Origin of the sequence: Clostridium boliviensis (genome assembly GCF_033342255.1) — a bacterium.
Classification (GTDB): domain Bacteria; phylum Bacillota; class Clostridia; order Lachnospirales; family Lachnospiraceae; genus Lacrimispora; species Lacrimispora boliviensis.
Genome location: NZ_JAWONS010000216.1, coordinates 230,686 through 288,078 on the forward strand (window position 1 = coordinate 230,686; position 57,393 = coordinate 288,078).

The 57,393-nt window shown below is 41.3% G+C and carries 63 protein-coding genes and 1 other annotated feature (2 of these 64 cut by a window edge); of the genes, 10 read left to right on the top strand and 53 right to left on the bottom strand.

Annotation, left to right across the window (positions count from 1 at the left end):
- Positions 1-58, top strand: the 3' end of a protein-coding gene (locus RZO55_RS13680; protein WP_318064829.1) for an L-cysteine desulfidase family protein. It extends 1,217 nt beyond the left edge of the window; 58 of the gene's 1,275 nt are visible here — the last part of the coding sequence; its start codon lies beyond the left edge, outside the window; its stop codon occupies positions 56-58.
- Positions 59-60: 2 nt separating this feature from the next.
- Complete coding sequence (locus tag RZO55_RS13685; RefSeq protein WP_318064830.1) at positions 61-1,257, top strand: dicarboxylate/amino acid:cation symporter; 1,197 nt, start codon at positions 61-63, stop codon at positions 1,255-1,257.
- A gap of 57 nt (positions 1,258-1,314) precedes the next feature.
- Here RZO55_RS13685 and RZO55_RS13690 read toward each other — a convergent pair whose 3' ends face one another.
- Positions 1,315-2,928, bottom strand: coding sequence for a mannitol dehydrogenase family protein (locus RZO55_RS13690; RefSeq protein ID WP_318064831.1), 1,614 nt, complete (start codon positions 2,926-2,928; stop codon positions 1,315-1,317).
- 15 nt (positions 2,929-2,943) lie between these two features.
- Positions 2,944-4,017: a mannonate dehydratase gene (uxuA, locus tag RZO55_RS13695; protein WP_318064832.1), complete on the bottom strand. Its 1,074-nt coding sequence runs from the start codon at positions 4,015-4,017 to the stop codon at positions 2,944-2,946.
- Positions 4,018-4,410: 393 nt separating this feature from the next.
- Here uxuA and RZO55_RS13700 point away from each other — a divergent pair, with 393 nt between their 5' ends.
- A complete protein-coding gene (locus RZO55_RS13700; protein WP_318064833.1) occupies positions 4,411-5,088 on the top strand; it encodes a GntR family transcriptional regulator in 678 nt (225 codons plus the stop codon).
- 430 nt (positions 5,089-5,518) lie between these two features.
- Here the strand turns inward: RZO55_RS13700 and prfA are convergent, their stop codons facing one another.
- The 6 genes from prfA to RZO55_RS13730 form a co-directional block, all read right to left on the bottom strand.
- Complete coding sequence (gene prfA, locus RZO55_RS13705; RefSeq protein WP_318064834.1) at positions 5,519-6,592, bottom strand: peptide chain release factor 1; 1,074 nt, start codon at positions 6,590-6,592, stop codon at positions 5,519-5,521.
- A gap of 38 nt (positions 6,593-6,630) precedes the next feature.
- Entirely contained in the window at positions 6,631-7,494 is an 864-nt protein-coding gene (gene prmC / locus RZO55_RS13710; protein ID WP_336624299.1) for a peptide chain release factor N(5)-glutamine methyltransferase, read from the bottom strand.
- The gene (locus tag RZO55_RS13715; RefSeq protein WP_318064835.1) at positions 7,491-8,435 is read right to left on the bottom strand and encodes a DUF1385 domain-containing protein; all 945 of its coding nucleotides are present in this window, start codon (positions 8,433-8,435) and stop codon (positions 7,491-7,493) included. The genes prmC and RZO55_RS13715 overlap by 4 nt, the downstream gene beginning before the upstream one ends.
- 81 nt (positions 8,436-8,516) lie before the next feature.
- A complete protein-coding gene (rpmE, locus tag RZO55_RS13720) occupies positions 8,517-8,723 on the bottom strand; it encodes a 50S ribosomal protein L31 (protein ID WP_097002639.1) in 207 nt (68 codons plus the stop codon).
- A 134-nt stretch (positions 8,724-8,857) separates the two neighbouring features.
- Entirely contained in the window at positions 8,858-10,477 is a 1,620-nt protein-coding gene (rho, locus tag RZO55_RS13725) for a transcription termination factor Rho (protein ID WP_318064836.1), read from the bottom strand.
- Positions 10,478-10,641: 164 nt separating this feature from the next.
- Complete coding sequence (locus tag RZO55_RS13730; RefSeq protein ID WP_318064837.1) at positions 10,642-11,961, bottom strand: replication-associated recombination protein A; 1,320 nt, start codon at positions 11,959-11,961, stop codon at positions 10,642-10,644.
- A gap of 225 nt (positions 11,962-12,186) precedes the next feature.
- Between RZO55_RS13730 and RZO55_RS13735 the strand changes: the two genes are divergently transcribed.
- A complete protein-coding gene (locus RZO55_RS13735; protein ID WP_318064838.1) occupies positions 12,187-13,305 on the top strand; it encodes a glycoside hydrolase family 5 protein in 1,119 nt (372 codons plus the stop codon).
- A 76-nt stretch (positions 13,306-13,381) separates the two neighbouring features.
- Here RZO55_RS13735 and RZO55_RS13740 read toward each other — a convergent pair whose 3' ends face one another.
- Both RZO55_RS13740 and RZO55_RS25810 read right to left on the bottom strand, forming a co-directional pair.
- Positions 13,382-13,741 carry a heavy-metal-associated domain-containing protein gene (locus tag RZO55_RS13740; RefSeq protein WP_318064839.1) on the bottom strand — a complete coding sequence of 120 codons (360 nt, stop codon included), beginning with the start codon at positions 13,739-13,741 and terminating at the stop codon, positions 13,382-13,384.
- 85 nt (positions 13,742-13,826) lie between these two features.
- Positions 13,827-13,958, bottom strand: a complete 132-nt coding sequence (locus RZO55_RS25810; protein ID WP_330400753.1) for a polysaccharide deacetylase family protein — start codon at positions 13,956-13,958, stop codon at positions 13,827-13,829.
- A gap of 294 nt (positions 13,959-14,252) precedes the next feature.
- Between RZO55_RS25810 and RZO55_RS13750 the strand changes: the two genes are divergently transcribed.
- Positions 14,253-16,250, top strand: coding sequence for a methyl-accepting chemotaxis protein (locus tag RZO55_RS13750; protein ID WP_318064840.1), 1,998 nt, complete (start codon positions 14,253-14,255; stop codon positions 16,248-16,250).
- Between the two features lie 142 nt (positions 16,251-16,392).
- Here RZO55_RS13750 and RZO55_RS13755 read toward each other — a convergent pair whose 3' ends face one another.
- Positions 16,393-17,154, bottom strand: a complete 762-nt coding sequence (locus RZO55_RS13755; protein ID WP_318064841.1) for an MBL fold metallo-hydrolase — start codon at positions 17,152-17,154, stop codon at positions 16,393-16,395.
- A gap of 598 nt (positions 17,155-17,752) precedes the next feature.
- On the opposite strand from RZO55_RS13755, the gene RZO55_RS13760 reads away from it, so the two are divergent.
- Together RZO55_RS13760 and RZO55_RS13765 are read left to right on the top strand one after the other, a co-directional pair.
- Positions 17,753-18,085 (top strand): PadR family transcriptional regulator, encoded by a 333-nt coding sequence (locus tag RZO55_RS13760; RefSeq protein WP_318064842.1) that lies wholly within the window; start codon positions 17,753-17,755, stop codon positions 18,083-18,085.
- The gene (locus tag RZO55_RS13765) at positions 18,078-19,535 is read left to right on the top strand and encodes a permease prefix domain 1-containing protein (RefSeq protein WP_318064843.1); all 1,458 of its coding nucleotides are present in this window, start codon (positions 18,078-18,080) and stop codon (positions 19,533-19,535) included. The genes RZO55_RS13760 and RZO55_RS13765 overlap by 8 nt, the downstream gene beginning before the upstream one ends.
- 87 nt (positions 19,536-19,622) lie before the next feature.
- Here RZO55_RS13765 and RZO55_RS13770 read toward each other — a convergent pair whose 3' ends face one another.
- The 21 genes from RZO55_RS13770 to RZO55_RS13870 form a co-directional block, all read right to left on the bottom strand.
- Positions 19,623-20,117 (bottom strand): pyridoxamine 5'-phosphate oxidase family protein, encoded by a 495-nt coding sequence (locus tag RZO55_RS13770; protein WP_318064844.1) that lies wholly within the window; start codon positions 20,115-20,117, stop codon positions 19,623-19,625.
- Between the two features lie 40 nt (positions 20,118-20,157).
- Positions 20,158-21,129 (bottom strand): phosphate acetyltransferase, encoded by a 972-nt coding sequence (gene pta / locus RZO55_RS13775; protein WP_318064845.1) that lies wholly within the window; start codon positions 21,127-21,129, stop codon positions 20,158-20,160.
- Between the two features lie 192 nt (positions 21,130-21,321).
- Positions 21,322-22,698, bottom strand: a complete 1,377-nt coding sequence (locus tag RZO55_RS13780; protein ID WP_318064846.1) for a methyl-accepting chemotaxis protein — start codon at positions 22,696-22,698, stop codon at positions 21,322-21,324.
- A gap of 149 nt (positions 22,699-22,847) precedes the next feature.
- Positions 22,848-23,342, bottom strand: a complete 495-nt coding sequence (locus RZO55_RS13785; protein ID WP_318064847.1) for a YcxB family protein — start codon at positions 23,340-23,342, stop codon at positions 22,848-22,850.
- A 67-nt stretch (positions 23,343-23,409) separates the two neighbouring features.
- Positions 23,410-23,856 carry a VOC family protein gene (locus tag RZO55_RS13790; protein WP_318064848.1) on the bottom strand — a complete coding sequence of 149 codons (447 nt, stop codon included), beginning with the start codon at positions 23,854-23,856 and terminating at the stop codon, positions 23,410-23,412.
- Positions 23,857-23,967: 111 nt separating this feature from the next.
- Positions 23,968-24,519: an NAD-dependent epimerase/dehydratase family protein gene (locus tag RZO55_RS13795; RefSeq protein WP_318064849.1), complete on the bottom strand. Its 552-nt coding sequence runs from the start codon at positions 24,517-24,519 to the stop codon at positions 23,968-23,970.
- Between the two features lie 59 nt (positions 24,520-24,578).
- On the bottom strand, positions 24,579-25,046 hold the full coding sequence (locus RZO55_RS13800; protein ID WP_318064850.1) for a hypothetical protein: 468 nt from the start codon (positions 25,044-25,046) through the stop codon (positions 24,579-24,581).
- A 37-nt stretch (positions 25,047-25,083) separates the two neighbouring features.
- Complete coding sequence (locus RZO55_RS13805; RefSeq protein WP_318064851.1) at positions 25,084-25,515, bottom strand: GNAT family N-acetyltransferase; 432 nt, start codon at positions 25,513-25,515, stop codon at positions 25,084-25,086.
- Positions 25,516-25,525: 10 nt separating this feature from the next.
- The gene (locus tag RZO55_RS13810) at positions 25,526-26,026 is read right to left on the bottom strand and encodes a GNAT family N-acetyltransferase (protein ID WP_318064852.1); all 501 of its coding nucleotides are present in this window, start codon (positions 26,024-26,026) and stop codon (positions 25,526-25,528) included.
- Between the two features lie 40 nt (positions 26,027-26,066).
- The gene (locus RZO55_RS13815) at positions 26,067-26,327 is read right to left on the bottom strand and encodes a dTDP-4-dehydrorhamnose 3,5-epimerase family protein (protein WP_318064853.1); all 261 of its coding nucleotides are present in this window, start codon (positions 26,325-26,327) and stop codon (positions 26,067-26,069) included.
- Positions 26,328-26,359: 32 nt separating this feature from the next.
- Positions 26,360-26,599 carry a DUF3781 domain-containing protein gene (locus RZO55_RS13820; protein WP_318064854.1) on the bottom strand — a complete coding sequence of 80 codons (240 nt, stop codon included), beginning with the start codon at positions 26,597-26,599 and terminating at the stop codon, positions 26,360-26,362.
- 42 nt (positions 26,600-26,641) lie between these two features.
- Positions 26,642-27,394 (bottom strand): class I SAM-dependent methyltransferase, encoded by a 753-nt coding sequence (locus RZO55_RS13825; protein ID WP_318064855.1) that lies wholly within the window; start codon positions 27,392-27,394, stop codon positions 26,642-26,644.
- Between the two features lie 24 nt (positions 27,395-27,418).
- Positions 27,419-27,922 (bottom strand): DsbA family protein, encoded by a 504-nt coding sequence (locus tag RZO55_RS13830; RefSeq protein WP_318064856.1) that lies wholly within the window; start codon positions 27,920-27,922, stop codon positions 27,419-27,421.
- 21 nt (positions 27,923-27,943) lie between these two features.
- The gene (locus tag RZO55_RS13835) at positions 27,944-28,393 is read right to left on the bottom strand and encodes a GNAT family N-acetyltransferase (RefSeq protein WP_318064857.1); all 450 of its coding nucleotides are present in this window, start codon (positions 28,391-28,393) and stop codon (positions 27,944-27,946) included.
- A gap of 72 nt (positions 28,394-28,465) precedes the next feature.
- Complete coding sequence (locus RZO55_RS13840) at positions 28,466-29,053, bottom strand: NAD(P)H-dependent oxidoreductase (RefSeq protein ID WP_318064858.1); 588 nt, start codon at positions 29,051-29,053, stop codon at positions 28,466-28,468.
- A gap of 49 nt (positions 29,054-29,102) precedes the next feature.
- A complete protein-coding gene (locus RZO55_RS13845) occupies positions 29,103-29,390 on the bottom strand; it encodes a histidine phosphatase family protein (RefSeq protein ID WP_318064910.1) in 288 nt (95 codons plus the stop codon).
- A gap of 7 nt (positions 29,391-29,397) precedes the next feature.
- Positions 29,398-30,183 (bottom strand): carbon-nitrogen hydrolase family protein, encoded by a 786-nt coding sequence (locus tag RZO55_RS13850; RefSeq protein WP_318064859.1) that lies wholly within the window; start codon positions 30,181-30,183, stop codon positions 29,398-29,400.
- A gap of 121 nt (positions 30,184-30,304) precedes the next feature.
- Entirely contained in the window at positions 30,305-30,691 is a 387-nt protein-coding gene (locus RZO55_RS13855; RefSeq protein WP_318064860.1) for a hypothetical protein, read from the bottom strand.
- 13 nt (positions 30,692-30,704) lie between these two features.
- On the bottom strand, positions 30,705-31,544 hold the full coding sequence (locus RZO55_RS13860) for a GNAT family N-acetyltransferase (protein WP_318064861.1): 840 nt from the start codon (positions 31,542-31,544) through the stop codon (positions 30,705-30,707).
- Positions 31,545-31,672: 128 nt separating this feature from the next.
- Positions 31,673-34,762, bottom strand: a complete 3,090-nt coding sequence (locus RZO55_RS13865; RefSeq protein WP_318064862.1) for an efflux RND transporter permease subunit — start codon at positions 34,760-34,762, stop codon at positions 31,673-31,675.
- Complete coding sequence (locus RZO55_RS13870; protein WP_318064863.1) at positions 34,759-35,967, bottom strand: efflux RND transporter periplasmic adaptor subunit; 1,209 nt, start codon at positions 35,965-35,967, stop codon at positions 34,759-34,761. Before RZO55_RS13870 ends, RZO55_RS13865 begins: the two co-directional genes overlap by 4 nt.
- Positions 35,968-36,127: 160 nt before the next feature.
- Between RZO55_RS13870 and RZO55_RS13875 the strand changes: the two genes are divergently transcribed.
- Positions 36,128-36,691, top strand: a complete 564-nt coding sequence (locus RZO55_RS13875; protein WP_318064864.1) for a TetR/AcrR family transcriptional regulator — start codon at positions 36,128-36,130, stop codon at positions 36,689-36,691.
- A gap of 41 nt (positions 36,692-36,732) precedes the next feature.
- Here the strand turns inward: RZO55_RS13875 and RZO55_RS13880 are convergent, their stop codons facing one another.
- The 4 genes from RZO55_RS13880 to RZO55_RS13895 all read right to left on the bottom strand — a co-directional run bounded on the left by RZO55_RS13880 (position 36,733) and on the right by RZO55_RS13895 (position 40,877).
- On the bottom strand, positions 36,733-38,211 hold the full coding sequence (locus RZO55_RS13880; RefSeq protein WP_318064865.1) for a recombinase family protein: 1,479 nt from the start codon (positions 38,209-38,211) through the stop codon (positions 36,733-36,735).
- A 218-nt stretch (positions 38,212-38,429) separates the two neighbouring features.
- Positions 38,430-39,470: a hypothetical protein gene (locus RZO55_RS13885; RefSeq protein WP_318064866.1), complete on the bottom strand. Its 1,041-nt coding sequence runs from the start codon at positions 39,468-39,470 to the stop codon at positions 38,430-38,432.
- A gap of 15 nt (positions 39,471-39,485) precedes the next feature.
- The gene (locus tag RZO55_RS13890) at positions 39,486-39,929 is read right to left on the bottom strand and encodes a single-stranded DNA-binding protein (RefSeq protein WP_318064867.1); all 444 of its coding nucleotides are present in this window, start codon (positions 39,927-39,929) and stop codon (positions 39,486-39,488) included.
- Positions 39,930-40,322: 393 nt separating this feature from the next.
- Positions 40,323-40,877 (bottom strand): polysaccharide deacetylase family protein, encoded by a 555-nt coding sequence (locus RZO55_RS13895; RefSeq protein WP_318064868.1) that lies wholly within the window; start codon positions 40,875-40,877, stop codon positions 40,323-40,325.
- A 179-nt stretch (positions 40,878-41,056) separates the two neighbouring features.
- Here RZO55_RS13895 and RZO55_RS13900 point away from each other — a divergent pair, with 179 nt between their 5' ends.
- Positions 41,057-41,662: a cytidylate kinase-like family protein gene (locus tag RZO55_RS13900; RefSeq protein WP_318064869.1), complete on the top strand. Its 606-nt coding sequence runs from the start codon at positions 41,057-41,059 to the stop codon at positions 41,660-41,662.
- A gap of 85 nt (positions 41,663-41,747) precedes the next feature.
- Here RZO55_RS13900 and RZO55_RS13905 read toward each other — a convergent pair whose 3' ends face one another.
- The 17 genes from RZO55_RS13905 to RZO55_RS13985 all read right to left on the bottom strand — a co-directional run bounded on the left by RZO55_RS13905 (position 41,748) and on the right by RZO55_RS13985 (position 56,633).
- On the bottom strand, positions 41,748-41,951 hold the full coding sequence (locus RZO55_RS13905; protein WP_158377501.1) for a cold-shock protein: 204 nt from the start codon (positions 41,949-41,951) through the stop codon (positions 41,748-41,750).
- A 258-nt stretch (positions 41,952-42,209) separates the two neighbouring features.
- Positions 42,210-42,581, bottom strand: coding sequence for a 50S ribosomal protein L7/L12 (rplL, locus tag RZO55_RS13910; RefSeq protein ID WP_277405760.1), 372 nt, complete (start codon positions 42,579-42,581; stop codon positions 42,210-42,212).
- Positions 42,582-42,700: 119 nt separating this feature from the next.
- The gene (gene rplJ / locus RZO55_RS13915; RefSeq protein WP_318064870.1) at positions 42,701-43,195 is read right to left on the bottom strand and encodes a 50S ribosomal protein L10; all 495 of its coding nucleotides are present in this window, start codon (positions 43,193-43,195) and stop codon (positions 42,701-42,703) included.
- Positions 43,196-43,283: 88 nt separating this feature from the next.
- Positions 43,284-43,427, bottom strand: a sequence feature (ribosomal protein L10 leader region).
- 40 nt (positions 43,428-43,467) lie between these two features.
- A complete protein-coding gene (gene rplA / locus RZO55_RS13920) occupies positions 43,468-44,163 on the bottom strand; it encodes a 50S ribosomal protein L1 (RefSeq protein WP_318064871.1) in 696 nt (231 codons plus the stop codon).
- 72 nt (positions 44,164-44,235) lie between these two features.
- Positions 44,236-44,661 carry a 50S ribosomal protein L11 gene (gene rplK, locus RZO55_RS13925; protein WP_097002672.1) on the bottom strand — a complete coding sequence of 142 codons (426 nt, stop codon included), beginning with the start codon at positions 44,659-44,661 and terminating at the stop codon, positions 44,236-44,238.
- 85 nt (positions 44,662-44,746) lie between these two features.
- On the bottom strand, positions 44,747-45,262 hold the full coding sequence (nusG, locus tag RZO55_RS13930; protein ID WP_318064872.1) for a transcription termination/antitermination protein NusG: 516 nt from the start codon (positions 45,260-45,262) through the stop codon (positions 44,747-44,749).
- A gap of 23 nt (positions 45,263-45,285) precedes the next feature.
- Complete coding sequence (gene secE, locus RZO55_RS13935) at positions 45,286-45,489, bottom strand: preprotein translocase subunit SecE (RefSeq protein ID WP_318064873.1); 204 nt, start codon at positions 45,487-45,489, stop codon at positions 45,286-45,288.
- A gap of 19 nt (positions 45,490-45,508) precedes the next feature.
- Positions 45,509-45,658, bottom strand: a complete 150-nt coding sequence (gene rpmG, locus RZO55_RS13940; protein WP_013271142.1) for a 50S ribosomal protein L33 — start codon at positions 45,656-45,658, stop codon at positions 45,509-45,511.
- Positions 45,659-45,890: 232 nt separating this feature from the next.
- Positions 45,891-46,736: a dTDP-4-dehydrorhamnose reductase gene (rfbD, locus tag RZO55_RS13945; protein ID WP_318064874.1), complete on the bottom strand. Its 846-nt coding sequence runs from the start codon at positions 46,734-46,736 to the stop codon at positions 45,891-45,893.
- 25 nt (positions 46,737-46,761) lie between these two features.
- Positions 46,762-47,784 carry a dTDP-glucose 4,6-dehydratase gene (gene rfbB / locus RZO55_RS13950; protein ID WP_318064875.1) on the bottom strand — a complete coding sequence of 341 codons (1,023 nt, stop codon included), beginning with the start codon at positions 47,782-47,784 and terminating at the stop codon, positions 46,762-46,764.
- A 12-nt stretch (positions 47,785-47,796) separates the two neighbouring features.
- Complete coding sequence (rfbA, locus tag RZO55_RS13955) at positions 47,797-48,678, bottom strand: glucose-1-phosphate thymidylyltransferase RfbA (RefSeq protein WP_318064876.1); 882 nt, start codon at positions 48,676-48,678, stop codon at positions 47,797-47,799.
- Positions 48,679-48,763: 85 nt separating this feature from the next.
- Positions 48,764-49,954, bottom strand: a complete 1,191-nt coding sequence (locus tag RZO55_RS13960; protein WP_318064877.1) for a MerR family transcriptional regulator — start codon at positions 49,952-49,954, stop codon at positions 48,764-48,766.
- Positions 49,955-49,983: 29 nt separating this feature from the next.
- Positions 49,984-50,475, bottom strand: coding sequence for a GNAT family N-acetyltransferase (locus RZO55_RS13965; RefSeq protein WP_318064878.1), 492 nt, complete (start codon positions 50,473-50,475; stop codon positions 49,984-49,986).
- A gap of 53 nt (positions 50,476-50,528) precedes the next feature.
- A complete protein-coding gene (locus RZO55_RS13970; RefSeq protein ID WP_318064879.1) occupies positions 50,529-51,239 on the bottom strand; it encodes a ComF family protein in 711 nt (236 codons plus the stop codon).
- A gap of 69 nt (positions 51,240-51,308) precedes the next feature.
- Positions 51,309-53,534: an SF1B family DNA helicase RecD2 gene (gene recD2 / locus RZO55_RS13975; RefSeq protein ID WP_318064880.1), complete on the bottom strand. Its 2,226-nt coding sequence runs from the start codon at positions 53,532-53,534 to the stop codon at positions 51,309-51,311.
- Positions 53,535-53,655: 121 nt separating this feature from the next.
- Complete coding sequence (locus RZO55_RS13980) at positions 53,656-54,657, bottom strand: rod shape-determining protein (protein WP_318064881.1); 1,002 nt, start codon at positions 54,655-54,657, stop codon at positions 53,656-53,658.
- Between the two features lie 419 nt (positions 54,658-55,076).
- On the bottom strand, positions 55,077-56,633 hold the full coding sequence (locus RZO55_RS13985) for an ABC-F family ATP-binding cassette domain-containing protein (RefSeq protein ID WP_318064882.1): 1,557 nt from the start codon (positions 56,631-56,633) through the stop codon (positions 55,077-55,079).
- A 249-nt stretch (positions 56,634-56,882) separates the two neighbouring features.
- On the opposite strand from RZO55_RS13985, the gene RZO55_RS13990 reads away from it, so the two are divergent.
- On the top strand, positions 56,883-57,393 hold the 5' portion of the coding sequence (locus RZO55_RS13990; protein WP_318064883.1) for a putative ABC transporter permease. It continues 374 nt past the right edge of the window; the window shows 511 of its 885 coding nt (coding positions 1-511); it begins with the start codon at positions 56,883-56,885; the stop codon falls past the right edge of the window.

Sequence of the window (57,393 nt, forward strand, 5' to 3'; positions counted from 1 at the left end):
GAAAAAGGGAATGAAAGAAACCAACGAAGAAATCATTAAAATCATGATAGGAGAATAGGTATGAAAAAATTAGTAAGTAGTTTACCTTTTAAATTACTTCTGGGGGTTATTGTGGGGATTTTAATCGGCCAGATCGCCGGTGAACATTTCATGAATTTTGTAGTAACGGTTAAATACATACTCAATCAGGTCATTATATTCTGTGTTCCGCTCATTATTATCGGGTTTATAGCCCCATCCATTACACGTCTGGGAAACAATGCTTCAAAAATGCTGGGAATAGCCGTATCCATCGCCTATCTTTCTTCCATAGGCGCAGCCTTGTTTTCCATGACTGCGGGATATATTATGATCCCCCATTTATCCATTTCCACCAGTACCGACGGATTAAAGGAACTTCCGGGAATCATATTCCAGCTGGATATTCCACAGATCATGCCGGTTATGAGCGCTCTTGTATTTTCACTCTTGCTGGGTCTTGCTGCAACATGGACAAAGGCCGGAGTTATCACACAGGTACTGGAGGAATTCCAGGAGATTGTTCTTTCCATTGTGACCAAGGTCGTCATACCTATCCTCCCTGTCTTTATCGCATTTACGTTCTGCGCCCTGTCCTACGAAGGAACCATCACAAAACAGCTTCCGGTCTTTCTGCAGGTAGTATTGATCGTAATGGCCGGGCACTATATCTGGCTCACACTATTGTATGTAATTGGCGGTGTCTATTCCAGAAAGAACCCCTTTGATGTTGTTCGCAATTACGGACCAGCCTATATTACAGCCGTAGGTACCATGTCATCAGCAGCAACCCTTGCCGTGGCTTTAAAATGCGCCAAAAAATCGCAGCCCACGTTAAGAGACGATATGGTGGATTTCGGTATACCGCTATTTGCAAACATTCACTTATGCGGTTCTGTACTCACTGAGGTTTTCTTTGTTATGACCGTATCCATGATTCTTTACGGCTCCACTCCATCTCTTGGATCAATGCTTTTATTCTGTGCTCTGTTAGGTATATTTGCAATCGGTGCACCTGGTGTTCCCGGAGGAACTGTTATGGCATCTCTTGGACTGATCACCGGAGTATTAGGTTTTGATGAAATGGGAACTGCTCTCATGCTGACAATTTTTGCTCTTCAGGACAGTTTTGGAACCGCATGCAACGTTACCGGAGACGGCGCCCTGACTTTAATTCTTACTGGGTATGCACAAAAGCACGGAATTAAAAATCACAAGATAGAATCAGGAATCTCATAATATGGCAACGAGCGTCCCGCAGGAAACTCATACTTCCTGCCAGGACGCTCGTTTTAATTAGTTATCCAGTTCTCGTTTCAATGTTTCACGAACTGCTCCAACTCCCTGAATCTGGGAGCAGAACATCTCTTCAATCATTTCACCAATACCGGCTTTATAAAGATCAACTCCAAAAATATTATCATTAGACAGAATATCTTTCAGCTGTCCATGATAAGTCTCCGGTTTCCCAAGCTCAATTCCTTTCAGCTTATCGGTCAGCTCCGGAATCATAGGATCAGAAGAAAGCTCGAATGCCTTCCCCTCATCATCCACAGCAAGAAGATAGCGGCACCAGCCGGCAATTGCCAGAGGAATTGCTTTTAACTTTTTCGCATCTCCATATTTTTCCACATAAGCCTTAATGGTTTCACCATAGCGGATTCCTACTTTCTGAGATGTATCTGTAGCAATTCTCTGTGGTGCATCCGGCATAAATGGATTTGGGATTCTCACACGGATTACTTCGTCCACAAATTCCATAGGAGACAGGATTCCCGGATCAGTAACAACCGGCATTCCTTCAACAGGACCAATCTCATGAACCAGACGATTCAGCTGCGGATCCTTCATTTCATCTGCGATCAGAGTATATCCAAGTACACACCCATACACTGCCAATGCTGTATGAAGCGGATTTAAGCAGGTAGTAACTTTCATACGCTCCACTTTGTTAACTGTATCCCGGTCTGTCATATAGACTCCAGCTTTCTCAAGAGCCGGTCTTCCGTTAGGGAACTTGTCTTCAATTACCAGATACTGAGGACCTTCCGCATTGACAAATGGTGCAATGTAGGTTCTTTTGGAGGTAATAACCGGAGCCATATTTTCAACTCCTGCTTTTTCCAGCTCGCTGCAGACAGAATCAGCCGGACGTGGTGTGATCTTATCGATCATGGACCACGGGAAGGAAACGCAGGATTCAACATCCAGATAGTCAACAAACGCTTTCTCCACAAATCCTCTGCTCTCCCATTCTCTTGCTACTGTCACAACAGACTGTTTCAGTTTCTCACCATTGTGGGAGCAGTTATCCATGGAAACCACCGCCAGAGGTGCTTTCCCGGCCTTAAACCGTTCAAAAAGCAGTGCACATACCACAGCCATGGCAGAAACTGCCTTGTCAGGACCATTTTCCAGATCTGCTAAGATAAATGGGAAATAATTTCCGTCTGTCCCTTTCAGTGCATAGCCTTTTTCTGTAATAGTAAAAGAAGCTATCTGCAGCTTGGGATTAACAAAGATTTCTTTCAGACGGTTCCACTCAGATGCCACGGTGGACTGTGCCTTTATTGCTTCGGTCAGAGAACCGATTACTCTTTTAGCAGTGGAACCATCTGCATTCAGAGTCACACCAAGTACCAGATTGTCATAAGGATCATAGATCTTGTCAATCACATCAAAATCAAAAGTCTCCACACAGGTAATTCCTTTCGTACTCTCTCCCTGCGCTATTAACGTATCTGCAATTCCTCCGATAAAAATACGGAAGATATTACCTGCTCCAAAATGCACCCATTCTGGCGCCTCTTTAGAATCTCTGACTACCTTTTCGATGTCATAGGATGGAAGACTGATTCCCGCTGCCTCCCAGGCCTCTTTATTCTTTAAACCTTCTAATGTCAGCTTCATACCGGTACTGCCTCCTTAGTTTTTCCGTGATTCCTTATCAATGGCTTCCCATAATCCCTGAAGATATTCCGCACCCAGTGCTCTGTCATAGAGACCGTATCCTGGCATGGCAACCTCTCCCCAGATCATTCTTCCGTGATCCGGACGGATCACTCCGTCAAATCCGGTTTCATGCAGAGCTTTCATAATTGCGTACATATCCATGGAACCGTCGGAAGAAAGATGAGCTGCTTCTTCAAAATCCCTGTCACTGTTGTATCTTAAATTTCTTACATGGGCAAACGGAATTCTTCCTTTTGCAGCTTTAATGATATCACAGATATCATTGGCCGGATTGGAACCAAGAGAACCTGTACATAAAGTAATACCGTTGTATGGCTTATCCACTGCCTTTAAAAGTCTTACAATCAAATCTTTATTACGAATGATTCTTGGCAGTCCGAATATAGGCCATGCCGGATCATCCGGATGAATTCCCATCTTGATATCATACTTTTCACATACTTCACCGATTGACTCCAGAAAATAAACAAGGTTCTGAAACAGCTTCTCCTCGTCAATATCTTTATAAGCCTCAAATAAAGATTCCAGGCGTGACAGACGCTCCGGTTCCCAACCTGGCATTACAAAGCCGTTGGACATCTTTTCAACGGATTCTTTCATATGTGCGGGATCAATCTTATCCACTACATCCTGGTTATAAGCAAGTACTGTGGATTTGTCTGTACGCTCTCTTGCAAGATCGGAACGTGTCCAGTCAAATACAGGCATGAAATTGTAACAGATCATATGAATTCCTGCTTTTCCCAGGTTCTCAAGAGTTTCAATATAATTCGCAATATGCTGTTCCCGTTTTTCCGTACCAATCTTAATATCGTCAGAAATATTAACAGATTCGATTCCGGCAATGGTAAGACCTGCGTCTTCCACCGTTTTTTTAAGTTCTGCAATTTCTGCCTCAGTCCAGACTTCTCCTGCCTGTTTGCCCATCAGAGTAGTAACAACACCTTTTACTCCTGGTATCTGTTTGATCTGCTCAAGAGATACACTGTCATATCCTGGTCCATACCAGCGTAAAGTCATTTCCATCAATTCGTTCCTCCTGTTTTGTAATGATTCCTAGTTTACCGTAAGCACAATAAGGCTGTCCTTATTATATGCTAGTATTACCCGGTCAGCCAAACATGTATGAATTATTCTTTAATCATGCTTTTCTATCTTGTATGGTAGTATATAACGAGAGAATTTTCAATATGTAATTTTGTATATTTTTTGCTTATTTTTTTGTGCACATTGACATATTTTCAGTTTTGATACATATATTATTGACATTTGAGCATTTTGAAAGCATGATACTTGTATACAAGCTAACTCTGAAAATTTAGTCTGTTTTTAATAAAACAATAGATAAACCTGCTTTCCAGTAGTATACTATCCGTATGCTGTCAGCAGGATTAATATTTTTAATGAGAGAGGTTTTATATGAAATTGTTCGATCGGTCTCCCGGGGAGAATGCCAGAAATTACGCCGTACGTGTTCTTCTTTATAATATCATTAATCTGGAACTTGCTCCAGGCAGCGCTGTAAGTGAAAATGAGCTTTCCTCTACCCTGAATCTTTCAAGAACGCCAGTCAGGGAAGCTCTGATTGAACTGAGCAAATCCGGTCTTGTTGAAATTCTGCCCCAGCGGGGGAGCTATATATCAAAAATTAATTATGAACATGTTGAAGAATCACGCTTTATGAGACTTGTACTTGAGATTGCAGTGTTAAAGCTTGCCTGCGAAAATCCGGATCCCGTGGACTTAAAGATGCTTAAGAATAATATAAATGAACAGAAGTTTTGTCTGGAGCGGGAAGATACGGAGAAGTTCTTCCCCCTTGATAATGAGTTTCACATGCTTTTGTTTCAGTCTGTGAACAAAACCAAAACCTTTGAAGTGATTAAATCTCAGATGGTTCATTTTGACCGGATCCGCACCCTTTCCTTAAAATCAACCAAGCCTACCAGGATTGTGGAGGATCATGAGAATATTTTATATGCCATAGAGCGCAGAGATTCGGAGCTGGCAGAGATTGTGATGACCAGGCATATCAACAGGCACCAGATGGAAAAATCCGAACTTATAGCGTCCTTTCCCGATTATTTTATCCATTAACGCAGAATCCCTCTCAGACAAAGACTATGTCCGAGAGGGATTTTTCAGATTTTTTGTTTTTTTATTGGTATATTTACAAGTTGAAACATATAATTATACTGGCAGGTACAAACTGCTGGCAATCGTGTATAGGGTGGTAGGCCTCGATTCTACATAGAATGGAGGTGTTGCTCATGAAGAATTATGACTTCAAGGACTTAATGTCTTTTGGTATGTTCCTTCTGGCACTACTGACATTCGTCTTTATGACGTGTCATTAACCGCAAAAAGCCTTCCCTGTACTTTGGCCGGTCGGGAAGGTTTTTGCATTTCTTATTAGCCAACCACCCTGTGGCGATTGCCCTTCTTTATTATATTATAGCGTCTGCATAAAATATTACAAGTACAGGCATTTATTTTAAAATAATTCCAGAAATTTGTAGCAATCCCCTTAATTTTCATTCAGCCTTGCAAGTTTCTCTGCCTGGTCTGCAGCAATCAGGGAATCCAGCAGTTCATAAATGTCTCCATTCATGATGGAATCGATCCTATAAAGTGTCAGCTTAATCCGGTGGTCTGTTACACGGCCCTGAGGAAAATTATAGGTTCTGATCTTCTCAGACCGGTCACCCGTACCAATCTGGCTTCTGCGCTCCTCTGCCTCAGAATTCTGTCTCTTTTCCAGCTCAATATCATAAAGTTTGGAACGAAGCAGGCGGAATGCCTTTTCTTTGTTCTGAAGCTGGGACTTCTCCGTCTGGCTGTAAATCACAATTCCTGTAGGCATATGAGTCAGACGAACTGCTGAATCGGTAGTATTAACGCACTGTCCGCCGTTACCGGAAGCACGCATAACATCGATCCTTACATCCTTATCCTCAATCACTACATCCACTTCCTCTGCTTCGGGCATAACTGCCACAGTCGCCGTTGAAGTATGGATTCTTCCGCCGCTCTCTGTCTCAGGCACCCGCTGAACACGGTGAACGCCGCTTTCGTATTTCATCTTGGAATAAGCACCTTTACCGGTGATCATGGCAACTACTTCCTTGAAACCCCCGATACCGTTCTCATTCACACTGATTAACTCTACTCTCCATCTCTGGGCTTCTGCATAATTCACATACATACGATACAACTCAGAAGCAAAGAGCGCGGCCTCATCTCCGCCAGCACCTGCACGGATTTCCAGAATGATGTTCTTATCATCGTTGGGGTCTTTGGGCAGAAGAAGTATTTTCAGTTCCTGTTCCAGCTGCTCAATCTTCTTTTTGGCATCGGATAATTCTTCCTTTGCCATCTCCCGCATCTCCTCATCATTTTCTTCTTCCAGAATTGCCAGACTTTCCTCTACCGTCTGTTTTGCTTTCTTATACTGGGTATAAGCCTCTACCAGATCCGCCAGATCCGCCTGCTCCTTCATCAGCTTACGAAACCGGTTCTGATCCTCTGCAACAGACGGATTGTTAAGCTCCAGCATCAATTCTTCATAATGAATTAATATATCATCTAATCGATCAAACATTGGTATCCTCCAAAATCTCACCAAAAGGGCCTTGCCCATTATTTTTCATAAACACCACTTACTACCCGGTCAAACCACGCTGCATCGCACCATGACCGGATCTTTGTAAAACCAGCTTCAGCAAGCAGTTTGCTGACTGCCTCTTTCTGATCATAACCTATTTCAAAATACACTGTGCCGCCGGGATTTAAATACTTACTGCTCTCTTCTGCCAGTCTTCTGTAAAAATAAAGGCCGTCTTCTTTTCCGTCAAGAGCCAGCATCGGCTCATGGTCCCGTACCTCCGGCTGCAGCTTACGAATGACTTCCGTCGGAATGTAGGGTGGATTAGAAACGATCACATCAAACCTTTCATCTGTCCTAAACGCATTAAATAAATCGCTTAACAGAAATGTAATCTTATCCTTGCCTAAGATTGCCTCTCCATTGTGTTGTGCCACTTTTAATGCTTCTGCAGAAATGTCTGATGCTACCACTGATCGAAAACCGCCAAGCTTTGCAAGGCTTATGGCAATACATCCACTTCCTGTGCACAGATCCAGCACTCTGGGATACTTTCCTTTGTAATCCATTAAGACCTGTTCTGCCAAAGTCTCCGTATCCTGCCTGGGAATCAAAACATGTTCATTGACGAAAAAGTTCAGCCCCATAAATTCCCTGCTTCCAGTTATCTGCTGAAGGGGAATTCTGGCTGAGCGAAGTTCAAGCATTCGGTAAAACTCACGGACAGATTCCTGCGATTCCGCTTTCAACTCTCTGTTCCGTTCTATGAGGAAATGAGTCAGATCTGTATGGAATGCCTCCAGCAGCAGATATCTGGCATCAAGAGCCGCTTCCTCCACTCCGGCCTTCGACAGCCTTTCAGTCCCTTCATCCAATAACTGGTTTAGCGTCAAACTCATGATTTGTTCTCCGGAAAACTCTTTTCAAGAAATTCTCTCCAGTCAAATACAGCTTCTACGGAAGCGATTCCAACTTCAATCATGGAATCATCCGGTTCACTGGTGGTCAATCCCTGCATCCACATACCCGGCCTGCTTAAAATATCTACCAGCTTTGACTCACTGCGGCCTGCAATACGCAAAAACTCGTAGGACACTCCTGCGATCACCGGGATCAAAACAATGCGGCTTAATATCCGCAGGGGAAGAGTCTTTACCTGTATTACCATAAAAAACAGGATACTGATAATCATAACGATCAAAAGAAAACTGGTTCCGCAGCGCTTATGTTCCTTGGAGCTGTTTCTTACGTTCTCCACATTCAGCTCCAGTCCGTGTTCCAGACAGTTAATACATTTATGTTCTGCTCCATGATACATGAAGGTACGTCTGATGTCCTCCATGCGGGAAACAATCTTAATATAAGCAATAAAGATTCCAATACGGATGAAGCCTTCCAATACAGCCATCACAGTCTGTGATTTAATAAAATAGTGAAATATATTAGCCAGAAACATGGGAAGTACCATAAAGATGCAGATAGCCATAATTACGGAAAATACCATTACCATGCTCATCAGAGCTTTTTCCATCTTTTCACCAAATATCCGCTCCAGAAGCTTCTCAAATTTCGAGGGTTCCATATCCTCCTCATCATCTTCAAAAAAGCTGGCTGAAAATGTAAGGGCCCTCATACCCAGTATCATGGAATCAGCAAAGCTGAAAATACCTCTGAAAAACGGAAGAGAAAACAGCTTCACTTTCTCCCCCAGGCTGACATACGTATCTTTTTTCACTTCAATGGTTCCGTCCGGTTTCCGGACTGCTGTGGCATACTCATCCCTGTTTTTCATCATAACGCCTTCAATCACGGCCTGACCGCCGATTCCTGAATACTTCATACGCCAACCACCTTTCTCTAATCTCAAAAAAGGTTGAGCTAAAGTGTTTCCACTAAACTCAACCTTTTCTTTGCTCCAAACTTATTCAGCCTTAACGCCATATTTACGATTGAATTTATCAATACGTCCACGCGCGGAAGCAGCTCTCTGCTGACCGGTGTAGAATGGATGGCATTTAGAACAAATTTCTACATGGATGTCATCCTTTGTAGAACCAGTTACGAATTCATTACCACAGTTGCAAACAACCTTTGCCTGGTAGTAATTTGGATGGATTCCCTCTTTCATTATTTTCACCTCGCATACTCTAATTTCTATTAAATCGCGGTTTTTAAACCGACTTTGTCTAATAAACAGCTTGTATAGTATAACATAGAAAAAATCTTAATGCAAGCATTTATTTACATAAAAGATCGCAGCCATTAGAAAAAGCGCATCTTTTTGGATGTTTCTACAAATTCCCGATTGCTCCTTGTTTTTGAAAACAGGTCCAGAATTTTTTCAACTGCATCTTCTGGTTTTAATGTATTGGTTGCCTTACGCACAACGTCCACAGCCTCTGATTCTTCTCTGGTAAGCAGCAGATCGTCTCTTCTGGTTCCGGACTTTAAAATATCAATCGCAGGGAAGATCCTCTTCTCTGACAGCTTCCGGTCAAGAACCAGCTCCATGTTGCCGGTACCTTTAAATTCTTCATAAATTACGTCATCCATGCGGCTTCCCGTTTCAACCAGTGCAGAAGCAAGCACAGTAAGACTCCCCCCCTCTCTCATGTTTCTCGCAGCGCCGAAGAAACGCTTGGGCATATGAAGGGCTGCGGGGTCAAGACCGCCGGAAAGCGTTCTTCCGCTGGGAGCAACCGTTAGGTTATAAGCTCTTGCAAGGCGGGTGATGCTGTCTAAAAGGATCACAACGTCTCTTCCATGCTCAACAAGGCGTTTTGCTCTCTCAATCACCATCTCCGATACTCTTTTATGGCGTTCAGGAAGCTCGTCAAAGGTGGAATAAAGTACTTCCACATTATCGCCCACAATAGATTCTTTGATATCGGTAACCTCTTCCGGACGCTCATCAATGAGAAGTATCATAAGATGAATCTCCGGATGATTGACTGTTATTGCTTTTGCAATTTGTTTTAACAGGGTGGTTTTTCCTGCCTTGGGAGGAGATACAATCATACCTCTCTGTCCCTTTCCGATCGGTGCCAGTAAGTCCAGCACTCTCATAGCAGTAATATTCTTTCCGCCGTCCGTCTCCATATGAAGGCGCTTATCCGGAAAGATCGGGGTCATATTCTCAAAGTTTGGCCGGCGCTCTGCCATATTGGTGGGATATCCGTTAATTTTCTTCACATATAACAGCGCTGCAAATTTCTCTGCAGCAGTTTTTACTCTGCGGCTTCCATTAATAATGTCTCCGGTCTTCATGTTAAAGCGGCGTATCTGGGAAGGCGCTACATAGACATCATTCTCACCTGGAAGATAATTCTCACACCGGATAAAACCAAATCCATCAGGCATGACCTCCAGGATTCCATGGGCATCAACTCCGCTGTCAAGCTCCTGCAGCTCCGGACTGGGCTGAAAATCCACTTTAGGTTCTTCCGCTGCATATTCCTGCTTTACATTTGATTCATTCCTTCCGGAATTCTCATATCTGCCATTCCCCTCAGAGCTCCCTCCTGTCGGGCGGTACGTTCTTTGCTGTGATTCCTGGCGGTAAGAGCGGACAACCGTCTTCTTGGTGCTGCTTTGCCCCGGTGTATTCTGCTGTGTTCCACCAGACTGCTGGGGCTGCGAAGCGGACATGGCTGGTCTGTTCGTTACTTTCTCAGGCTGTTCATTTTTTTGTTCATTGACTGTTTCCCTGCTTTCTGCCGTTACACTCCCAGTCAAAGCTGCGAAATCAGAAGTTTCTCCTTCCTTTTCACAGAGTATATTTATAATATCAGGCTTTCTCATGGAACTGTAGCCCTTTATCCCCTGGGCTTTTGCAAGCTCCTTTAACTCCGTTAACGGCAATGTCAGTAATTTTTCACGCATATTAATCTCCTTCATGATTCCTTATACCAGTTGTTTCGTAATCTTGGGAATGATCTACGATAGAATATCGCAAACAGACGACCGGAATATTCTTCCGGTCCTAATCATGTTGAATCAGGTCGTACGATATGTTTATTATAACCCTTTATAAATAAAAAGAAAAGTCATTTTTTCAGAAAGCTTAAGTGTTCCCTGATTTTTTTCTCATAACCATTCTCCGTAGGCCGGTAAAATTCTATACTTTCCATGCCATCCGGAAGATATTGCTGCTTTACATAATGATTTTCATAATCATGGGCATAGAGGTATCCCTGACCGTGACCAAGCTTAGCGGAACCTTTATAATGGGAATCCTGCAAGTGAACCGGTATGGGCATGGTTTTTTTATTTCTCACTGCTTCCTGCGCCTCGAATACAGCGACACATGCCGCGTTGCTTTTGGGTGCACACGCCACATAGGTAACTGCCTGAGATAAAATAATCTGTGCCTCCGGAAGCCCGATCCGCTCCGCTGCCTGGGCGGCCGCCACTGCAACAACAAGAGCCTGTGGATCTGCATTGCCCACATCCTCTGACGCACAGATCATGATTCTTCTTGCGATGAATTTAATATCTTCCCCTGCATAGAGCATCCGTGCCAGATAATAAACCGCTGCATCAGGATCTGATCCCCGCATGCTCTTAATAAATGCGGAAATAGTATCGTAATGGTTATCTCCGTTTTTATCGTATCTGACTGCACGTTTCTGAATGCATTCCTGGGCTACTTCCATGTTAATATGGATTTTTCCGTCATGGGGGTCCCGTTCTGTAGTCATGACGCCAAGCTCCACTGCATTTAAAGCTGCCCTTGCATCACCGTTCGCCACATCTGCCAGAAAATCCTCTGCTTCCGGGTCAATGACTGCGTCATAGGCGCCCATTCCCTTTTCTTTATCGTAAACCGCCCGGCTGATCAGTTCCTTAATATCCTCTTTTTCCAGTGTCTTCAGCTCAAATACCCTGGAACGGGAAAGAAGCGCACCATTCACCTCGAAATAAGGGTTTTCCGTGGTTGCACCGATTAATATTAAAGTTCCATCCTCTACGAATGGCAGAAGATAGTCCTGCTGCCCCTTATTAAACCTATGAATCTCATCAACAAAAAGAATGGTCTTCTTAGCGTACATTCCCAAAGAATCTTTGGCTTCTTTCACAATTTCTTCCATATCTTTTTTCCCGGCAACGGTTGCGTTAATCTGCCTGAAATCCGCACTTGTGGTATTGGCAATGACTCTTGCCAGAGTGGTCTTCCCGGTTCCGGGGGGTCCGTAGAATATAACTGATCCCAGCTTATCTGCTTTGATGGCGCGATAAAGAAGCTTATCCTTTCCGATAATATGCTGCTGCCCCACCACTTCTTCCAGAGTGGATGGGCGAAGCCTGGAAGCAAGAGGGGATTCTTTTTCCATGGTATTCTCCCTCATATAATCAAACAAATCCATAATTTACTCCTTTACCCGTTATCGTGTACCCAGTCAGATAAACAAGGGTTATACTGATCCCTCTTTCTTTATTATGGGCAGTCCCCGGTAATTTGTCAAGAACATTTGTTCTTTATGTGTCCCAGTTTTTTGTCAGATTTTATTGCACTAAATTTCATTTTAAACTGATATAAAACATGCTATTCTCTAATTGTAGCAAAAAAACTTTTTTTTATAGGAGGGTATATGAGTACAAAAAACATGAAAACAACAAGTATTATGTCTGAAGAGACAGGTCTTATGAATGAGACCAACGCGCAAAAAGCAAGAGGTCCTTTTTCCATCCGGAATATTTCTTCCACTGAACTGGTGAGAGAAATCCGTATCGGATGGAATTTAGGAAATACCATGGATGCAACCGATGGTTTCGGTCTTTCTTCCGAAACCTCCTGGGGGAATCCAAGAACGACGAAAGCCATGATTGATAAAATCAGGGAAGGTGGATTTAATACCTTAAGAGTTCCAACTACCTGGGAAAAACACCTGGGACCTGCACCTGATTACACCATCGATTCTGCGTGGCTTAACAGGGTTGCAGAGGTTGTAGATTACGGCATCAATAACAGGATGTTTGTTATTTTGAACCTTCATCATGAGGAATGGCATTTTCCTTCCTACGCGAATGAAGCTGCTGCCATCAGGATTCTTACAAAAGTATGGACCCAGATCGCGGAAAGGTTTAAAAATTATGATGAACATCTGATCTTTGAAGGTCTGAATGAACCACGGCAAAAGGGTACTGCGGACGAATGGAACGGCGGCAACAGAGAAGGCCAGGAGGTAGTAAACCGTTTTAATGCTGCTTTTGTAAGGACCATACGAAACTCCCGCGGTAACAACCCGTTAAGACATTTAATGATCCCGCCTTATGCTGCTACGTCATCTACAAATGCCTGGGATAACTTTGTTATACCATGGGATAATAAGATCATTGTCTCCATACACGCTTACACGCCTTATGACTTTGCCCTGAATACTTCCGGAACTTCGGATTGGCGCCTTGATAACAGCGCAGATACCGGCGCCATAACCTATCTGATGGACAGTATCCACCGCTATTTCATTTCCAAAGGTCATCCGGTCATAATTGGTGAATTCGGAGCAATGAATAAGAATAATCTGAGAGAGCGTACCAGCTGGGCTAATTTCTATGTAAAAACTGCCAAAGCTAAAGGAATCCCCTGCATCTGGTGGGATAATGGTATCATAAACGGTGATGGAGAGCTTTTTGGTCTGCTGGACAGAACAAACTGTACCTATTATTACCCCGATCTGGTAAATGCAATGATGAGAGGGATTCAATAAATCAGTCTGAGCTGTTGCTCCACATGTGTCTAATCACCTGTGAAGCAACAGCTCTTCTGCGTCAAAAATATTAAGGTTAAACGAACCGGCCCGGGAGATAACCAGCTTTTTTTACAATGTCTTTTATATCACTTTCTGCCATCTTCTCTTTCATATGAACTGTAACCTGTTTCTTTTCAAAATCCGCCACTGCATAGATTCCGTCAAGGCTGTTAAACGCATTCTCCACCCTTTTTCTGCAGTTTTCACAGGTCATTCCATCTACCTGAAGAGTTGTGACGTGCGGATAATGGGACTTATTTGTGTCTGCTGCTTTCACTTTCTTCACTACCTCACCGCTGCCGCCGCAGCACCCCTGCTTAGTCCGTTTAATGGAACTTTTCAAACCAAAATAACAGATTACGATTAAAATCACACTGATCACAGCTGTTGACATGTCAACTCCTCCTTTTCTGCAAAATGATGTTCTATCAATATTATAAAACGAAAACGCACATATGGAAGAGTTTTTATTGATACTTTTAATCAATTAATAATTCATCCGCTGTTACAAACGTATATCCCTGTTTGGTCAATACATCAATTGCCTCAAGTGCAGCTTCCACAGATGTGGGAAATACATCGTGGAGAAGAATAATATCTCCGGGTTCCACGTTCTTTACTATATTACGGACTATTTTTTTCGTATTCTGAGTTTTCCAGTCCAGGGTATCCTCATTGCATAAAGCTGGAAAAAATGTTATTTTCCCCTTTGCTCTGTAACCGCAACAGTATTATTGTTATTTTTTTATCATTCTGTATCGATTTATTTTGTCGAATTTTGTCGATAATGTTTTTTCATTTATTAAAAGTTTTAATTTACATTTTTGTACAATTATAATAAAGTTTAATTACAATCAGTTTTTTTATTGTTACATTTAACAACGAAAGATGAAAAGGAGAAAAATATGGAAAACAACAAAATCCAAAAAGTGACAACAATTAAAAAAAAGATACGATTTATGATTATGGTAACAGTTTCGGCATCGCTTCTCTTTGTGGGTTTTTTAACATGTTTGCTCAACTTTTCGTCAACAATCCATATCTTGAAAAATAATTTAAAAACAACTGCTACAGTGGGTGCAGGTCAGGTAGAATATCGTCTGAAATCTACTTTGAATATCGTAGAAACATTAGGCACAGTCAAAGAGTTATCAGTGGATACAATCAAAAATCCCGAAAAGTTGGAAATATTAGAACATTATAAAAAATCATATAACTGGAACAGTGTCTATTTATTTGATAAAGATGGTGCTAGTCTTGCAAATTCAGATTTAAACGTTTGTGACAGACAATACTTCATATCTGCTCTGGCTGGTAAATCAAATATCAGCGATCCAATTTACAGCAGAGACACTGGAGAATATGTATGCGCTGTTGCGGCTCCAATCTGGAAGGACGGCATCCAGAATTCAGAAGTCATCGGTGCTGTTATGGCATGTATGGATGTAAGTTCTCTCAACACCTTGGTTTCTTCAATAAATGTCAGTAAGAATGGATATGCCTACATAACTGACAGCAAGGGAACGATGATTGCACACCCTAACTCTGAATTAATTAAAAATCAGACAAATTACATAGAAGAATCTAAAAAAGATCCCCAGTATGCATCTTTGGCCGCGGTTCTCAAAGAAATGATCTCCGGAAAAAATGGTTTTGGATCTTACAAATATCAAGGACAGAATAAATATCTTGCTTATGCTCCTATTCAGGAAACAAACGGATGGAGTATTGCAATCAGCGCACCGGTTAATGATTTTTTAAATGGAACTTTCCAGAGTATCGCAATGACCATCGCAGTAATTATACTGGCTCTTATTATAAGTTTTCTATCTGCTGCTAAATTAGCAAATTCCATAGGGAAACCGATTCAGATATGTACAACCCGGCTTCAGCAGCTGTCAGAGGGGGATTTCCACAGTACTGTAGCAGATATTAAGACTAATGATGAGACAATGCTATTGACGCAGTCAGCAAAAATATTAACAAGTTCTCTTCAATCTATTATTGAAGATGTAAAATATCTTCTTGGAGAAATGGCAAGAGGCAACTTCTCAGCAAAACCTCAGATACCAGAAAGCGCTTATGTGGGTGATATGCGAGAAATTTATACCTCCATCACCTATATGATCAATAATATTACAGGCACTTTACATCAGATTAATATTGCCTCCAGTCAGGTAACCTCAGGGGCAGAACAATTGGCTGCAAGCGCTACAGGACTGGCTCAGGGCGCTACCGAACAAGCCTCTTCCGTTGAGGAACTGGCAGCATCATTTGATGAAATTTCTTCAATGACCAAATTAAATACCTCCAATGCAGCAGCTTCAGAAAAGTACATGTCAGAACTGGGGGAAAAAATCAAATTCAGCAACAATCAGATGAATAGTCTTATTTCTGCAATGAAGGAAATAAATATCACCTCTGCCGAGATAGGAAAAATAATAAAAGTGATAGAAGAAATTGCTTTCCAGACAAATATTCTGGCCCTGAATGCTGCGGTAGAAGCTGCACGCGCAGGGAGCGTGGGCAAAGGATTTGCAGTTGTTGCAGACGAGGTAAGAAGTCTGGCAGCTAAATCCAGTCAGGCCGCCAGCAGTACAACCGCTCTGATAGAACGATCCATTCTCGCGGTAGAAGAGGGGTCACGTATGGTTGATGAAACAGGTTTATCATTAAAGGATGTTGTGGAAAAAACAGAGATAGCAGTAAGAAGTATGAGAGAAATAATTATAGCTACAGAGCAAGAATATGATTCAATCAATCAAATGCTCATTGGTGTTGATCAAATTTCCAATGTTGTACAATCTAATTCTGCGGCTGCAGAAGAAAGTGCTGCTACATCAGAAGAATTATCTGCACAGGCTGTGTCATTAAAATCACTGGTCGGATCATTTAAATTTTAAATTGCAAAGCTTTATTTACGTAAGAGGGAAGTTCGTAAACAAAATGTTTATGAACTTCCCTCTTATGTTTCAACTGATAGAAATTGCTACCGCATTATCAGCTTGTGACGTTAACCGACCATACCTAAGGTCTGAATATATATCAAAGCCAGACAGCCCAATCGCCGTAATCAAATGTGCCGCTGCCATGATGAAGATTACCATCTGCTTGCAGCTGGCTGAAAGCATCCTGCATGCGGCCCAGAATCTCCGGCTGAATGTCCAGACTGTGATGAGCCGGAAATACTTTTTTAACGGGCAATGCTGCTACCTTTTGAAGAGACGCGAGATATGCCTGCGGGTCGGTGGAAGGATAATAAGCAAACAGTGTGTCCTTATAAACAAGGTCACCGGTAAATAAGTAACCCCGCTGCGCCTCCCAAAAACACAGATGACCCGGTGAATGCCCCGGTGTATGCAATACAGTAATCTCTCTCCCGCCCAGATCAATGGTGTCACCATCTTTAAGTACCCGTGTGGGCACTCCCTGAAAGAACCTGTAAGTATTAACGTCATACCCCTCTGGCAAATCGCACCGGTCAATGATCATATCCCGTATTGTACCCATTGTCAGTGGAAAACTGCCGTTCAGCCAGTCCAGTTCCTCCTCATGAGCGTAAAAATCCGGATAGTATTGGTGCCCCCCCACATGATCCCAATGGATATGTGTCGCAACGGCAGTTACCCGTTTGTCTGTCAGCTTTCTTACCTCTTCTGAAATATTACAGATACCAAGTCCGGTGTCAATAAGCAAACATCGTTCTTCCCCTTCAAGCAGATAGCAGTGTGTCTCCTCCCAATGGCGGTATTCGCTGATAATGTGAGTATCCGCATCAATTTTATCAAGTGTAAACCATTTGTCCATTTAAATTACTCCTTTTGCTTTGTCGCAGATCGCAAGCGGCCTTATATATAGAATATATCACCAAACTTACTAACTATCAACATTAAACAACGTTCCATATACCACTCACAGTTTCTCCACTTTTTACGTTTAATCGTCAGTATTGATGGAGCTGTATATGGATCTGGAGCTGGAACACAAGCAAATCCAGGTATGGTAATTATTACCGCAGCGGCGGCTGATGTCATAACAATTCGAAATCATACTAGTACCTCTACGGTTACACTGCAAACTTTGGCCGGGGGAACACAAATAAATGCTAATGCTTCAGTACTGATTCAAAAGTTAAGCGCTTAAGATTATACGATTCAACACATGAAGGGGCAGCCATTTCCTGTTTAGATACAATGGAGAGATTTACCAACATGAATTATAATAAGCATAAAATAGTCATTTAAAATTCTGTTTTCATAACAAAACTGTTATATAAAAGTCAAATCATAACATGGCCTTGTTAACTTGACATACCTGGATTTACTATGTATAATACTCTTCATACTTAGATTATCTATGTATCTTTACAAGAAATAAAATTTATTGAAAGAAAGGAACCAATCCTATGGACAAACGGTATATGGCCCTCGGAACTTCCATGCTGGTTCTGAAACTATTACATCAGCAAAGCATGTACGGGTACCAAATAATTCGTGAGCTGGAACAGCAGAGCCAGAATGTTTTCAAACTAAAAGAAGGTACACTCTATCCCATTCTGCACACATTGGAGCATGAGGGAGCGGTCACCAGCTATCAGCAAACCGCTGACAATGGACGGCTGCGCAAATATTACGCAATAACCACTGGCGGTCAGAAGCTGCTGAATGAGAAATCAAAAGAATGGGAGGTCTATCAGACGGCTATCAATAAGGTAATGGGAGGTGTTCTGTTTGAATAAAAGCGCATCTAATTCATCAATTTCGCAGTTTCTAAAAGAAGTAACCGAACAGATATCCTATAAACCACTGCGCCCTTCCATACGTCAGGAGCTGGAAGATCATATGAATGACCGAATGGAGGAATATAAAGAACAGGGTTTCTCCCCTTCCGATGCCGAGCGCCAGACACTTCGTAATATGGGGGATGCAGTAACAATTGGTATGGAAATCAATGAAGCACATAAGATTCAAGAAGCTCCGCAGCTAACTTTTATTAGTTTACTTCTTCTATGTACAGGCTTTATTTTTACCAGCTTTATGCAATGGAGACCGAAACAAATGGCTGACAGCTCTCTTTACTACATTACAGGGGCTGTCATCCTTACATTTACTGTACTGAAAGGATATCCTTTATTGATCAGATACAGAAAATCCATCGCATTATTCACAGGTTTTCTTTATCTGACACAGATACTTCTTTTTATTATACAACTTATTATGGGAAACCGGTATGGGTTAGACAACATTACCTATTTTGCCACTTTACTGTTTATCCCGGTCCTTACGGTTCTATTCTATTGCTCCCGCCAAAATAAAAAAAGATTCCTGACCGCTGCTCTGACCGCTATCGCTGTATGGCTGCTTTTCATGTATGCAGTCCGCCCATTCCTTGGGGATACCGCAGTGCTTATTTTTATCCTGAGTGCGTCAGGAACTGTCTTCTTCATGATTCACCGCGGGATTCTAACCGGCAAAAAGATATTTCTTTATCCAGCCGCTTTGGCTTTTACAGTATTGCTTGGAAGTCCCTTTTACTTTTCTGAATCAGGCAGACAGAATGTGAAGGTGTTTCTTTCTCCCCAATCCTCTGCACATCGGACTTTGGATGATGCGTATAACGGTATTCTGATTCAGGAGCTTCTTTCTAAATCGCCTCTTATGCAAGGACTGAAACTAACGCCAGAGGAAATGTTGGATTATGGCACCGGTGCATGGTATTTTATTTACAAAAATCCCAAAAATGTCAGACCCGATGAAGTTAAATCACTCAAGGATATTAACTACCATTTGGATGATGTAACACTATGGGATATCCTGCCTCAGCACTACTATAATAATTATATGATCGCGGTATTTATCTTTCTGTTTGGATGGATTCCAGGTCTCCTGCTGATAGGAGTAATCGGACTTTTTTACCTGCTGCTTTTTTCGTATACTGCCCGAATTCATGGGAAACTTGCATCTTCTCTGGCTTTTAGCTGCTGCCAGTGCCTCCTCTGGCAGGGGGTATTATACCTGTTGGGAAATTTCGGACATCAATTCGCAACATTTCCTAATCTGCCGTTAATTTCAGAAGGGCAATTAAGTATTATTTTCAATATGATTATTCTAGGTCTTATATTTTCAGCTTACCGGCATGACCATGTAATGGAAGATCCTATTAACTTCAAACCTATAGCCTCAGTCTGAAACGCTGTATTACTTACTCAATTTAATGTAAAGCTACTTTAAGGCAGGTTCAAAAATCTCTGAACCTGCCTTATGCATTCTTGTGGTCTAACTATTATTTTTTTGCTTTACCAGCTTTATCGATTCTTTTCCACTCATATATTCAATTTCAAGTTCGATCATACATACATCTTTCAAACCTTTATCAATTGCCTGTGAGCGCTCAGTTTCTTCTATATCCGGCGAGTATCTTGCTGTTAAGATCTCAAGCGCCCTTCTTTTATCCTCTTCCCCCAAAATACGGGCTCTGCCAAATGCAATAACACTTCGAAAATATGTGGTATATTCTTCCTGTACAATCTGATCCTGATCTATGACACAAAAAGATACTTTTTCATTTCTTACGATTGCATCCAATTTATGACCTGTTTTTGCTCCATGGAAGTAAATTCTATTGTTACGGTATACATAACTTAAGGGTACTGCATAAGGATAATCATCATCACCCGACACAGCCAGCACTCCTGTTGTTGCGCGGTTTAATACCTGCATGCATTCCTCTGATGACAGTGCCTGATTTTTACGCCTCATTTCTCTAAACATATAGAACTCCTTTCACGAAGACAGATTTGTCATTTGTAAGCTATATAAGAGCTGCTGTAATAATCGACATTTTATAAACTTCGTCTGCATTACACCCTCTGGAAAGATCATTAATAGGGGCATTTAATCCCTGGAGAATCGGGCCGAACGCTTCAAATCCACCTAAACGCTGTGCAATCTTATACCCGATATTACCGGCATTGATGTCCGGGAAAATAAAAACATTGGCATTTCCTGCAACGCTTGATTCCGGAGCTTTCGTTTTAGCCACAACAGGAGAAAATGCCGCGTCAAACTGCAGTTCACCGTCTGCCGGGAAATCCAGATTCATGGCTTTTAATCTCTCAGCTGCCTTTCTCACCTTATCAACTGACTCTCCCTTTCCTGACCCCAGTGTGCTGTAAGACAGCAGTGCAACCTTAGGATCGATGGTGAAACGTCTGGCTGTCCTGGCCGTCTCACATGCGATTTCCGCCAGCTCCTCGTCGCTGGGATCAAGATTAATCGCACAGTCACCCATGGCATACATCTCATTCCCATCTTCTGTTTTCCTGGAAAGAATAAAACAGCTGGAGACAATCTTACTGCCTGGTCTCGTTTTAATCAACTGCAGGGCAGGTCTCACGGTATCAGCAGTGGAATAAGTTGCTCCTCCCAAAAGGCAGTCCGCCTTTCCCATTTTAACCAGCATGGTGCCAAAGTAGTTAGGCTTTTTCAAGGCCTCCAGACAAGCTGCCTCATCCATCTTACCTTTTCTTAATTCTATCATTTTTGATACCATTTCATCCAAACCTTCATAATCCAGGGGATCAATTTTCTCAATTTCATCAACAGGCCAGTTACACGCTGCGGCAGCGGCTTGAATCTCATTTGAATTTCCTAAAAGAACTGGTACCAGAATTCCTTCACTATGCAGACGATGGGCTGTTTCTAATATTCTTGGATCAGTCCCCTCTGTAAAAACGATCCGTCTGGTTTGCTTTTTTAATGCAGTAATCATTGGCTCAAACATGCTTTCTACCTCCGTAACCTATTTTTTATGCAGTTTTTCCATATTTCCATTTTATATTACTTTATCTATAAAAAGATTATAGCTTAAGTAGTAAAATTTAACAATAAAACGGGTGTTTAAAAATAAATACAGCCCGGACCGTAGATAACAGTCCGGGCACATCTTAAATTATACTACCTTAGGTAGAGAATTTTATACGTCCGAAAGCTTAAACTTACCCGCCTCACTGTATAATAATGCCGCCTGCCCCGACAATTCTTCACTGGAAGCAGCGCTTTCCTCCGCAGTTGCAGCATTCGTCTGTACAGCCGATGAAATCTGCTCAATCCCCTGATTAATCTGGGTAATAGAAACAGACTGCTCTGAGGATGCATCCTTGATTTTGAGTATAATATCATGAATCTGGTAGGTCTTTGCGGATACCCGTTCCAGCGCGGCAGCTGTATTTTCTGCTAATTTCGAACCATCTGAGACTGCCTTAATGGAATTTTCAATCAGCGAAGAGGTCTGCTGTGCTGCTTCGGCAGATTTGGTAGCCAGATTCCGGACCTCATCCGCAACAACTGCAAACCCTTTTCCTGCAGAACCTGCTCTGGCTGCTTCAACGGCAGCATTTAGCGCGAGAATATTGGTTTGAAATGCAATATCATTAATTACTGAAATAATCTTATTGATTTCACCAGAGGAATTGCCAATATCCTCCATAGAAACAAGCATCTGCTTCATAGAATCATTACTCTCTTTAATATCCTGAACTGTCTCTCCAATATAATCAGCCGCTTCTGTCACACTGTCTGCATTCTTATGTACCAGTTGAGCTACATCTGCAATGGAAGCCGATAATTCTTCTACTGAGCTTGCCTGCTCCGTCGTACTCTGGGCCAGAGACTGTGCAGTGTCAGAAATCTGCCTGGAGCTGTCATCCACATGCCTGGAAGAATCTGCTATGGTGGACAGTGTTTTGTTCAGAGAGGAGGAAATTCCAAGCAGGGAATTTTTTATCGAGGAAAATCTTCCGCTATACTCCTGGTTTAATGCAACTCTCATATCTCCCCCAGCCATAGTATCCAGTACCTGAGTAATTTCATTGATATAGGAATTATATTCATTCAGCTGACGAAGCGTCTGACCGGTTGCCTCACAAAGCTGACCCAGTTCATCTCTTGTGATTTTTCTTTCATCTATTTCAAGGGATAATTCTCCCCGGGCAATCCGTTTGCTGATTCCTGTAATATACTGGATATTTATCTTTAAATAACGGATAGTCTGAATAGAAAAAAGAGCGATTAAAAATATAATTGCAGCTATAAAAATAACCGACGTCCGTATACTCTGGGTTACACTGTTTTCAATTTCAGCAGACCGTGTATTAGCATAGGTCTCAAGCAGTTCTGTCATCAGATTAATATTCTCTCGCGCTTTATTAAAGCTGGATAGCGACAGTTCCATATCTCCGGTTCCACTTTTTACATCATATGCATTGAGCCAGATTTGAAAATCTTCCTGAAAGGACGTATTCAACTGCTCTAAGGTCACCTTTTTATGTTCATAGCTTTTACCTCCACTCATTTAGTCAGCCGGTATTTCTTCAGCTCTTATGATAATATCGACTGAAAAAAGAGGTAATTAAGGATATTTTTGTATATTATTTGGTATTTTTTTGGTATTTTTTGACTATTAATTAACATTTTAACTATATTCTATTAATAATACAATTATCAATTAATACATCTTATTCTTATAAATTCTTTGAATTCATTATAACAACCTACGTTAAAACCAGCTGGATCAATAATAATTCCATTATTTTTAGCAAACATCAGAACAAACGAATGTTTTAATTCATATGTCTTTATAATCTGGAAGTATTCAATCGTTAAAGAAAATGTCCCCTGAGTTATGGAAATATGTTCACCAAACTGTATAACTGCTTCAGGCTTCTTTCCATTATGCAGCTGGTAATCAATTTCTCTCAATTGTCTTATTGCCATAGGGGGAGTAATTAGAATTGTGCTGGTAATAATGAACAGGCAGACCCCGAAGACTGCAGTCATGATGTAATTTTGTTTACTCATCATAATACCAGTCATGATAAGTGCAATGGGGATAAATACAGCTCCCATGAAATAGATTCTTCTGCATAGCACCTTATGTACATACTCTGGTACCATAGCATCATCAGAATAATATCTGTTTTCAAATTGAATATGCATTTTTTACCTTTCCTTATTTATTCACTCAATTCCTACATTGTATACCGTAGATTTTCCATTTCGCTTTCTACATCCAGCTTTGCAGCTCAATAATATTGCCTTCCGGGTCCCTGGCATAGACAAAGACAGCTTTTGTATCATTGGGATATTCGGCCGTAACCAATTCTCCAACCTGGCTTCCTCCCGCACGTATCATTAATTCCAGGGTTGTCTCTACATCGTCAACTTCAAATGCAATATGTGCAATACCAGGGCGATTTAATTCTCCCATTACGGTCTCTCTGACTGCATTATAGGAAAATATTTCTAATGTGGGATGATCGTCACCATAGCCTGGGAGTAATAAGTGTTCTCCTATGATATGGGCATTATTTAGACATGTCAGCCTGTCCAGCCACTGTCCTTTTAAATCCCTTTCCTCTCCGATACTTTTGCAGTGAAACACTTCTTTGTAAAAGGCAATCAGTATATCAGGGTCTTTTGCAATAATATTAGTATGTACGTATCGAAACATTTTTCTATTTCCTTTCATATGTAATATCGGACAAATACTCATCAACCAGATCAAAGATCCAGTCTTTAACATTGGTAAAAGCAAATCCGCACTGTTTCGCCCGGTCTGTGTTTATGCTATATTCAGGTTCATTATTGAATGGACCGTTCTCTCCATCTGCCACAAGGATTGCCTTATTCCATCTTTTCCCAATACAAATGGATATCGGACTGAAATGATTTTTCTGTCTGGGTATCTCTGCCATAACGCACGTTCGGCCTGTCTTTTTATTTCATCATATGAAAAATCTATTCTTGAACACCAGACCAGTTCTTTATCCTTAGGATTAAAGTCCTCTTCCACGGTATTCCAGCGCTTGGGATCATAAACAGCGGTACTGGACATCTGAATATACTTATCACAATCAATAACATCAAATATCTGTTTCATATCGTTAGAGCAATATGCCAGTTTATCAATCACCACATCATAATGTGTTCCGGCAAGTCTTTGTTTCATACTCTCCTGATTGTTCCGGTCCAGAAAAATTCTATTGACACTGCTGCCAAACCTGTCAGACGTGATTCCTCTTGTTGCAATGGAGACATCATGTCCATTTTGTATTAATTCATTTACTGTATGGATACCAAAAAATCTTGTACCGCCAAATATCAAAATTTTCATATTATTTCCTTATTCATTTTAATCTATAAATTCCAGCGTTTACTTACCAGCGTCTAATGTCAGAACCTGGATTTTTCATAGTTATAGGGAATACTGGTACCAACAACTACATCCTCAATCTGTTCAATAATCAACCAGTCATCCATATTCCCCTGATGATCAAAGGGCAGCGGTGGTTCAATCTGCTGAACTCCGCCGAATTCAACCAGACACAAACATTTTTTATGCCAGCGCTCTTTCTGCTTGTCCGTCAGATTGAGTTTATCCTGATTCTCATTTAAAACTTTTGATATCTCCTCATCTGCCAGTTTTACATAATTCTGGACAGACTTTACAACAGCATACGCAGAGATTTCACCTGTTCCTTTTTCCATAAAATAAACGTTTTCACCTTCAAACACTCTGCTATGAGGGATTTTACGCCCAGCTGCCCCTCTTACCACCATCATCTTCGTACCGGAGATGATTTTGTCTAAGTCACGCTCTCCCTTTTTACCTTTATTATCGCAGTATACCAAATGTACCATTGGATTTTCCCCCTTTTATTTTGGATAGACATCAGCTTTACCATAGGCGTACGGGTATTATAATTTCCATTCCAGCCCCTCTGTTATCGCTTGGCCGGATATGAAACCCCTGTTTCTGATAAAAACCTTCTTTCCCTGTGGCGGCAAAGAGTCCCAAAGTAATATTTGTATCTGGAATTCCCTGCTCCTTTACATAAGAAACAAGCCTTTCTATTATACATTTTCCAATACCTTTCCCCTGATATTCCCGTAAAACAACCAGATCCTGAACATAGCAGATATAACACCCATCTCCCACAATTCTGCCCATAGCCACAATCTGTTCCTGATATTTGACCGCTATTGTAAATAAAGAATTTCTTAATGCAGTCTCTATCTGCTGTTCCGGTAACTCGCTCCAACCCACAGATGTTCTAAGTTTTTGATAATCTTTTACAGTCAAAACATTTTCCAGCATCTCAAATTTCATAGATTGCTCCTTACCTGAAATCTTTCATCATTTTATCACATAATAACACCATGCCATTCTCTTCCACTTCAAAAGTTTCTGTCTTTTTAAAGCCATGGTTTGTATAAAATTTAATCGCTCGTTCATTGGAAGATAATACTTCCAGTGTGCAGCTTTCACATTTCTGACGTATCATTTCTTCTTCAATACTCTGATAGAACGAATGTCCGGCTCCAATGCCAATATACTGGGGTAAAAGATAGAATGCATGCCACTGAGCATGGGTTTTATCGCCAACTGTAGTAGTTTCAAACACAGTACTACCAATAATGTTATCATCGCATTCTGCAATGAGGCAAGTGCCTCCGTTCCTGATACTCTCCTTCAGAACCGGTTCCCAATGATCCGTTTTTAGTGTTGATAAATACTCATGATCCATAAGTCCCTCATATGCGGAAACATAGCTCCTATTGATTTGTTCACTGACTTTTTTCATCTCATCCAGTGTTGGGATACGATATGTAATTATCACTTCAACCTCCTGCGTACCAGTTAATTAATTCACTTAACTTTTATAGATTTAAATCACTTTCTCCTAATTTAGGTGCATGCTTGTCATGAGGTGCAAGTATTGGATTGTTCTGAAAATGTATTCCGTAAATCGTACCTGCTTTCTCCGAGAAATAGATCCGTTCCTCTATATACTCGAAATTAATTCCAGCATTCTCCAATTCATTTTTATTATAGATACAGTATGAAAATCCTCTGTTATCAAATTTGGAATCATATTCAATAATTTTTATATCTTTAAGTTTTGTGCTTTCAATTTTCATATTTTAACCCGCCTTATTTCTCATTCATGTCCTTATTTCTTTTTATGGGCAGTAATTATAGTTAAGCTAAATGCGTTAATAGTTAAAATACAATTATCAACAGCCACATACCAGTTCTTCCCTTTTCTGCTTATGTTGTCCGAACGTTCAACTCCATTTTTGCACCACGTAATTAAATCAGGTATATCCAGATTCAGATTCCTTCTGATCCTTTGATATCCCAATTCAGTTGTATGTATTTTATCAAGATTCTTTATTAAATCATTTTCCATAAGATTGTTTTCTTCTCCTAACTGCCACTTGTATATCTACCTTTATAATTTAGTTGCTTTTACAATAAAAGAAAGAGGTAATAATTTTGCACGACTTGGCGCATAGTAGCTATTGGAAAACTCATACTCTTGTTCTAATACATTTTGACTGGTTTCCTCGACTATTTTCTCGATTTTAAATCCTTCCTCCGCCAATGTATTAATCCACGTAGACATTTTCCTGTTTTGTAACGTTACAGGATTTCCATGCAGTTCAAAAGAAAAAATATTGTCTGAAAGATAGTTACATCCTTCCAGAAACATTTTATTATCCCTTGCTTCCACGCAGCGCATCAAAGGGTGATCCCATGAAAAAATCAGTGTACCGCCTGGTTTAATACAATCGGAAATATTACGGATTGTTTTAGGTAAATCCAGAGTCCAGCCTAACGCATATATAGAATATACGATATCAAAATACTTCCTGGGCATTTCCCCCATTTCTTCCATCGGAGAAGCAGACAACACCGCTTTATAACCATTCTGTTTTAAATATGTATCTGCATTATTAATCTGCTTTGGAGATAAATCAAGTCCCCATAGTTCTGATGCACCGTTATCACCGCACCATTTTAAAGAGTGTCCGCTGCCACAGCCAATATCCAATACTTTTTTTCCATCAAGGTCAGGAAACAGCTTTAATTCAGTTTCTGTAGGCGCAAGGCACCCATATACTGGTAAAGCCGTTGTTCCAAACCATGTATCAGCCATGGTATCCCAGCTTTTTCTGTTTCTAGTTAGTACTTCATCATACATGCAATTCCCCCCTATATTATCTTGTTAATTGACTTTATCTAAAAAATCCCGAATCTGATCTTTGGTAATTCCAACATTTTCAACTGCATCAAGTTTTAAAGTTCCCATTCTATATGCAGGGACTGCCCATACTCCGGAATGTTCAAATGCCAGTTCATTAGACTCTGCGAGTTTATCCAGGTAAGTTCCCTGCTGCAGAGACTTTTTAAAGCTTTCAGCATCGACCAGATCACTGACATATTCACTAAGAGCATCGACACTCTCAATATTAACATGATCTTTAAAGGTTGCCTGGTACATACGATCGTGATAATCCAAAACGTTAATTCCATGATCAAGAGCGTAAAAATAGCTTTGTATGCACAGATCACTATGGGGTCCATACCGTTCTGGTCTTGGATGAGATTCACAGGGATGCCATTCGATAGTCAGATCCGGATATTCCGGAAGAAGTTCTTTTAAATAGTTATGTGCTTTCAGACAATAGGGGCAAATATAATCAAAAAAGAGATGTAAATTATTTTTCATCGTTGGTCACCTCACTAATTATTAATAATCTTGTAAATGAAACCGATAAATACATTTTTCCGTTTCTCCGATTTTCCTCATATCATTATCATCTGGTATCTGTACTATTTTCTCCAATGTTCCGCCGGCATATTCACAGGTTCTCCTTGAAGCATGGTTATCGGGATTGCAGGTAATAATAAGATACTCCATGTTATGTTTTTTAGCTAACTGGAACAGTAACAAGCAGGCCTTTCCCGCATAATGGTGTCCCCTATAATTCTCATCTATATGATATCCAATGTTACCTCCATAGTAAACATTTTCATTATGTCCAACACGTAAATCACACCCTCCCACTTCGTTTCCCTGTCTATCATATATCTCAAAATGATATGCAGGAAGCCAGCCTCTATGGATATTGCCAACTGTTTTTTTTACTAACTTAAGAAAAATTTCATCACTCTTTAAAAAGTCTATACTCCTTAACATAAATCACTTCTCCAGACATCTATTTTTTCAATTCCCATATAATATTAAACCATCCCCCACGATTCTGCCGTCTTAGAAATTTAACCCTGACTTATATGCATTTTTAAGATACCCGGCTAATCGTTCCTTTCGTTGTGCCTCATCCCAATGGGTAGTACCATCAAATATAATCATTTCCTTTTTAAGGGCTCTGTTTCTGATCCTGTCCCCCAGCATTACGATTCTCATTGCATCGGATTCGCCGGTTTCTTTAAGCGACTCCATTGTTTTTCCTGCAGATAAAATAAATAATGCCTTCTTAAGTATTTTTATTTGGGGATTTGGATTATATGCAAAACCGCTCGTCCATATTCGGTCAAACCAACCCACTAATTTTGCAGGGGCCTCCGTCCAAAAAACAGGATATATGAATACAATTGCATCAGATTCCTGAATTTTGCGCTGTTCTTCCATAACATCTTCCGCTACTGGAATATCCGATCTATAATAAGCTTCTCTTTCATATTCATTTTCTGATATCTCAGCATTAAAATTCATCTCATATAAATCAGATACAATAAATTCATGGTTTGCATCATTGAGTCCCTTTAAAAACTCCTGCATCATCTCATAAGTAAAGCTCTTTTTGCTTGGATGACAGTAAACAACAAACACTCTCATAGCTTTGTCCTTCCTGGTCCTTTGAGCACCTAATTCTGTTGCTAGTATTTTATAAGATATTTATTAAATCAATTCCCATAAATTCTTCAGCCTCAAATGTAAACTTTACAATCCATGGCATTAAATTTCGAATCTGCTGAAACTCAGCAAATCCAAAGGATTGATCGTAGTAATGAATAACTGTACTTAATGCAGTTCCTTGAGCTCCAATTACCACAGCTTCATCCTTATATTCTCTAAGAATGTCCGTCAGAGCTTTTATATTTCTTTCCTGTATATCCCTTAAACTCTCCCCATAAATGACCAGATCAATATTCCGGCATGCCGAGCAAAATATACAGTTGTCATGTTACTATCTCCCCATTCATATAGTAGCGGTTGTTTTCAATGCGTCCTTTCATACCAAACGATATTGAAGGCTTCACGAACTCATACACCAGTAATTCCTCTTTGTTTTTATTAGATTCTTTTATTACAATCCCATTGTGATCAAAAACAGCCGTTGGTGCAGTTTGAAAATTAGATATACTATTTACAGACACAACCGTCATGACGTTTTCTACTGCTCTGGTCAAAAGATGAGATTTAATAATGTTATAACGTACTTCGTCGTCTACTATCGACGTATCTGAAAAACTGACAAAACACAGATCAACTCCATTTTTATATAATTCTCTGAAACTTTCAGGAAATCTAATATCAAAGCATATCCGAAATCCTATTTTCAGATCATCCACTTCCAATATTCCTATGTTTTTCCCTCTTTGAAAATTCTCGCTATCCCACCCCCATAATGCAGTTTTATCATAATGCCCCGCCTGTCTGCCTCTATCATCAAACAGGATAAGAGAATTAAACCTCTTATCACCTTCAAACCTCACAGTTCCTACTCCCACATAAAGCTTACATATTCCAGCCATATCAGCAATTTTACGTAATGCTTCATTTAAATCAGACTCATTTATTTCTTTAATTCTATTTTCTAAAGGTGGGTAACCGCAAAGAGCGCATTCATGAAATACTAAAATTCTGACGTTCTGATCTGCCGCCTTATTAATTGCTTTTATAATAGTATTCAAATTATTGTTGATACACCCTGTACTCCCAAATTGATATACACCAATTTTCATTAGCATCCCCCATATTATCAATCATTCATTTCAGCAATAACGCGGTTCTCTTTTGCCGTAACCTGCACCCAGGCGGGTGGCAATCTCAATAATTTCTTTATTATTCATAATACTCTCCTTTTTATTTCTTTACCAGCCACTCTTTTGCCTTTTCAAGATCATCCATACAAATCATTAAAAAATTTGTATCTGCACTCTTCTTTTTCATATATCTTTTCATTTGTATATTTAGTCCCACAAACACAACTTTATGCAGCTGCTTTTTAAGTTTAAAAAATTCAAACAGAATCCAGTCCAGACAATCACTGTCAACATTGGATTCATCCATAATTACGACAACAAAGGAGCTGGCGGACGGCTTTTCAATTTGTAATAGATCCTGACTAAATTTCTTCTTTAGCAGTTCTTTCTGATCATAAAGTGAATCCAAATGCTCACACCAGATTTCTCCTCCGTTAAAGAACAGAGAAAAAGACTTTTTATTTAAACCAAGTTCATATTTTTCCATAACTTATCCACCTCTAAATTTTATGTTCCATACAAACGGAATCCTCCATCCCTTCATACTGACCGTAATTAGGGATAACCTGATAACCTGCTTTTTTGTACATGGCATAAGCTGCTTCAAAATTTCTTCCAGTCTCCAGAATACACCACCTATAACCGCTCATCTTTGCCTTAGCCTCTAATCTCCGAATCAATTCTGCTCCCAATCCCATATGACGGTGCCCCTGATCAACGAAGACCCTCTTTATTTCCGCATGATTATCATCAAACAGCTTAAACGCTCCACATGCCACCGGCTCTCCATCACGATATGCCACAATCACATCATGAATGCTGTCTCTCTGATTAAACTTGTCATACTTGCTTCTTTGATATTGAACTCCAACAATCTCATTGAGAGTATGGTCCAGCCTGCCGCAAAGCATTGCAAAATCAGGATCAGCGCCATCGGTATCCCGAAACTCCAACACAGACAGACTGCGTAACTTTTCCTTATTTTTTTTACTTAATTTATTTATCACAGTCTCATAAGCTTCATCAATCATCTGAAACAGTAAATCCTGATCAGGAAATGAATCTAAATCTATGGTATTCCAGTGTGGCTGCTGTACGGGAGGGCAATGGTATCCTCTTACTATGATTCCCGGATAAAGCTGACGATAAAGGTATGCTTTTTCCGGGACACACTTTAAGGTCATCTTATAAAAGTTTTTCTGTGGATTAAATTGCGCAAATATCTTCCCCATTACCTTGTAACAAATCGGATACTCCCCAAACGGCCGGGCTTCATAAGCGCCGGGATGCCTGTGGCAGTATTCATTTATGGTATCAATTATTTTTTTATGATTTTCCATAGTCCCTCCCGTTTTCAAATATTTACAATATAATAACATATTTTTTAAGTAAATATAAGAACTGCAGCTATTTTTCTGTATTAAAAAGGCTTTGTTCTTGAAATTTCGAACAAAGCCTTTTAAGATTTTTATTTTACACGCCTGGAAGCAATCAATGCATAGGCGCAGGGAATCACGATCATGGTTAAAACCGTGGACAGAATAATACCAAATATAACTGCAGTAGCCATAGGTGCCCACAGGGGCCCCCCTGAAATCATAAGAGGAAGAAGAGAGAAAACTGTAGTTATCATTCCGATCATTATGGGGCGCATACGCGTTTCACAAGCCTTAACAATGGCATCCTGATTGCTTTTGGACTCCGGTATAAGTACCTTAATATAATCCAGAAGCACAATACCGTTATTTACAACCACCCCCATAAGGCTGATTGCCCCCAGAAGGGCCATAAATCCAATGGGATAACCCATCCATTTTAATCCCCAGATAATTCCAATAAAGGACAGTGGTATCGTACCCATTATAATCAGCGGCTCTAAGAGATCTCCAAACTGGAATACCAGTATGATATAGATTAAAATCACTGCGATGATTGTGGGCATCGTCATGGAAGAAAATGCATCACTGCTGTTCTCACTTTCACCGCCATATTCCAGTGTGTAACCGTCCGGAAGAGGAAGACCTTCCATGCTTTTTTCCACATTTTCCATCACTGCTTCCGTGTTATATCCTTCCTCTACATAACTGCCAATGGTAATGGTACGCCGGCTGTTTCTGCGGATAATCTGGTTTAAGGAAGACTGAGTCTGTATTGTTGCAATCTGGGTCAGAGGCACATTCTTCCCTGTGACCTGTGAAGTCAGAAATATTGTATTTAGTATTTCCCGGCTTGTTTTATCTTTATCAGAGATTTTGGCAATAACCGGAAGCGAATCTTTCTCCAGATCCTTCTGCTTCATTTTTAATATTTCTAAACCATTTACTGCCATTCGAACAGTACTTGCTACATCGTAGTTGGTAATTCCTACGAGGTTGGCCTTTTCCTCATTTACATTCACATTCAGGCGGTAACTGTTATCTCCATAGTTATCCTCAATATTGCGTGTCCCTGGAACATTACGGCACCGGTCCTCAATCTTGGCTGCAATACTCCGCAGCTGTTGGATATCATCACCTGATATCCGCACTTGAATAGGATAGGTCAGAGGAAGGCTGATTTCTAAATATTTAATGGTAGTGCTGACTCCTGGAACCTCTTTAAGAATTTTCTTTTCCACAGCTGCCGCCTCCTCTCTGGTTCCATTGATCAGAAACTGCGCTTTATTGGTCGCCTGCTGTTCCGGCTCAAAGGTAACATAATATTTCATAAAACCATCGCCAGCAGTACTTGCAAAGGATTGTATGGATTTTTCTTTCTTCAATACAGCCCCCACCTTTTTGCATTGATCCAGAGTCTTCTCAAGGGTACTGCCATCCTGGGTAGTTACGTTCAGCACATACTGATCACGCTCCACAGGGGGAAACAGCTGTACAGACAAGGTCGGCACTACCAGGAAAGAAACCACTAGCAGAGCAGCAAAAAACAGAAGAATGGCACGTGGCTTTTTCAATGAAAAATTCAGCAGACGGCCATAAGTTTCCTTGCCTTTTACTAAAAACACTTTTAGATGCAGCTTCTCTTCTATCTTTTGTTTCCAGACAGTAAATTTGGACGGTTCTGTTTTTACAGGCTTATCCTTTGTCTGCTGCCTGTAAAGAAGATGTCCCAGCGCCGGAACAATAGTCAGAGATGTTATATAAGAACCTGCAAGTGCCACACTGACCAGAATAGGTAATGTTTTCACAAATTTTCCTGCATCTCCGTTCATCATTGCCAGCGGGAGAAAGGAAGCGACTGTGGTCAGAGAGGAGGTTAAAATAGGGATTCCTACTTCCTTTACACCACTGATACAGGCATTTGTGAGTGTCTCACCCTTAGCCAGATAAACATGAATGTTATCGTTTGCAACAATCCCATTTGCAACCATTAAACTCAGTGAGATCATGAGTGAAGCCACAGCTACCTGATGCAGAGGAATTCTCGTCAGATACATATATCCGAATACAAAAATACAGATAACTGGTATGGGGATAGAAACAACTGCAGCAGAGCGCACCCCCATGGCCAGCAGAACAACCACAAAAACCAGAAGGATTCCTTCAATGAGATTATCTGCAAACATATCAATAGAACCCTTTACAAAACCGGCCTGATTATTTAGTTCTGTCAGTTCCATTCCCACATACAGCTTTGTTTTTTCAAATTCATGGATTTTGTCCTGAAGACGCTTTTCAACATTTAATATATTAATTCCAACCGCATATTTTACGCCGATCAGAACTCCCTGTCGTCCATTGACAGATACCTGTTTTTCCGGTTTTACTGGTGTCTGAAGAACTTCAGCTACATTTTTTAAATACACCGGAGTACCGGAATCTGTTGATACGGATACAATTGTATTCTTTATTTCCTCCATGGACTTATATTCCCCGGAAACCTGCACCGGAATCTTAGTGCCAGTAAGTTCCAGATTTCCTCCTGGAATATTAATGTTACGGGCACCCAGCTGTGTAGCTACTGCGGCAGGAGAAATTCCGTACTGCTGAAGCTTAGACATATTTAAATCAATTTCAATTTGCTGTTTTTCATCTCCCATAATGTCCACAGCCTTTACGTCAGAATCCCCGGAAAATATATTTTTCATCTGCCTGGCAACATCAGCCATCTCCTGATTGGTATTATCTGCTCCGGAGAGTCCCAGAATCAGTCCATAAGAGCTTGAAAAGTCTGTTTTTATGACAGGAGCCTGGGCATCAGAAGGCAGCTCTGGTTTAATCTCATCAATCTTTTCCCTCAGCTTATCCCATTTTTTATTAATTTCACTGTCACTCATATCTTTCAGCGTGATCTGAATGACTCCGGCTGAATCTACAGAATAACTATCCAGCTTCTTTATGCCCGCAATCGTATCAATTTTATCTTCAATCGGCTTAACAATCAGCTTTTCTATATCTTCCGGACTTGCCCCCGGATAGATACAGGTGACGGAAGCAACCGGACTGGTCACTTCCGGATTCTCCTGCCGCTCCATTACGATATAAGCATAAATACCAAGTATCATAAACAGGCCGGTCAGCAGAGCAAGAATACTTTTATGCTTAACACTCCAGGCAATCATGGCTGAACCTCCCCTGCAAGCTGAACAGAATCGCCGTCATATAATAAAAACTGACCCTCTGTTACTATCTGATCTCCAAATTCCAATCCGGAAAGAATCTCAATGGAATTGTCCCGGATTTCACCGGTTGTCACGATTCTTCTGCTTACCGTATTACTGACAGAATTATATACAAATACCACGTTTCCATCTGCCCTCTGCAAGACACTGTCTAATGGAATCAAAACTGCTTTTTGTGAACCTGTATGGAGAATGACACTGGCAATCATTCCCGGCTTTAATTCACCTGTTGGATTCTTTACACGGATTTTAACAGTAAATGTCCGGGTATTGCTGTCTGCTAACGCACCGATCCCTGAAACGCTTCCTTTAAACGCGGTATCAATGCCGTATACGGAAACGTCGGCACTCTGTCCATATTTTATCTGGTTGATCTGCTCATCCGGAACACCAACTTCTATGTAAACCTCATCCGTTCTTCCTATCACAACAACCGGATACCCTGCGGCGGCTGTCTCACCGCCATTCATAAGCTTTTTTAATATCACTCCGCTCATGGGGCTGTTCAGTGAAGTATCTGCCAGGTCCCTGACTGCCTTATCAGCAGCTGCTGCTGCCTGGTCTTTCTGGGCTGCTGCTGCCTCAAGCTGCGCAGCTGCCATATTTTTCCCTTCCAGTGCCTGGTGATACGTCTCAGAATCTGCAGCAAGCTTTGCTGATATTTCATCAAGATCGCTTTGGGATACTGCCTGCGCTTCATACAGAACCTTTACCCTGTTATAGGTTTTCTGAGTGAGCACAAACTGTGCTTTAGCCTGGGCGATTTTTGACGGCACATCTGTATCCAGCTGCATCTTTGCCGTTGCATACTGTGCCTCAGCTGCCCGCAACTGTGCCTGGGCCGCCCTTACCTGCAGCGTATAATCCTCCATGGAAAGTTCTGCCACCTTCTGTCCCATTTCTACTGCATCACCTTCCCGCACATATACCTCCTTCAGTTTCCCATCAAGCTTAAAAGACAGATTTGCAGTTTCAACCGGAGTTACATTACCGCTTACATTTAATGTGTCCGTATAAGCCGCATCACTCACAGTTGCAACAGAAATACTTCTAACCTCTTTCTTTTCCTGCTTGTCATTGCAGCCAGTAAGAAGCAATGCACACAAAACAGCTGCCCATATGAATATTCTCATTCTCACTATCATTGCCTGTCTCCTTTATCATTGCCGCTCTTTTTCATCGGTTTTCTGTTTACACCTGTTGGATTGCATGATATTATTTTTTAAGAGAAAAATCAAGAAACAAACTTTGTAAAGTGTAGCCTAAACTACATTTTTCCAACAATTGTAGATTGGAGAACTATCAATGGAAGACCAGACAATTGACCTGCGTATGCAAAGAACCTGCCGATTTCTTAGTGAAGCTCTTTTTGAACTGGTATTGAAAAAACCGTTTGAAGAGATTACCGTGACCGATATCTGCAAAAAAGCCATGGTTCACCGCACTACATTCTATAAGCATTTTGAGGATAAGTACCAGCTTTTGGAGACGATGTTTTCAGAAGAACAAAGAAAATTTATAGAATTACATATTGAAGAGGGAGAATCAGAACAAGAATATTATCGGCGTATCATCCGCCAGATGTTTGAATATGCCAGTAATTATAAGGATTTTTTTGTCCAGAGTGCCTCTCATATAAAAAATGACTTTATGGCCGGTCTTTTAAGAAATACGGTACGCACCTACCTTGACCGGTGTTTCCGTATGGATGAGAAGCGGTCAGGTGTTCCCAATTCCGTTCCTATTGCCATCATGTCGGAATATTATACGGGAGCTGCCATTGCCTTAATCATGTGGTGGCTTCAAAACGGCATGAAGAGTTCCATTGATCAAATGGTAGATTATATGAGTTCCATGATTGTGTGGTAAGCAGCGCAAAGAAGCATCCACAGTTTACTTGCTGCGGATGCTTACTTTTTCCATATCAAACTGATAAAATCTTCATAAACTATCACTGTTTCCAGATAAGAAAAAGCGACAGCCCTTTTATCATCACTATTTAATTCGGAAAAAATAATTTTCGGAGGAACTATGAATTCTCTTATTTTATTATTTTTTTCCTCCATTAATTTTCCCTTTGTTTCCGTCAGTTTTTCCAGCTCCTGATTAATATAATCCACCGTCAAAGTGCTAACAGCTTTAGTCTTAAGAACCTGCATCAAATTTATAACAGCTTCATCAATCCGGATCAGCTCCAGTTCCAGTTCATTGGTTTCATTGGTATTATTAAAAGGGGCCGGTTTACAGCCAGCCAGTAGTTTTTCCAATTCAATCTGAACAGAACCCTCGATCTGTTCGATCCTCATTTGAGGTTTTAAATCGCAATCAAGGAAATCCTTTCCGCGGCACCGTAAGGTCCTGACTATCTCTCCATCTGATTTGCGCTTATATTTCCGGACCATCACTGATCTCCCGCAATCCCCGCATTTCATCAAACCAGTCAGCCAGCTGTTGCGCAGACCTTCATTTGAGGCTACCTTTTCATTGGTATCCAGCTTTTTCTGACAGCTGAGCCATAATGCTGAATCAATATATCCCGGCCAGTTACCAATAGCAAAAGTAGCCCCTTTAGAATCCAGTGCTCCCTTTGTCACCGCTCCTTTTTTTCCCACCAGCATACCGCCATGCTCTCCGTTAAAATCCTTAAGAGGATTGATGATATTTACTCCCAGATTTTTAAAATATGTATAAACAGCATGGTCACATTTCACGCTGGCCGGATTTCTTATTACCCGCCCAACGGAACAGGGAGACCATTTGCTGCTGTTGGGTCCGGGACATTGCTTTGCTGTCATCATTCGCCCGATATCTCCCAGACTGGTAGTCGGATAAGCGTAAACCTTCATAATCTCTTCCAGGTTCTTTATATTATCTTCTAATTTCAGAGAGGATACCTTTTGATCTCCCTGTGTGATTGTTGTATTACTGTAACCATAAGGTGCAGGACCTCCCGGCCAGCGTCCCAGTTCAATCCTGTCATAATAATTGTCATAGACTCTCTTAGAAATCTGTTCCCGCTCCATCTGGGCAAATACAGCCATTATAAATATCATTGCCTTCCCAATGGGTGTTGAGGTATCAAAATTTTCCGTAACAGAAATAAATTCCACCTTATATTTGCTTAAATATTCCCAGGTATTTGTAAAGTCCAGAAGGGAGCGCGTAAAACGGTCCAGCTTATAAACAAGGATTCTGTTAATGGTCCCTTTCTTAATGTCGTTTAACAATCTTAAAAATTCTGGTCTGTGCACCACATCTTTTCCTGATATTCCTCTGTCAATGTATAATTCGGGCTCACCAATTGCCATGCCTTTTGCAAAGCTCAACTGCGTCTCAATGGAGAGACTGTCTTTTTTATCAATTGACTGTCTGGCATAAATCGCATCCATATGACTTTATAAATTTCCCTTCTTTGCATCTGAAGAACATTTTTTTTCGGATTGTGATTTATGAAATAGAATGAGTTGAAGCTCATCATAAACCTTCTGTACAGCTTCCTCTCTTTCGTGATTGCTTTTGTAGACAGGATAAATATTTTCTACCCTCATGCAGTACGATTACACCTCATTCATATATACTTGTTTCAATATATGACAGGCATTGATATTTAATCCTTAGAGACAGGCCTCTTTTTCTTTTTAATAATGACCAGTATAACAAGTAATACCAGTAAAAAGACAGTCAATTCAACAGTTATTGTATAAAGGTATATTAATATCTTTCTAAATCCTGTGCCTGTCTGTGGTTCATAGACAGCCGTCACACTCTTTTTGTAGACCATATGGCCAGTTTTGTTCTCCGCCCCCTCTTCTTCATAGATTCCACGATAGATCTTTGCCTGTACGGAAGGAAACGTTACCTCCCCTCCATAAATACCTCTGATATCTTTCACTCTTTTCCTGCCGCTGGCACGAGCTCTGCGGATCGTATCCCCATGATGTTTTTCAGGTTCATCATCCCATGAAATGTTTGTTATCTCATAATAATCCTGAGGTAAATTTAAATAATTCAAAAACGCTTCTGTATAGTCAATCAGAGAAGCTCCATTGGGTATTTCTGTATTACCCAACAAATAGGAATTCTCCTGATAGCCGGAAACTGTAATGGGAAAGGCAAAATCATAGGCCCAGTAATTCCTTTCTTCTTCAAAGGAAACTGCAGGTAGTTTTACTGACAACTCCAGATTCAATTCTTCCTTCATTACCTGAACCTCTGCTTCCTCCGGCAGACGGTCAATATATTCCACGCCATTGTAATATACAGATGACTCCGTATATTCCGTTTTTTCTTCTGTAGTAATATCCAGTATCTCACTGGCAGTTAAATGATATTTTTTTCCGTCCTTTTCTATTGTTTCCCTGGGTTCATACCCTTTTGGACTGCCCACAAACGGTGCGGAATCAATTGTTATGCCTGCAGCCGGATTAATCATCTCCACACGGTCCGTATGCAGGGACTTTAACTGGTATTTTATCCCCTCTTTTTCGATCACCTCCTCAAACTGACTGCTCCCGTCATTCTCCTTAAGTGTTGTTTGAAATTCTTTCTTTATCTCAACGGTTCTTTCTGCCCCAAATGACTGGTTAAAGTACCCTGTCAGAAATACAAAGACGGTTAAAAAAAAGGTATTAATCATTAATCTTTTCATTCTAATCAATCTGATTTAACTAAATGGCAGATCCGGATCATCAAGTCCATCCGGAATATTCATAAAACCATCCCCCATTGCACCCGACGGATCTGGCCTTGAAACGGTCTGGAGTCCTCCCGCACCAGCATTCTTACTGTCCGCAAACTCCTGTTCATCTACAATCACTTCAAACGTATACACTTTAATTCCGTCTTTATTAATATAACTTCCTGTTTGAACTCTTCCTGTGACCAACACTCTCATTCCCTGATGAAAGTATTTCTCCGCAAATTCTCCCGTCTTATCAAACGATACGCAGTTAATAAAATCCGCGGTTGTTTCATTGCCATCCTGACTTTTACGCCCTCTGCGGTCAACGGCCAGCGTGTATCTGGCAATTGCCATTGTACGTTCGCCTTGTGAATATCTTACTTCAGGATCTCTGGTTAATCTTCCCATTAAAATTACTCGATTCATATTCTCCTCCATTCATTAAACATCAATTATTTCTGCTTAAATTGTAGTTCCAGCTTCATTTCATTGACTGTCTTAACACCTCCTTTCTTGTATTTGGTTATATCTGAACAAGCATTGTCACACCCGGGAGTAAAAGAAAAAATACACAAAGAAACGGGAAAGAACGCCATTCGCCTTAACCCATAAGACTCAGAGACATATACCCATATAATGGAAAATTAGAAAACGAAGAAAAATGATACTGCAATAAGAAAAAAAGAAATTTCAAATAAATCAGGAAAATAAAATTTAAATAATTTGGATTTAAAACAGATAACACAATCAAAGAAATGAATTAGATTTAAGCAATATCATTCTATCAGATATATAGCATTAAGTAAACCCCTCAATCCATTATTTTCTAACCGTATCCAGCGTATCCATATTCCACAGTACCACCGTCATATTGGTTGTGCACTCCAGCTTCTCATTCCACGATCCATAGGGCGGCCGTAGGTACTGGGGCCTGACTCCTGTAATTGCCTCAATCTGACGATTGTTTTCTTCTATCTGCTCACAGGCATTGGATACCTCCTCCTTATTCATCTGAACGTGGCTGTACCCATGATTCCCGATTAAATGCCCATCTTCCTGCATCTGCTTCACAATTGATTCTTTACCGATTACATTCTCTCCCAGAAGAAAAAAGGTAGCATGGACACCCCTTTTACGAAGACCGTCCAAAAGTAACGGAGTATAAACAGAATGAGGTCCATCATCAAACGTCAGTGCAATCTGCTTGCTCCCTGAAAACTGTTCCCGAACATCCTCCTTTGCCTCTCCCCCGGAGTCTACCGGAAGAAACAGGATCTGCCGCGCCTCATTATAGTTATAATATAACGCTCCTGCAATAATGATATCTAAGACAATGACCGTCAAAAAACAGGCCACTTTCCATTTTATTTTCATAAACCCACAAGCCGGCTTTCTGCTTTTATTAATCAATCTATGGTCATAGAGGAGAAAATAATACCAGAATATTACTGTTTTTTTCTATCTTTTCCTTCTAAAAAGCGCTATAATTAAGATATATTAGAAGTATATTTTTAAATATTGTGTACAATCCCTAAGGGAAGGAGCGGATTTAAATGGAGCACAGGATCATTGCGATCGGGCGCCAGTTCGGCAGCGGAGGACACGAGATCGCATCCAGACTTTCTGAAGAATTGGGGGTTCCGTTGTATGACCGGGATCTGGTAGAAATGGCCGCCGAAAAACTGGGACTTTCGGAAATTACCGTTGAGACGGTAGATGAATCAGTTTTTAACACATTTCTCTCTGCATACCGCTACAATGGTTTTGCCCCAAGAAGAATTCCATTAAATGACAGCACGTTTGAGACACAAAGTAAAATCATTGAAAATCTTGCAAAGAAAGGACCATGCATCTTTGTAGGGAGGTGCGCCGACTACGTACTGCGGGATAATCCACTATGTTTGAATCTATTTGTCTATGCATCACTAGAAGACCGTACAGAGCGTATTACGAAACGCTATCATATCTCCAAAAAGGAAGCGGAAGCATCCATTAAAAAAATGGACCACCGACGAAAGCAGTACTACGAAACCTACACCGATCGAACCTGGGGAAGCATTGAATCCCACAAAATTCTGTTTAACATCAGCCAGCTGGGAATTACACAAACCATAGACACAATCAAGCACCTCTATTCTAATCAGATTGAATCCAGTTAAGAACTTTCCACATATGCAAAAAGGGCTGCCTGCCACAGTAGTGGAGACAGCCCTTAAAAGGCTTATTTAACAGATGAAGTTCTGATTAAGCCATGCAAACATTAACTGCCTGCAGACCACGGTTTCCTTCTGTTGTTTCATAAGTTACTTTCTGACCTTCTTCAAGAGTCTTGTAACCATCAGAAACGATTCCAGAGAAGTGTACAAATACTTCCTCGCCTGTTGCATCATTTACGATGAAACCATATCCCTTAGCACCATTAAACCATTTTACTGTACCGTTGTTCATAACGCGTACCTCCTAATAAATAAAAAATAATTTGATATATCGCCTGAAACAAAAAATCACATATTTTTGTAAATCATCATCCGAAAATAATGACTTACAAAAATATGTGAAATCATAACTCCATTCGATATTACACGTATATTCTACCCCGAAAACGCAAAAATGTCAAGACTAAACTAATATTTACATAAATCAAAAACAGGGTCCTGTCCCTGTTTAAAAAGGTATGGACCCTGTTAATATTGGCTGAACAATCAATTACTTTAAAGTAACTTTTGCGCCTTCTGCTTCTAAGGAAGCCTTGATCTGATCTGCTTCTTCTTTGGAAGCGCCAGCCTTTAATACCTTAGGAGCACCATCAACTACATCTTTTGCTTCCTTTAAGCCTAAGCCAGTAGCTTCACGTACAACTTTGATAACTTTAACTTTGTTAGGACCTACCTCTGTTAATTCTACGTCGAATTCAGTCTTCTCTTCTGCTTCTGCTGCAGGACCTGCTGCTGCAACTACTACGCCTGCTGCTGCAGATACACCAAATTCTTCCTCACATGCCTTTACTAATTCATTTAATTCTAATACAGATAACTCTTTGATCGCTTCGATAAATTCAGCTGTTGTTAACTTTGCCATGATAATATACCTCCGTAATTAATTTGTTTTTTTTAATGGAAGTTCGGTTCGCCTTTGGCTCACCGAACGGCTGATTTACTAAATTCAGGCTGCACATTCGTTTGCCTTCATTAAGTAAATCATGCCTCTGCGCCCTGTCCGTCTGCAATCTGCTTGAGAACACGTGCAAAGTTTGTGATAGGAGACTGGATGCTTCCCAGTAACTTTCCAAGAAGGATCTCTCTGGAAGGAATAACAGAAATCTTCTGCATACCTGCTGCATCATAGAAAACGCCTTCTACAACACCACCCTTGATTTCAAGAGCAGGAGCTGTCTTAGCGAATTCAGCCAGGATTCTTGCCGGAGCTGTCGCATCTGTCTTGGATACAGCAATTGCTGTAGGTCCTTCCAGAACTGGATCCAGACCTTCAAACGCTGTTCCCTTAGCAGCAAAACGGATCATGGTATTCTTATATACCTTGTAAGAAATTCCAGCCTCTCTTAATTTCTTACGAAGATCTGTATCCTGAGCAACGGTGATGCCACGGTAGTCTACAACTACTGCAGTCTCAGCGCCTTCCAGTAATTCCTTAATCTCGTTTACTACTGGCTGTTTTAATTCAACTTTTGCCATTATGGTTTACCTCCTGTTTAGTCTAAGCTCTGCAGTTGCCTGCAAAAGCCTGTTCGTATAAACTGCAAAGGAAGTCCGATTAGCCTGAAGGCTAAAAGAAAAACCTCTCTGACAAAAAGACAGAGAGGTTTACAATTCATTTATTAAAAATGATTCTTGCATATTCCTCGGCAGGCGTTATCACCTTATGCCTTGCGGCACCTGCTGTCTTCGGCAGTTAATACTTGGTTAGTATAACATTATTTATAATACATGTCAACCACAAAGCAAAATTAGCCCATTAACTTTGCTACATTCAGCTTTACGCCAGGTCCCATAGTGGAAGCAAGTGTAACGCTCTTTAAATAAGCACCTTTAACTGTACTTGGTTTTGCTTTGACGATTGCATCAATAAGCGTCTGGAAGTTGTCCGCTAACTGTTCTTCTGTAAAAGAAGCTTTTCCAACTGGCACGTGGATAATATTTGTCTTATCAAGTCTGTACTCAACCTTACCAGCTTTGATATCATTGATTGCTTTTGTTACATCCATGGTAACTGTACCAGCTTTTGGGTTTGGCATTAAGCCCTTAGGTCCAAGGACACGTCCTAAACGACCAACTACACCCATCATGTCTGGAGTAGCAACAACTACATCAAAATCCAACCAGCCTTCGTTCTGGATCTTCGGAATTAATTCCTCTGCTCCAATGAAGTCTGCTCCTGCAGCCTGTGCTTCATCAGCCTTGGCACCCTTAGCGAAAACTAAGATGCGGACAGTCTTACCTGTACCGTGAGGAAGAACTACGGCACCACGGATCTGCTGGTCTGCGTGACGTCCGTCACAACCGGTTCTGATATGAGCTTCAATGGTTTCATCAAATTTAGCACTTGCATTCGTCTTAACTAAAGAGATTGCTACTGGTGCATCGTAGAGAACAGCGCGATCTACTGTCTTAGCTGCCTCTGCGTATCTTTTTCCTCTATTCATTCTAAATAACCTCCTAGTGGTATTGTCGGGGATTTTCCCTCCCACGTTACAAAACGTCGATTGCTAAGAAACTTAAGCCTCAACCGTGATACCCATGCTTCTTGCGGTACCAGCGATCATGCTCATAGCTGCTTCAACTGATGCTGCGTTTAAATCTGGCATCTTTAATTCAGCAATCTTCTGTAACTCAGCCTTGGAAATGGTAGCTACTTTTGTCTTGTTCGGAACTGCAGATCCTGATTTAAGCTTGCAGGCTTTCTTCAGTAATACAGCAGCTGGCGGAGTTTTTGTTATGAAGCTGAAGCTTCTGTCCGCATAAACAGTAATAACAACCGGAATGATTAAATCTCCCTGGTCAGCAGTTCTTGCGTTAAATTCTTTTGTAAACTGTACGATGTTTACACCATGCTGTCCAAGTGCCGGACCTACAGGAGGAGCTGGTGTAGCCTTTCCTGCTGGAATCTGCAATTTGATATATCCCGTTACTTTCTTTGCCATAATTAGGCACCTCCTAAATAAATGTGGTATTGTCGGGGATTTCCCTCCCACGAGCCTATACAACAGTATAAGCCGCTTTTACTTGTTACATCTTCTTTATCTCGCTGAAGTTCAGTTCTACCGGAGTCTCCCGGCCAAACATCTCAACGTTAATGGTGATGGTTTTCTTACCTTCGTTGATGGACTTGATAGCACCAACGGTATCCTTCCATGCACCGGAAGTTACCACTACGGTATCTCCCACTTCAAAGCCAACAATTACTTCTTCATTCTTAAATCCAAGCTTTTGCATCTCATCTTCTGTCAGAGGAACCGGTTTTGATCCAGGACCTACAAAGCCTGTTACACCACGGGTATTACGTACAACATACCATGTATCATCATTCATGACCATGTGAATCAGTACGTATCCGGGGAACATCTTTTTATCGGCCTTTTTTTCCACGCCATTTTTCAGTTCAATGACGGATTCAAGAGGAACCGATACTTCCAGAATCTGATCCTGCAAGTTTCTGTTTTCGATTGTTTTTTCAATGTCAACTTTTACTTTGTTTTCATAACCTGAGTAGGTATGGACTACATACCAATTTGTTTCTGACATAAATTCACCTTAACCCTTACGAATTATAAGATAAAACTGAGACCAAACTTGATGATAAGATCAAGAAGCGCAGTAATCAGTCCTAAAGCAACCGCAGATGACATAACAGCGATTGTTTCTTTCGTTATGGTATCTTTGTCAGGCCAAACGATCTTGGAAAACTCGGCTTTCAAGCCATTAAAAAAACTTTTTTTCTGAGTTCCCTCGTTGTTCACTGTATCTCCCATAATCTGCCTCCTAAACTAATTACTTCGTTTCTTTGTGCATTGTATGGCTCTTACAGAATCGGCAATACTTCTTAGTTTCCATTCTGTCCGGATGAGTCTTCTTATCCTTGGTCATGTTGTAGTTACGCTGTTTACATTCAGTACATGCCAGTGTGATTTTTGTGCGCACGACTTCCACCTCCACTTAAATTATCGTTGTTGTGTTTTCAGTCCTTTTTTTTCTGCTTCAAGAAATTTTGAGCATAAAAAAAAGACCTAAGCTCTTCCATTCGCCCAATTACTATAACACACAGGACTGGATTCGTCAATCTTTTTTTAGAAATACCCGCTAAATTGTAGGATTAAAACATTATAGCACGGGAAACTGGAAAAATCAAGCCCAAAGTTTCCCGTGTGTGTGTCTAATCCTCGATTGCTGTCAGATACCGCCTTAATGCATCCTGCCAGGAGGGAAGAGGTTCAAAACCATTTTCCTTCAGCTTATCCTTACTCATACGGCTGTTCATGGGACGTTTGGCCTTTACAGGAAACTGATCGGAGGTCACTGGTTCAACTGTAACCTTCATGCCAGCCTGCTTAAAGATTTCACAGGCAAAGTCATACCAGCTGCAAAGTCCCTCGTTGGTAGCATGATAACGGCCGTATTTTTCCGTTTCAATCATATCCACCAGAAGGCGGGCAAGGTCAAAGGTATAAGTGGGAGAACCAACCTGATCGGCAACAACGTTCAATTTGTCCCTGGTTTTCCCCAGATTCAGCATTGTCTTTATAAAATTCCTGCCATTCACACCGAACACCCATGCAATTCGAACGATGAAATACTTCTCGAGGTTTTCTTCCACTTCCAGTTCCCCTTCGTACTTCGTCTGTCCATAAACATTTAACGGCTCTCTGTGATCATCCGGCTCCCAGGGGCGGGTTCCCTGACCGTCAAATACATAATCGGTACTGATATACATCATTCGGATATCCAGATCTTTGCAAACTCTGGCGATGTTCCCGGTTCCTCTGGCATTGACATTCCTGCAGATATCCTCATTCTCCTCTGCCGCATCTACTGCTGTATATGCCGCACAATGAATTACCGCATCCGGAGCAGCTTCCCGAATCACCCGGTTTACGCTTTCCCCATCTGTAATATCCATCTCTTCAATATCTACGCCAACTGCCTCATGATTCCGTTTTTTCAGCTCATTTACTACGTCATATCCAAGCTGGCCCTTTACGCCAGTAACTAATACTTTCATCGCTGCCTCACTTTATGATTGGAATTTATAAACGTTTTCCGTACATGTTGTCGAAATAATTCTGATATTCTCCGTTTATAATATGTTTCCACCAGTCTTCATGCTCCAGATACCACTGAATAGTCTGGCGGATGCCGGTGTCAAAATTATATTTTGGCTTCCAGCCAAGCTCTGTTTCCAGCTTCTTCGGATCAATCGCGTAACGTCTGTCATGACCCGGACGGTCTGTTACATACTTGATTAAGCTTTCCGGTTTGTTCAGTTCCTTTAAGATGGTCTTTACGACATCTAAATTGGTCCGCTCATTGTGTCCGCCTACATTATATACTTCTCCCTCTCTCCCCTTGTGAATGATCAAATCAATCGCTTCACAGTGATCAGATACATGGAGCCAGTCTCTTACATTCTCTCCGGTTCCGTATACAGGAAGCTCCTCATCCGCCAAAGCACGGCTGATGATAAGCGGAATCAGCTTCTCTGGAAAATGATACGGTCCGTAGTTATTGGAACATCTGGATATGGTAACAGGAAGCCCAAAGGTTCTCTGGTATGCCAGGACGAACAGGTCAGCACTTGCTTTTGATGAAGAATAAGGGCTTGATGTATGAAGCGGAGTCTCTTCTGTAAAGAATAAATCCGGGCGGTCAAGTGGTAAATCGCCGTATACCTCATCCGTGGAAACCTGATGATACCGCTTGATTCCATAGGTACGGCATGCATCAAGCAGTGTGGTGGTACCCATAACATTGGTTCTTACAAAGCTTTCAGGATCTGTAATGGAACGGTCCACGTGGCTTTCTGCTGCAAAATTCACCACTACATCAGGTTTCTCTTTTTCGAATAACTCAAAAATAAAGGCTCTGTCAGCGATATCACCCTTGATAAAGCGGTAATTGGGTTTGTCTTCCACAGGCTTTAAAGTCTCTAAATTACCTGCATAGGTTAAAAGGTCCAGATTTATAATCTCATAGTCCGGGTATTTATTTACCATATGATGTACGAAGTTTCCGCCGATAAATCCGGCTCCTCCGGTAACGATAATTTTCATTGATTTACTCCTTTACTTATCGATATATTTTCCTGCAAGCACATCCATCAGATACTGGCCGTACTGGTTCTTCTTTAACGGTTCAATACTTTTCTCCAGCTGGTCTTTTGTGATCCAGTGGTTTAAATAGGCGATCTCTTCCAGACAGGCAAGCTTTCTGTGCTGGTGGGTTTCCATCGTCCGTACGAAATCAGTGGCATCAACCAAGGATTCATGTGTTCCTGTATCAAGCCAGGTAAAGCCCTGACCCAGAAGCTCCACATCCAGCTTTCCTTCTTCTAAATAAATGCGGTTTAAATCCGTAATCTCCAGTTCCCCGCGGGCAGAAGGCTGTAAGTTCTTTGCATATTCCACAACCTTATTATCGTAGAAGTAAAGACCGGTCACACAGTAATTACTCTTGGGCGCAGACGGCTTCTCTTCAATGGAAACAGCCTTTCCTTCAGAATCAAACTCCACAATTCCAAAGCGTTCCGGATCATCCACATAGTAACCGAAAACAGTCGCTCCATCCTTCTTATTTGCAGCATGAAGAAGACGTTTTGTAAGACCATGGCCTGCAAAGATGTTATCTCCTAGAATCATGGCAACGTTGTCGTCTCCGATAAATTCTTCTCCAATGACAAATGCCTGGGCAAGACCATCAGGAGAAGGCTGTACTGCATAGGATAACTGGATTCCAAACTGCGTACCATTCCCCAAAAGCTCCTCAAACCGCGGCGTATCGTCGGGAGTGGATATAATCAGAATATCCCGGATCCCTGCATTCATCAATACAGACAGCGGATAGTAAATCATAGGTTTATCATAGATGGGCAGTAACTGTTTGGACGTTACCATGGTCAGTGGATACAGCCTGGTGCCGGACCCCCCGGCAAGTATAATTCCCTTCATTGTTTGTTTCCTCCATATTTATTCATACTGCTATCATAAAGGGTGACGTAAGGTCACGGTCAAGACTTTTTCTATTACGTTTTTCTTATTTTGTACAAATAAATACACCTGCACTCTTGGTAATATGAATAAATCCCTTCTTTTCCATCTTCTTTTCTAAGTATTCACGAAACTCCTCATACCGGTCACTTAAAAACTCCTGCTGATTTCCATGACAGGATAAAATATATTCCATCAGAGCACCTGCATCACTGACTTCCAGATGATCCTTGTATATTTCTTTTCTTACGGATTTAAAATGTTGTTCTAAAATCTCTTCTCCATTCTCCAGACCAAATACATCATAAAGGTTTACTTCAGAGAGAGAGATTCTGGAGTCAAATTCCAGCACAAGCTGCCGGATCTCCTTCATATGCTCCCTGCCGTAAGTGCTGCAGTAAAAAACTCCTCCCTTTTTTAAGACCCTGTAAACCTGAGTCAGTACAGCATCCAGATTGGTCAAATAAAACAACACATGATTGGCAGCTGCAGCATCAAAGCTCTCCTGCGGCTTATTTATATGACGGCAGTCCAGAACTTCAAAGGCAATCTGCCCCGGGACCTGTTTTAAATTTTCCTGGGCATCCCGAACCATTCCCTTAGAAACATCTGTCAGGCAAAGCGTAGTATCAGACGGTATCCGGCCCTTATTTACATGCCACAGCTCACCGTTTCCGCACCCCAGCTCCAGAATGCGTTTTCCATTCATCGGTTCCATCTGCTTAAAAAGCCACTGAAACCAGCCCTCCGGATTGGTTGCGTATTTTTTATGAAGCCCGATCCGTATACTTACATTGGCTGCATCCTTGTACTGCTCCACCAGAGTCTTTTCCATATTTGTAATATGGATCAGGTGAAGGATTTTATTCCAGTCTACGGACTGATGATCAGCCACCAGCTTTGAGGTCTCTGTTAATGTCTGCTCTACCAACTTTAAATGCTCGATTCGTTTCCGGATCAAATTCAGCTGAAGCTTGATTGACTCTCCAACATAATCATGATCCTTATCATTAATTGTAATAGAACGAATTTCATCAAGAGAAAAACCGAGATATTTAAGAGAAAGTATTTTCTGCAGCTTTGCAAAATCAGAATCCGTATAAAGCCGGTATCCGCCAGCACTCATGCCCGCAGGCTTTAACAGCCCCTGTTTATCATAATATCGGATCGTCCGAATGGAAACACTGGCTTTCTTTGCAAATTCACCTGAAGTATAGTACCCCTCTATATGGCTCATATCTTCTTCCTTTCTCTTTTCTGCCTGTCTTACAATATAATCTGGTAGTTTTCTATATCCAGAATTTGTCCAAATTTTTTCCCAACTTCACGAATTGTTCCACAATGAATAAATCCCAGCTGTTCATGAAGCTTCACACTGGCCTCATTGCCTCCTGTAATGACGGAAATCACCGTATGTATATCTTCTCTTTCCCTTGCCATGTCAAGAATGACTTTTGCCAGTTTACCTGCAATCCCTTTTCTCCGGTAATCCTTGTCAATGTAAATGGACAATTCCACTGTTTCTTTATAAGCTTCTTTCGGGCGGTACGGAGAAAGGCTGGCATAGCCTACTGCTTTTCCATCTTCCTCCGCTACGATCAGGGGATGATTTGATACATTGTGTTCCCGAAACCAGACCATGCGCTCCTCCATGGATTTTGGAGTAAAATCAAAAGTAGCAAGCCCATGCTCTACCTCGTAATTGTAAATATTCAAAAGCTGCGGCATATCTTTTTCTTTAGCAGTCCTGATGTTCATTTCCATTCCTCCTGAGTCAGTCAATATTCGTTATTTATGTATCATACAACAAACTACTGCCCTCGTCCAATACAAATTGTTAAAAAATACACCTTCTCTATTCCCGATTTTTTCAGCACACGGGTACATGCTTCTACCGTACTTCCTGTCGTATAGATATCATCAATTAAAATCACATTTTTAAGTTCCGGAATCAGATTTCCCGGCAGAAAAGCCTCCTCCAGATTTTTCAGACGTTCTATAGGATTCAGCGCTTTCTGCGGCATGGTTTTCTTGTTTCGTACCAGAAGCTCCGGAAAAACAGGAATTTTAAGATTTGTCTCAATTCTACGCGCAAGAAGCTCTGCCTGGTTGAATCCTCTCTCCCTTCTTCTTGAAGGGTGAACTGGTACCGGAACCAGACCATCGGCCCCCATACGCCTGATGATCTTCTCATAACGCAGACTTATGGCATCTCCGTAAAAATCCAGATATTCCCGTTTGTTTTTGTATTTTATCTTAGCTATAGAGTTTCTGGCATATTCATCATAGTTAACCAGAGCTCTGCCAAATTCATAACTTCGTTTGTGTTTCATGCAGTCAAAGCAGTATTCTATATCGCTGCTTAAGACTTCCTTACCGCATTTTTTGCATACAGGATCTTTTACAAAAGAGAGGTTTTTGATACAATCCGGGCAGATCAGTCTGCCCTTTGGTACGACGATGCCGTCGCAGACCGGGCACCTTCTGGGAAACAGAAAGTCAATAAAAAAAGAGGATTGCATAAGAATTGATACTCCTTTAAAGATTTGTCAGACAGGCAGACGGATAGAATTACCATCTGCCCAAAGAATTTAAGGCAGCTTGTTTATTTCACAGATACGTTCCTTTAAACCAGAGTATCTGCGCTGCTCCATTTCGTTATTTACCATATCCTGAAATGTACCTGGCATTCCCACCAGGCAGACACAGGTTTTTGCGCGTGTAACCGCTGTATAAATCAAATTTCTCGTCATCAGCATTCTTGGTCCTGGGAAAACAGGGATTACCACTGCCGGATACTCACTTCCCTGAGATTTATGAATCGTTATGGCATAAGCCAGTTCCAGTTCCTCCAGCTGTTTGTAGCTGTATTCCACCAGACGTCCTTCATCAAATTCCACAGTCACAAGCTCCGCAAACGAATTCATCTCACGAATGGTACCAATGTCCCCATTATAGATTCCAGTTCCCTTTTCCACCGGAATCCCGTACTTGTTTCTGACTTCCCAATCCATATTATAGTTATTCTTGATCTGCATCACCTTATCGCCGGTCCGGTAGATCACTCCTGCTGACTCCCGCTCCTGTTTTGATTCAGACGGGGGATTTAAATACTCCTGAAGAATGCTGTTCAACCGCTCCACTCCCATGGCCCCTTTTCTCATAGGCGTCATAATCTGAATATCATAGGGATCTGCCTTCACATATGCGGGAAGCTTACTCTGTACCAATGTAATCATGGCATTGATGATGGCATTAGGCTCATCCCTTCTGATAAACAAAAAGTCGTCGCTCTTTTTGCCGAGAGGAACTGCTTCCCCCCGGTTAATCATATGGGCATTGACCACGATATCGCTCTGGGTTGCCTGCCGGAAGATCTTCGTCAGCAACACTACATTAAAGCATTGGGAATCAATTAAATCTCTCAGTACATTGCCGGGGCCCACGCTTGGAAGCTGATTTACATCACCAACCAGTATCAGTCTTGTCCCAGGGTTAATTGCCTTTAACAGAGACTGCATGAGATGAATATCCACCATGGAGGTCTCATCAATGATTACAGCATCGGCATCCAGGGGATTCTCTTCATTCCGTTCAAAATGCATGGAAACAGAACGTTCGTCTCCAGGAACGCCGGTCAGTTCCAACAGACGGTGTATGGTCCGCGCTTCATAGCCTGTTGCTTCCGTCATACGCTTGGCTGCTCTGCCAGTAGGAGCTGCCAGCAATATCTCCATTTCCTCGCTTTCAAAAAAGCGGATGATGGTATTAATGGTAGTAGTCTTTCCTGTCCCTGGTCCGCCGGTGATGATTAAAAGTCCGCTGTTTACGGCCTCTACGACTGCCATTACCTGCTTTTCATCCAGTTCAATCTGCTCTTTATCCTGCATCTTTATAAGCCTGGTTCTGATCTCTTCCTCAGGCATGGTTCCCCTGATATTCAGATCATGGAGCATCTTTGCAACGTTTAATTCCATATAATAATACTGGGCTGCATAAACGGTCCGTTTTCCTTCGGTTTCACGGATAATCAGGCGCTTGTCTAACTGCATATCCATCAGGTGTTTATCGATGGATTCCTGATCCACCTTTAGAAGCTCAGAGGCAGAGCAAAGAAGTTCCTCTTCCGGCAGATAGGTATGACCGTTGGTGGTTGCCTGCAACAGGGTATAAAGGACTCCGCTTTTGATACGAAAATCTGAATCTGTAAAAATCCCTGCTTTTCTGGCAATCTCATCCGCCATTTTAAAACCGACTCCGGATATGTCATCTGCCATCTGATAGGGATTTTCCTTGATGATGCTGTACAGTCTGGGACCATATTCCTGATAAATTTTCACTGCCAGATTCATGGAAATACCATATTCCTGAAGAAACATCATGGCCTGGCGCATCTCTTTTTTCTGGTCCACCTGATTGGAGATGGACATGGCAAGCTTTTCGCTGACACCCTTCACCTCGGACAGGCGTTCCGGCTCTTCTTCCATAATCCGGAAGGTATCTGCTTTAAAACGGCGGACAATTCTTGCTGCCAGTGCAGCACCCACACCTTTAATTGCTCCGGATCCCAGGTACCGTTCCATGGCAGCTGTATCCTCGGGGGCTTTGATTTCATAGCTTTCCACTGACAGCTGTTCTCCATAAACCGGATGTTCCGTTAAGATTCCTACCGCTTCGATCCGTTCGCCTTCGCTGATGTAATGAAAATTGCCTACAAGCGTATATTCCCCGCCATCTTCAGAAAGGCTCAGCACCGTATAGCCGTTGTCTTCGTTCCTGTATTTAATTTTTTCTACAAATCCGCAGACTGTTGCCATGTTTCCTCCATAAGTACAAAGAGACTGCCGTTAAATGAACCCTGCCGGGATCTTTTGATACCGCCAGGGCCGTTAAGAGCAGTCTTGTTAATCACCAGGACTCAATACAAACGTTCCCTGATTAAAATTCTTTTTTATTGTTTCCGCCATGAGTAAATTCAATGAATTTACCTGTTCCAATTGCAACTGCAGTCAGGGGATCCTCTGCAATCATAGTTGTAATGCCTGTCTTCTCTTCAATCAGGGCATCCAGACCGCTTAATAAAGAACCGCCTCCTGTTAAGACAATCCCCCGGTCAAATATATCGGCAGCAAGTTCCGGCGGAGTTCTCTCCAGGACGTTATGAACCGCATCCACAATCTGCATCGCCGGTTCTTTTAACGCATCAAGAGTCTCGTCCGAAGTAACTACAATCGTCTTAGGAAGACCTGTAACTAAGTTTCTTCCTCTGACTTCCATAGTCAAAACTTCTGGTCTGCGGTATGCAGCTCCGATATTAATCTTAATCTCTTCCGCTGTTCTTTCACCGATGAGAAGGTTGTGTTTCTTACGCATATAACGGACAAGCGCTTCATCAAAATCATCACCAGCGACCTTAATAGAGGTGCTCACAACCGTACCGCCTAATGATATTACTGCAATATCGGAAGTTCCGCCGCCAATATCCACGATCATGTTACCGCAGGCCTTTGAAATATCGATACCAGCACCAATGGCAGCTGCTACCGGCTCCTCAATGATAGCCACTTCTCTGGCTCCTGCCTGATAGGTTGCATCCTCAACTGCTTTTTTTTCAACTTCAGTGGCTCCGCTTGGAATACAGACACTGATTCTCGGTTTTCTTAATGTTTTCTTTCCTACTGCTTTGTTGATAAAATACTTCAGCATCTTTTCCGTCACCGTGTAATCGGAAATCACACCCTGGCGTAAAGGTCTGACTGCTACAATATTACCGGGAGTTCTTCCAATCATCAGTCTGGCTTCTTCTCCGATTGCCTTAATTTTATTGGTATCACGGTCTATCGCCACAACTGACGGCTCTTTTAAAACCACACCCTTGCCTTTGATATAAACCAGTATGCTCGCTGTTCCCAAATCAATTCCAATGTCATTCGACATCATAATAATTTTCCTCCTGTTCGCTGTATCCTGTTCCCAGGGCTTCCTTTATCTTCAAATTTATGTTAATTAGTAAATGAAGTCATATTTTCCATCTTATTATATACAATAACCCTACGTTTTGAAAGGGTTTTTTTAATTTTTATTTTGTTTATGTTTTTTTAATGTGTGGTACACATTTTCTTCACATTTATATCATATACTGATAATACGTTATCCGAAAGGATGACGGGCCTTTTGTTTCAAGTAACTTACTTGAAATCACAAAGCTTTTTCATACTCATACCGGACGGTGCAAACCGTCCGGCCCCCCTAAAAGACTTTATATCCGTTTCCTGGTGAAGGAGACGGATTTTTTCTATCCAAAAAATGGGACCTGATTCTTGTTCTTCAAGAATTTCAAATCCCATTTTCGACTATCATCAGGATAACTTAAGTGCCCACTCTCTGCAGTCTATCACCTTCGTGGCAAGTCCATCATAAAACTCCGGCTCATGGCAGATTAAAAGAATGCTCCCCTTGTATTCCTTCAGCGCCCTTTTCAGTTCTTCTTTTGCTTCCACATCAAGATGGTTCGTCGGCTCATCTAAAAGCAGAACATTGGTCTCTCTGTTTAACAGCTTGCATAAACGGACCTTCGCCTGCTCACCACCGCTGAGTACCCGCACCTGGCTTTCAATGTGCTTGGTAGTCAGACCGCATTTGGCAAGAGCAGAACGGACCTGATACTGGGTATAGGAAGGGAACTCTTTCCAGATCTCTTCAATACAGGTAGTTGTATTGCCGGGTGCCATCTCCTGTTCAAAATAACCAATGGAAAGATAATCTCCCAGCTCCACGCTGCCATTTAAGGAAGGGATCAGTCCCAGAATACTTTTTAGAAGAGTTGTTTTACCAATTCCGTTGGCTCCTGATAAAACCACCTTTTCCCCTCTTTCCAGGTTCAGATCCAATGGTCTGGATAATGCTTCTTCATATCCGATTACCAGGTCCCTGGTTTCAAAAATAATCTTTCCGGCTGTACGTGCTTCCATAAAATGGAACTCAGGTTTCGGCTTATCCTTAGACAGTTCAATCACTTCCATTTTATCCAGCTTCTTCTGTCTGGACATTGCCATGTTCCTGGTGGATACCCGCGCCTTGTTGCGTGCAACAAAATCCTCCAGCTCTGCAATCTCCTGCTGCTGTCTCTTATACGCGGATTCCAGCTGCGCCCGTTTTACCGCATAAACCTCCTGGAACTTATCATAGTCTCCAACATAGCGGTCCAATGCCTGATTCTCCATATGATAAATAATATTTACCACACTGTTTAAGAACGGGATATCATGGGAAATCAGAATAAATGCATTTTCATATTCCACCAGATAACGTTTCAGCCATTCAATATGCTGAACATCCAGGTAATTGGTAGGCTCGTCCAGAAGAAGAATATCGGGTTTTTCAAGCAGAAGCTTTCCTAACAGAACCTTGGTTCTCTGACCTCCGCTTAATTCGGTCACATCCTTATCAAGTCCCATATCACTTAATCCCAATGCTCTTGCGACTTCCTCCACCTTGGAATCAATTATATAAAAATCATGAGCCATTAAAAGATCCTGAATTGTTCCCAGATCTTCCATCATGGAATTCATGGTCTCTTCATCGGCTTCTCCCATTCTGTCACAAATATCATTCATCTGTTCCTCCATCTGAAACAGAAAAGCGAATGCACTTTTCAAAACGTCGCGGATTGTCATTCCCTTTTCCAAAACAGTGTGCTGGTCCAGATAACCGATACGTACTCTCTTGGCCCACTCAACTTTCCCTTCATCCGGCTGGAGCTTTGCCGTTATGATATTCATAAATGTGGATTTTCCCTCTCCATTGGCACCGATCAGACCGATGTGCTCTCCTTTTAATAACCGGAAGGATACGTCCTGAAAAATGGCGCGGTCTCCGAATCCATGTGTTAAATGTTCTACATTTAATATACTCATTAAAAAAACTCCTTTATCTATGGGGATATTTCGCTTTTGATTCGTGTATTTTATGGTTAGGCACCATTTTACACCTTTTATATTTGGAACAACATAATTCTACATGACAAAAGCTATTAAGGCAAGCAAAAAGCCCACTATTTAGTGAGCCTTCCATGGTTTTCCATGTGCCTGCGCATTTTAGTTGCAAAAAAGGACAAAACCGTATATGATAGATCCAACTGAATACATGAAGAAAGGGATATAAGCATGTTCGTCTATACTTGGTATCAATGGCTGCTGTTTTTTTTCATTTATTGCTTTATCGGCTGGGTAATTGAATCTACTTATGTTTCTGTAAGGAGCCTGCATTTCGTAAACCGTGGATTTTTAAGACTTCCCCTGCTTCCTCTCTACGGAAGCGGCGCAATTCTCATGCTGTTTTTATCTCTTCCAGTGAAAGGCAATCTGATTCTGGTTTTTCTTTCTGGTATGGCAGGTGCATCAGTTCTTGAGTATCTGACCGGTTATATCATGGAACGATTATTTAAAATGAAGTATTGGGACTACAGCAGCAACCCCTTTAATATAAATGGATACGTCTGTCTTGGTACCTCCATTGCCTGGGGCTTTCTTACCATTCTTTTAACAGAAGTGGTTCACCGCCCTCTGGAATGGATTGTTTTGCAGCTAAGTGAGGTCACGTGTATCTTACTTGTAGCAGGAATCGGTATCCTGTTTATTTATGACACCATTCAGTCCACAAAGGCGGCGCTTGATC

Excerpts from the sequence above, each read along its gene's own strand:
- RZO55_RS13750 (WP_318064840.1), top strand. The coding sequence starts at position 14,253 with ATGGAAAACAACAAAATCCAAAAAGTGACAACAATTAAAAAAAAGATA.
- rpmE (WP_097002639.1), bottom strand. The coding sequence starts at position 8,723 with ATGAAAGAGGGAATCCATCCAAATTACTACCAGGCAAAGGTTGTTTGC.
- pta (WP_318064845.1), bottom strand. The coding sequence starts at position 21,129 with ATGTTTGAGCCAATGATTACTGCATTAAAAAAGCAAACCAGACGGATC.
- RZO55_RS13760 (WP_318064842.1), top strand. The coding sequence starts at position 17,753 with ATGGACAAACGGTATATGGCCCTCGGAACTTCCATGCTGGTTCTGAAA.
- RZO55_RS13735 (WP_318064838.1), top strand. The coding sequence starts at position 12,187 with ATGAGTACAAAAAACATGAAAACAACAAGTATTATGTCTGAAGAGACA.
- uxuA (WP_318064832.1), bottom strand. The coding sequence starts at position 4,017 with ATGGAAATGACTTTACGCTGGTATGGACCAGGATATGACAGTGTATCT.
- RZO55_RS13875 (WP_318064864.1), top strand. The coding sequence starts at position 36,128 with ATGGAAGACCAGACAATTGACCTGCGTATGCAAAGAACCTGCCGATTT.
- rplJ (WP_318064870.1), bottom strand. The coding sequence starts at position 43,195 with ATGGCAAAAGTTGAATTAAAACAGCCAGTAGTAAACGAGATTAAGGAA.
- RZO55_RS13740 (WP_318064839.1), bottom strand. The coding sequence starts at position 13,741 with ATGTCAACAGCTGTGATCAGTGTGATTTTAATCGTAATCTGTTATTTT.
- RZO55_RS13790 (WP_318064848.1), bottom strand. The coding sequence starts at position 23,856 with ATGTTTCGATACGTACATACTAATATTATTGCAAAAGACCCTGATATA.
- RZO55_RS13960 (WP_318064877.1), bottom strand. The coding sequence starts at position 49,954 with ATGAGCCATATAGAGGGGTACTATACTTCAGGTGAATTTGCAAAGAAA.
- RZO55_RS13965 (WP_318064878.1), bottom strand. The coding sequence starts at position 50,475 with ATGAACATCAGGACTGCTAAAGAAAAAGATATGCCGCAGCTTTTGAAT.
- recD2 (WP_318064880.1), bottom strand. The coding sequence starts at position 53,534 with ATGGCAACAGTCTGCGGATTTGTAGAAAAAATTAAATACAGGAACGAA.
- rplA (WP_318064871.1), bottom strand. The coding sequence starts at position 44,163 with ATGAATAGAGGAAAAAGATACGCAGAGGCAGCTAAGACAGTAGATCGC.
- RZO55_RS13795 (WP_318064849.1), bottom strand. The coding sequence starts at position 24,519 with ATGAAAATTTTGATATTTGGCGGTACAAGATTTTTTGGTATCCATACA.
- RZO55_RS13855 (WP_318064860.1), bottom strand. The coding sequence starts at position 30,691 with ATGGAAAAATATGAACTTGGTTTAAATAAAAAGTCTTTTTCTCTGTTC.
- RZO55_RS13825 (WP_318064855.1), bottom strand. The coding sequence starts at position 27,394 with ATGTATGATGAAGTACTAACTAGAAACAGAAAAAGCTGGGATACCATG.
- RZO55_RS13850 (WP_318064859.1), bottom strand. The coding sequence starts at position 30,183 with ATGAAAATTGGTGTATATCAATTTGGGAGTACAGGGTGTATCAACAAT.
- rplL (WP_277405760.1), bottom strand. The coding sequence starts at position 42,581 with ATGGCAAAGTTAACAACAGCTGAATTTATCGAAGCGATCAAAGAGTTA.
- rho (WP_318064836.1), bottom strand. The coding sequence starts at position 10,477 with ATGCGTGAAAAATTACTGACATTGCCGTTAACGGAGTTAAAGGAGCTT.
- RZO55_RS13820 (WP_318064854.1), bottom strand. The coding sequence starts at position 26,599 with ATGGAAAATGATTTAATAAAGAATCTTGATAAAATACATACAACTGAA.
- RZO55_RS13685 (WP_318064830.1), top strand. The coding sequence starts at position 61 with ATGAAAAAATTAGTAAGTAGTTTACCTTTTAAATTACTTCTGGGGGTT.
- RZO55_RS13985 (WP_318064882.1), bottom strand. The coding sequence starts at position 56,633 with ATGAGTATATTAAATGTAGAACATTTAACACATGGATTCGGAGACCGC.
- secE (WP_318064873.1), bottom strand. The coding sequence starts at position 45,489 with ATGGGAGATACAGTGAACAACGAGGGAACTCAGAAAAAAAGTTTTTTT.
- nusG (WP_318064872.1), bottom strand. The coding sequence starts at position 45,262 with ATGTCAGAAACAAATTGGTATGTAGTCCATACCTACTCAGGTTATGAA.
- RZO55_RS13970 (WP_318064879.1), bottom strand. The coding sequence starts at position 51,239 with ATGCAATCCTCTTTTTTTATTGACTTTCTGTTTCCCAGAAGGTGCCCG.
- RZO55_RS13860 (WP_318064861.1), bottom strand. The coding sequence starts at position 31,544 with ATGGAAAATCATAAAAAAATAATTGATACCATAAATGAATACTGCCAC.
- RZO55_RS13835 (WP_318064857.1), bottom strand. The coding sequence starts at position 28,393 with ATGTTAAGGAGTATAGACTTTTTAAAGAGTGATGAAATTTTTCTTAAG.
- rplK (WP_097002672.1), bottom strand. The coding sequence starts at position 44,661 with ATGGCAAAGAAAGTAACGGGATATATCAAATTGCAGATTCCAGCAGGA.
- RZO55_RS13865 (WP_318064862.1), bottom strand. The coding sequence starts at position 34,762 with ATGATTGCCTGGAGTGTTAAGCATAAAAGTATTCTTGCTCTGCTGACC.
- prfA (WP_318064834.1), bottom strand. The coding sequence starts at position 6,592 with ATGTTTGATCGATTAGATGATATATTAATTCATTATGAAGAATTGATG.
- RZO55_RS13755 (WP_318064841.1), bottom strand. The coding sequence starts at position 17,154 with ATGGACAAATGGTTTACACTTGATAAAATTGATGCGGATACTCACATT.
- RZO55_RS13770 (WP_318064844.1), bottom strand. The coding sequence starts at position 20,117 with ATGTTTAGAGAAATGAGGCGTAAAAATCAGGCACTGTCATCAGAGGAA.
- RZO55_RS13840 (WP_318064858.1), bottom strand. The coding sequence starts at position 29,053 with ATGAGAGTGTTTGTTGTTTACTGTCATCCAAGCAAAAAGAGCTTTACT.
- RZO55_RS13905 (WP_158377501.1), bottom strand. The coding sequence starts at position 41,951 with ATGAACAACGGTACAGTAAAATGGTTTAATGGTGCTAAGGGATATGGT.
- RZO55_RS13830 (WP_318064856.1), bottom strand. The coding sequence starts at position 27,922 with ATGAAAAATAATTTACATCTCTTTTTTGATTATATTTGCCCCTATTGT.
- RZO55_RS13895 (WP_318064868.1), bottom strand. The coding sequence starts at position 40,877 with ATGAAAATAAAATGGAAAGTGGCCTGTTTTTTGACGGTCATTGTCTTA.
- RZO55_RS13815 (WP_318064853.1), bottom strand. The coding sequence starts at position 26,327 with ATGAAAATTGAAAGCACAAAACTTAAAGATATAAAAATTATTGAATAT.
- RZO55_RS13880 (WP_318064865.1), bottom strand. The coding sequence starts at position 38,211 with ATGGATGCGATTTATGCCAGACAGTCAATTGATAAAAAAGACAGTCTC.
- RZO55_RS13890 (WP_318064867.1), bottom strand. The coding sequence starts at position 39,929 with ATGAATCGAGTAATTTTAATGGGAAGATTAACCAGAGATCCTGAAGTA.
- RZO55_RS13900 (WP_318064869.1), top strand. The coding sequence starts at position 41,057 with ATGGAGCACAGGATCATTGCGATCGGGCGCCAGTTCGGCAGCGGAGGA.
- RZO55_RS13870 (WP_318064863.1), bottom strand. The coding sequence starts at position 35,967 with ATGATAGTGAGAATGAGAATATTCATATGGGCAGCTGTTTTGTGTGCA.
- RZO55_RS13780 (WP_318064846.1), bottom strand. The coding sequence starts at position 22,698 with ATGAGTGGAGGTAAAAGCTATGAACATAAAAAGGTGACCTTAGAGCAG.
- prmC (WP_336624299.1), bottom strand. The coding sequence starts at position 7,494 with ATGAGTTTGACGCTAAACCAGTTATTGGATGAAGGGACTGAAAGGCTG.
- RZO55_RS13785 (WP_318064847.1), bottom strand. The coding sequence starts at position 23,342 with ATGCATATTCAATTTGAAAACAGATATTATTCTGATGATGCTATGGTA.
- rfbD (WP_318064874.1), bottom strand. The coding sequence starts at position 46,736 with ATGAAAGTATTAGTTACTGGCGTAAAGGGCCAGCTTGGATATGACGTA.
- rfbA (WP_318064876.1), bottom strand. The coding sequence starts at position 48,678 with ATGAAGGGAATTATACTTGCCGGGGGGTCCGGCACCAGGCTGTATCCA.
- RZO55_RS13730 (WP_318064837.1), bottom strand. The coding sequence starts at position 11,961 with ATGGATTTGTTTGATTATATGAGGGAGAATACCATGGAAAAAGAATCC.
- RZO55_RS13800 (WP_318064850.1), bottom strand. The coding sequence starts at position 25,046 with ATGGTACATTTGGTATACTGCGATAATAAAGGTAAAAAGGGAGAGCGT.
- RZO55_RS13805 (WP_318064851.1), bottom strand. The coding sequence starts at position 25,515 with ATGAAATTTGAGATGCTGGAAAATGTTTTGACTGTAAAAGATTATCAA.
- RZO55_RS13700 (WP_318064833.1), top strand. The coding sequence starts at position 4,411 with ATGAAATTGTTCGATCGGTCTCCCGGGGAGAATGCCAGAAATTACGCC.
- RZO55_RS13980 (WP_318064881.1), bottom strand. The coding sequence starts at position 54,657 with ATGATGTCGAATGACATTGGAATTGATTTGGGAACAGCGAGCATACTG.
- RZO55_RS13690 (WP_318064831.1), bottom strand. The coding sequence starts at position 2,928 with ATGAAGCTGACATTAGAAGGTTTAAAGAATAAAGAGGCCTGGGAGGCA.
- RZO55_RS13885 (WP_318064866.1), bottom strand. The coding sequence starts at position 39,470 with ATGAAAAGATTAATGATTAATACCTTTTTTTTAACCGTCTTTGTATTT.
- rfbB (WP_318064875.1), bottom strand. The coding sequence starts at position 47,784 with ATGAAAATTATCGTTACCGGAGGAGCCGGATTTATCGGCGGAAACTTC.
- RZO55_RS13715 (WP_318064835.1), bottom strand. The coding sequence starts at position 8,435 with ATGAAGTATTCAGGAATCGGCGGTCAGGCCGTGATTGAAGGCGTTATG.